Source organism: Cupriavidus phytohabitans, assembly GCF_017815025.1.
Taxonomy (GTDB): domain Bacteria; phylum Pseudomonadota; class Gammaproteobacteria; order Burkholderiales; family Burkholderiaceae; genus Cupriavidus.
The window spans coordinates 1-57,671 of the sequence record NZ_JAGIQB010000023.1 but is presented as its reverse complement, the minus strand read 5'-3'; the positions used below and the strand labels follow the sequence as shown (position 1 = coordinate 57,671).

39 protein-coding genes (1 of these 39 running past the window's edge) are annotated in these 57,671 nt (G+C 68.1%); 15 read left to right on the top strand and 24 right to left on the bottom strand.

Annotated features, from left to right (window positions below; genetic code table 11):
* The 4 genes from J8I34_RS17400 to J8I34_RS17385 all read right to left on the bottom strand — a co-directional run.
* Window positions 1-5,103, bottom strand: partial view of a non-ribosomal peptide synthetase gene (locus J8I34_RS17400; protein ID WP_209806532.1) — the 5' portion only. The gene continues 930 nt to the left of window position 1, outside the view; the window shows 5,103 of its 6,033 coding nt (coding positions 1-5,103); its start codon is at window positions 5,101-5,103; its stop codon lies beyond the left edge, outside the window.
* A gap of 35 nt (window positions 5,104-5,138) precedes the next feature.
* Complete coding sequence (locus tag J8I34_RS17395; RefSeq protein WP_209806531.1) at window positions 5,139-8,225, bottom strand: non-ribosomal peptide synthetase; 3,087 nt, start codon at window positions 8,223-8,225, stop codon at window positions 5,139-5,141.
* Entirely contained in the window at window positions 8,218-17,523 is a 9,306-nt protein-coding gene (locus tag J8I34_RS17390; protein ID WP_209806529.1) for a non-ribosomal peptide synthetase, read from the bottom strand. Before J8I34_RS17390 ends, J8I34_RS17395 begins: the two co-directional genes overlap by 8 nt.
* Before the next feature lie 126 nt (window positions 17,524-17,649).
* On the bottom strand, window positions 17,650-18,723 hold the full coding sequence (locus J8I34_RS17385; RefSeq protein WP_209775598.1) for a TauD/TfdA family dioxygenase: 1,074 nt from the start codon (window positions 18,721-18,723) through the stop codon (window positions 17,650-17,652).
* Window positions 18,724-18,986: 263 nt separating this feature from the next.
* Here J8I34_RS17385 and J8I34_RS17380 point away from each other — a divergent pair, with 263 nt between their 5' ends.
* Genes J8I34_RS17380 through J8I34_RS17365 form a run of 4 tightly spaced genes read left to right on the top strand, consistent with a single transcriptional unit; the run spans window position 18,987 to window position 22,229 of the window.
* On the top strand, window positions 18,987-19,193 hold the full coding sequence (locus J8I34_RS17380; RefSeq protein WP_116321790.1) for an MbtH family protein: 207 nt from the start codon (window positions 18,987-18,989) through the stop codon (window positions 19,191-19,193).
* Complete coding sequence (locus tag J8I34_RS17375; protein ID WP_209806528.1) at window positions 19,190-20,014, top strand: thioesterase II family protein; 825 nt, start codon at window positions 19,190-19,192, stop codon at window positions 20,012-20,014. Before J8I34_RS17380 ends, J8I34_RS17375 begins: the two co-directional genes overlap by 4 nt.
* Window positions 20,001-20,750: a 4'-phosphopantetheinyl transferase family protein gene (locus J8I34_RS17370; protein WP_051320446.1), complete on the top strand. Its 750-nt coding sequence runs from the start codon at window positions 20,001-20,003 to the stop codon at window positions 20,748-20,750. The genes J8I34_RS17375 and J8I34_RS17370 overlap by 14 nt, the downstream gene beginning before the upstream one ends.
* A gap of 54 nt (window positions 20,751-20,804) precedes the next feature.
* Window positions 20,805-22,229, top strand: a complete 1,425-nt coding sequence (locus tag J8I34_RS17365; RefSeq protein ID WP_209806527.1) for a diaminobutyrate--2-oxoglutarate transaminase — start codon at window positions 20,805-20,807, stop codon at window positions 22,227-22,229.
* Window positions 22,230-22,315: 86 nt separating this feature from the next.
* Here J8I34_RS17365 and aliA read toward each other — a convergent pair whose 3' ends face one another.
* Genes aliA through badH form a run of 4 tightly spaced genes read right to left on the bottom strand, consistent with a single transcriptional unit; the run spans window position 22,316 to window position 26,774 of the window.
* Entirely contained in the window at window positions 22,316-23,956 is a 1,641-nt protein-coding gene (gene aliA, locus J8I34_RS17360; RefSeq protein WP_209806525.1) for a cyclohexanecarboxylate-CoA ligase, read from the bottom strand.
* Between the two features lie 50 nt (window positions 23,957-24,006).
* Window positions 24,007-25,158 (bottom strand): cyclohexanecarboxyl-CoA dehydrogenase, encoded by a 1,152-nt coding sequence (gene aliB, locus J8I34_RS17355; RefSeq protein ID WP_209806523.1) that lies wholly within the window; start codon window positions 25,156-25,158, stop codon window positions 24,007-24,009.
* Between the two features lie 26 nt (window positions 25,159-25,184).
* Window positions 25,185-25,967: a 2-ketocyclohexanecarboxyl-CoA hydrolase gene (gene badI / locus J8I34_RS17350; RefSeq protein ID WP_029046982.1), complete on the bottom strand. Its 783-nt coding sequence runs from the start codon at window positions 25,965-25,967 to the stop codon at window positions 25,185-25,187.
* Between the two features lie 39 nt (window positions 25,968-26,006).
* Window positions 26,007-26,774, bottom strand: coding sequence for a 2-hydroxycyclohexanecarboxyl-CoA dehydrogenase (gene badH / locus J8I34_RS17345; protein ID WP_029046983.1), 768 nt, complete (start codon window positions 26,772-26,774; stop codon window positions 26,007-26,009).
* 139 nt (window positions 26,775-26,913) lie between these two features.
* On the opposite strand from badH, the gene J8I34_RS17340 reads away from it, so the two are divergent.
* From J8I34_RS17340 to J8I34_RS17325, 4 genes are all read left to right on the top strand, one after another.
* Entirely contained in the window at window positions 26,914-27,435 is a 522-nt protein-coding gene (locus J8I34_RS17340) for a MarR family winged helix-turn-helix transcriptional regulator (protein ID WP_029046984.1), read from the top strand.
* A gap of 238 nt (window positions 27,436-27,673) precedes the next feature.
* Window positions 27,674-27,967: a GYD domain-containing protein gene (locus J8I34_RS17335; RefSeq protein WP_029046985.1), complete on the top strand. Its 294-nt coding sequence runs from the start codon at window positions 27,674-27,676 to the stop codon at window positions 27,965-27,967.
* A 172-nt stretch (window positions 27,968-28,139) separates the two neighbouring features.
* Window positions 28,140-28,364 (top strand): DUF2188 domain-containing protein, encoded by a 225-nt coding sequence (locus tag J8I34_RS17330; RefSeq protein WP_029046986.1) that lies wholly within the window; start codon window positions 28,140-28,142, stop codon window positions 28,362-28,364.
* A gap of 178 nt (window positions 28,365-28,542) precedes the next feature.
* Window positions 28,543-29,601 (top strand): AI-2E family transporter, encoded by a 1,059-nt coding sequence (locus J8I34_RS17325; RefSeq protein WP_029046987.1) that lies wholly within the window; start codon window positions 28,543-28,545, stop codon window positions 29,599-29,601.
* A gap of 92 nt (window positions 29,602-29,693) precedes the next feature.
* On the opposite strand, the gene fdhF is transcribed toward J8I34_RS17325, so the two are convergent.
* The 5 genes from fdhF to J8I34_RS17300 form a co-directional block, all read right to left on the bottom strand.
* Complete coding sequence (fdhF, locus tag J8I34_RS17320) at window positions 29,694-32,516, bottom strand: formate dehydrogenase subunit alpha (RefSeq protein WP_209806521.1); 2,823 nt, start codon at window positions 32,514-32,516, stop codon at window positions 29,694-29,696.
* A gap of 9 nt (window positions 32,517-32,525) precedes the next feature.
* Entirely contained in the window at window positions 32,526-34,235 is a 1,710-nt protein-coding gene (locus J8I34_RS17315; protein WP_209806519.1) for an NADH-ubiquinone oxidoreductase-F iron-sulfur binding region domain-containing protein, read from the bottom strand.
* A 178-nt stretch (window positions 34,236-34,413) separates the two neighbouring features.
* The gene (oxlT, locus tag J8I34_RS17310; protein WP_209806517.1) at window positions 34,414-35,733 is read right to left on the bottom strand and encodes an oxalate/formate MFS antiporter; all 1,320 of its coding nucleotides are present in this window, start codon (window positions 35,731-35,733) and stop codon (window positions 34,414-34,416) included.
* 715 nt (window positions 35,734-36,448) lie between these two features.
* Window positions 36,449-36,667 carry a hypothetical protein gene (locus J8I34_RS17305; RefSeq protein WP_209775608.1) on the bottom strand — a complete coding sequence of 73 codons (219 nt, stop codon included), beginning with the start codon at window positions 36,665-36,667 and terminating at the stop codon, window positions 36,449-36,451.
* Between the two features lie 137 nt (window positions 36,668-36,804).
* Entirely contained in the window at window positions 36,805-37,728 is a 924-nt protein-coding gene (locus J8I34_RS17300; protein WP_209806516.1) for a LysR family transcriptional regulator, read from the bottom strand.
* Between the two features lie 290 nt (window positions 37,729-38,018).
* On the opposite strand from J8I34_RS17300, the gene J8I34_RS17295 reads away from it, so the two are divergent.
* From J8I34_RS17295 to J8I34_RS17285, 3 genes are all read left to right on the top strand, one after another.
* On the top strand, window positions 38,019-38,960 hold the full coding sequence (locus tag J8I34_RS17295; protein WP_029046993.1) for a LysR family transcriptional regulator: 942 nt from the start codon (window positions 38,019-38,021) through the stop codon (window positions 38,958-38,960).
* A 121-nt stretch (window positions 38,961-39,081) separates the two neighbouring features.
* Entirely contained in the window at window positions 39,082-39,387 is a 306-nt protein-coding gene (locus J8I34_RS17290) for an HAD family hydrolase (RefSeq protein ID WP_029046994.1), read from the top strand.
* 201 nt (window positions 39,388-39,588) lie between these two features.
* Window positions 39,589-40,107: a hypothetical protein gene (locus J8I34_RS17285; protein ID WP_051320455.1), complete on the top strand. Its 519-nt coding sequence runs from the start codon at window positions 39,589-39,591 to the stop codon at window positions 40,105-40,107.
* A gap of 206 nt (window positions 40,108-40,313) precedes the next feature.
* On the opposite strand, the gene J8I34_RS17280 is transcribed toward J8I34_RS17285, so the two are convergent.
* The 9 genes from J8I34_RS17280 to J8I34_RS17240 all read right to left on the bottom strand — a co-directional run bounded on the left by J8I34_RS17280 (window position 40,314) and on the right by J8I34_RS17240 (window position 52,140).
* Entirely contained in the window at window positions 40,314-40,751 is a 438-nt protein-coding gene (locus J8I34_RS17280; protein ID WP_029046996.1) for a PAS domain-containing protein, read from the bottom strand.
* 150 nt (window positions 40,752-40,901) lie between these two features.
* Window positions 40,902-42,152 carry a formyl-CoA transferase gene (gene frc / locus J8I34_RS17275; RefSeq protein WP_029046997.1) on the bottom strand — a complete coding sequence of 417 codons (1,251 nt, stop codon included), beginning with the start codon at window positions 42,150-42,152 and terminating at the stop codon, window positions 40,902-40,904.
* Window positions 42,153-42,205: 53 nt separating this feature from the next.
* Complete coding sequence (gene oxc / locus J8I34_RS17270) at window positions 42,206-43,945, bottom strand: oxalyl-CoA decarboxylase (protein ID WP_209806514.1); 1,740 nt, start codon at window positions 43,943-43,945, stop codon at window positions 42,206-42,208.
* A gap of 648 nt (window positions 43,946-44,593) precedes the next feature.
* A complete protein-coding gene (gene pntB, locus J8I34_RS17265; RefSeq protein WP_029046999.1) occupies window positions 44,594-45,991 on the bottom strand; it encodes a Re/Si-specific NAD(P)(+) transhydrogenase subunit beta in 1,398 nt (465 codons plus the stop codon).
* Window positions 45,992-46,031: 40 nt separating this feature from the next.
* Window positions 46,032-47,591: a Re/Si-specific NAD(P)(+) transhydrogenase subunit alpha gene (locus J8I34_RS17260; protein WP_209806512.1), complete on the bottom strand. Its 1,560-nt coding sequence runs from the start codon at window positions 47,589-47,591 to the stop codon at window positions 46,032-46,034.
* Between the two features lie 44 nt (window positions 47,592-47,635).
* Window positions 47,636-48,418 (bottom strand): fumarylacetoacetate hydrolase family protein, encoded by a 783-nt coding sequence (locus J8I34_RS17255; protein WP_029047001.1) that lies wholly within the window; start codon window positions 48,416-48,418, stop codon window positions 47,636-47,638.
* Between the two features lie 224 nt (window positions 48,419-48,642).
* Window positions 48,643-49,875: a formyl-CoA transferase gene (gene frc / locus J8I34_RS17250; RefSeq protein ID WP_209775611.1), complete on the bottom strand. Its 1,233-nt coding sequence runs from the start codon at window positions 49,873-49,875 to the stop codon at window positions 48,643-48,645.
* A gap of 281 nt (window positions 49,876-50,156) precedes the next feature.
* Window positions 50,157-50,876: a GntR family transcriptional regulator gene (locus J8I34_RS17245; RefSeq protein WP_029047003.1), complete on the bottom strand. Its 720-nt coding sequence runs from the start codon at window positions 50,874-50,876 to the stop codon at window positions 50,157-50,159.
* 286 nt (window positions 50,877-51,162) lie between these two features.
* The gene (locus tag J8I34_RS17240; protein ID WP_029047004.1) at window positions 51,163-52,140 is read right to left on the bottom strand and encodes a 2-dehydropantoate 2-reductase; all 978 of its coding nucleotides are present in this window, start codon (window positions 52,138-52,140) and stop codon (window positions 51,163-51,165) included.
* 183 nt (window positions 52,141-52,323) lie between these two features.
* On the opposite strand from J8I34_RS17240, the gene J8I34_RS17235 reads away from it, so the two are divergent.
* The 3 genes from J8I34_RS17235 (at window position 52,324) to J8I34_RS17225 (ending at window position 55,630) form a co-directional block, all read left to right on the top strand.
* Entirely contained in the window at window positions 52,324-53,079 is a 756-nt protein-coding gene (locus tag J8I34_RS17235; protein WP_029047005.1) for a TerC family protein, read from the top strand.
* Between the two features lie 131 nt (window positions 53,080-53,210).
* Window positions 53,211-54,812 (top strand): OpgD/OpgG family glucan biosynthesis protein, encoded by a 1,602-nt coding sequence (locus J8I34_RS17230; protein WP_209806511.1) that lies wholly within the window; start codon window positions 53,211-53,213, stop codon window positions 54,810-54,812.
* Between the two features lie 125 nt (window positions 54,813-54,937).
* Window positions 54,938-55,630 (top strand): GntR family transcriptional regulator, encoded by a 693-nt coding sequence (locus J8I34_RS17225; protein ID WP_209806509.1) that lies wholly within the window; start codon window positions 54,938-54,940, stop codon window positions 55,628-55,630.
* Window positions 55,631-55,648: 18 nt separating this feature from the next.
* Here the strand turns inward: J8I34_RS17225 and J8I34_RS17220 are convergent, their stop codons facing one another.
* Both J8I34_RS17220 and J8I34_RS17215 read right to left on the bottom strand, forming a co-directional pair.
* Window positions 55,649-56,536: an EamA family transporter gene (locus J8I34_RS17220; RefSeq protein WP_209775618.1), complete on the bottom strand. Its 888-nt coding sequence runs from the start codon at window positions 56,534-56,536 to the stop codon at window positions 55,649-55,651.
* A 247-nt stretch (window positions 56,537-56,783) separates the two neighbouring features.
* Entirely contained in the window at window positions 56,784-56,969 is a 186-nt protein-coding gene (locus J8I34_RS17215) for a hypothetical protein (RefSeq protein WP_029047009.1), read from the bottom strand.
* A gap of 388 nt (window positions 56,970-57,357) precedes the next feature.
* Between J8I34_RS17215 and J8I34_RS35495 the strand changes: the two genes are divergently transcribed.
* Window positions 57,358-57,671 (top strand): 3-hydroxyacyl-CoA dehydrogenase NAD-binding domain-containing protein (locus tag J8I34_RS35495; protein WP_371748089.1); only part of this gene is annotated, 314 nt, incomplete at its 3' end.

The window sequence follows — 57,671 nt, the reverse complement described above, 5'->3', positions numbered from 1 at the left end:
CAGGTGGTGCCAGGTCCAGAGGAAGCGCCACGCGTCGTCGGCGATGCGCACCAGCGTCAGCCGCATCAGCGGTGCGCGCCCAGGGTCGAAGGGTCGGCGGAATTCCGCCTCGCACAGCCCCTGCCATTCCGTATCCTCGGCGGCGGACCGGGGCCGGCTGCCGCGCGCGCGCCAGTCGTGGCGGGTGACCGGAAGTTGCGCCTGGACGGGCACCACCAGCAGAGGCTCGGCTCCGTCGGGCGCTTGCAGCCAGGCCACGCGCGCGCGCAGAACCGGATGGCGCTGCATCGCCGCCTGCCATGCCGCGACCATGCGCTCGACATCGAGCCCATCCATGGTCGCCTGCACCTGCACCATGTATGCCGGGGAGCCCGGATGGCGGGCGCCATGGCACACCATACCGCGCTGCATCGGCGTCGGCCGCCAGATGTCCTCGATCTCCTCCGCGGGCACCGCCAGCGCGTCCAGCTGCGCTTGCGACAAGCCGCTGGCCGGCACATCCGACGGCGTCAGCCGCGTGGCGGTTTGCGCCACGCAATGCGACACCACCTCGCGCAAGGCCTGGGCGATGCGCGCCAGCAGCGCGTCGATGGTGGCCTCGCGGAACTGGCCGCCGCGATACGTGCAGCGGAATTGCAGGCAGCCATGCTGGACCCGGCCATCGAAGGCCAGCGGTGCCGGCAACGGGATTTCGGCGGACACGCCGCTGCCGGTGTCCTCCGCCGCCGCCCGCCAGTCGCCCGCCCCGGCACGCAAGCTGCCGTCGAACTGGCCCAGGTAGTTGAACAGCACCTGTGGCGCGGCTACGGCGGACCCGAGCACGCCGTAGCCCAGTCCTTGCCGCGGCACCGCGCGCAGGGCTTCCTTGACGCCCGCGATAGTGTCGCCAAGGTCATCGACGCTGGCCAGGCGCACCGGCCAGATGCTGGTGAACCACCCGACCGTGCGGCTGAGATCGAGCGCGGTGCCCGCCGCTTCGGCTTCGCGCCCGTGGCCCTCGACATGGATGCGGATCTCGTCGCGGCCGGTGAAGGCGCACAGCGCGCGCGCGAAACCCGCCAGCAACAGGTCGTTGACGCCGGTGCGGTAGGCAGCGTGGGCGCGCCGCAGCAAGGCGCCAGTGGTGGCCGCGTCGAGCGCGAAGCTCGCCGTGCGGGCGCCATCGGTGCGAGGCTGCGACGCCTCGGGGGCATCGGCCGGCAGGGCAAGATCGCCCTCTGCCACCGTGTGCCAGTAAGCGCCTTCGCCGGCAAACACCGCGCGCGCCGGGCCGGCCAGCGTGCGGCTCCATGCGGCATAGCTGGCGGCGACCGCAGCCAGCGCCGGTGCCTGCCCGGCCAGCCGCGCCGCGTATGCCGCCTGCAGGTCTTCCAGCACGATGCGCCACGACACGCCGTCCACCACAAGGTGATGGCAGACCAGCAACAATCGCTCGCTGCCGTCGGCAATGCGCAGTTGCAATGCGCGCAGCAGCGGGCCGTGCTCGATATCCAGCTTTCCCTGCTCGGCGTCGCAGGCAGCGGTGATCGCCGCCGCGTCGGGCGCGTCGGCCGTCGTCAGCACGAACGCATCGGCAGCCTCCGCAACGGCCTGCTGGCGCCAGCCATCTTCGCCATGGCTGAAGCGCAAGCGCAGCGCCGCGTGATGGCCGGCCACGTCTGCCAGCGCGGCGCGCAACGCCGCCGTATCGATGGCCGACTGCGACTGCAGCAGTACCGACTGGTTGAAGCGGTTGCGCGCGGCCGCGGCCAGCGGCTGGGCGAGGAACGCGCGCTGCACCGGCGTCAGCGGCGCCGCGCCGTGTTCCGCGGCGTCATTGGCGGCCTCCCCCTCCGCCACATCCACGCGCTGCGCCACCCGCGCCAGCGCCGCCACGGTCTGGTGCTCGAACACCTGGCGCGGGGTCAGCCGCCAGCCCTGCAGCCGGGCGCGCGCGACGATCTGCAGGCTCAGGATCGAGTCGCCGCCGAGCGCGAAGAAGTTGTCGTGCAAGCCAACCTGCGCGATGCCGAGCACGTCCGCCCAGACCGCCGCCAGCATCCGCTCGGGCGCCGACACCGGCGCTGCGTAGGCGGCTTCGGCCTGCCACTGCGGCTCGGGCAGCGCGCGCCGGTCGAGCTTGCCGTTGGGGGTGACCGGCAGGCTGTCGAGGCGCAGCACCGCGGCCGGCACCATGTAGTCGGGCAAGGCCGCGGCAAGCGCGCTGCGCAGCGCTTCGGCCTGCACCGTGGCGGGCGCGGCCACGTAGCCGACCAGCCGGGTGCCGGCCGGCGTCTCGTGCGGCAGCACCACCGCCTGGCGCACGTCGGGCTGGGCCAGCAGGTGTGCCTCGATCTCGCCCAGCTCGATGCGGAAGCCGCGGATCTTGACCTGGTGGTCCTGCCGGCCGAGATACTCGATGCAGCCATCGGGGCGCCAGCGCACCAGGTCGCCGGTGCGGTACAGGCGCGCCCCGGGCGTGCCGAAGGGATCCGGAATGAAGCGGTCGGCGGTCATGCCGGCGCGGCCGAGGTAGCCGCGCGCCAGCCCTTCGCCGCCGAGGTAGAGCTCGCCGGGCACGCCAACGGGCACCGGCTCGAGCCGGCTGTCCAGCACGTGCGCGCTGCGCATGCCGACCGGCCGGCCGATCGGCGCATAGGCCCCGGTCACCTGCGCGGCGGCTTCGTCCGCCGCGGCCTTCCACACCAGCGGCGTCACCACGGTCTCGGTCGGGCCATAGCCGTTGATGATGTGCTGCGGCCGCAGCGCCTGCGTCAGCCGCTCCACGCCGGCGCGCGGCATGGCCTCGCCGCCGAAGGAATAGAGCCACAGCGGCGGCGGGTTGCCCTGCGACTCGGCCCACGCGGCCAGCTGGTGCAGGTAGCGCGGCGGAAACCCCGCATGCGTGACCGCGTGGCGACGCAGCGCGGCGTAGGTCTGCTCGACGCTCCACAGTGTGTCGTCGCGCAGCACGATGCTGGCCCCGCTGGCGAGGGGCACCATCCAGCGCTCATGCGCGCCATCGAAGCTGAACGACAGGAAATGGAGCTCGCGGCTGGCCGCCGTGATGTCGTAGCACGCCGCGGTGGCCACCACATGCATTGCCAGCGGACCGTGAGCCACGGCCACGCCCTTGGGCCGGCCGGTCGAGCCGGAGGTGTAGATCACGTAGGCCAGCTGCCCGGGATGGATGGGAACGCCGGGGTCATGAGCAGGCCAGTTGGCGTCGTTGCCATCATCCGCCACCAGCACCGGCAGGCCGGGCATCACCGGAAAGGCGTCGCGCAGCGCGCGCTCGGTCAGCAGCAGTTGCGGCGCAGCATCTTCCTGCATGTCGAGCAGGCGCCGTGCCGGATAGGCGGGATCGAACGGCACGAAGCAGGCGCCGGCCTTGAGCACCGCCATCAGCGCCACCAGCATGCGCGGCGAACGGTTCAGCGCCACGCCGACGCGGCACTCGGCGCCGATGCCTTGCGCGACCAGCCGGTGCGCCAGCCGGTTGGCCTGGCGTTCAAGCTCGCCATGGGTCAGGATGTCGTCGCCATACAGCACCGCCGGTGCAGCCGGCGCGCGGCGCGCGTGCGCGGCCACCTGCGCATGTACAGCCACGAACGGCGTTGCCGGACAGTCGGGCTGGCTCCATCGTGCCAGTGCGGCGCGCTCGGCGTCGGCGAGCAGCACCGCGGTGCCGGGCGTGGTCGCCGGATCGGCCGCGAAGGCCTGCAGCAAGCGCACATAATGCCCCGCCATGCGCGCCACGGTGGCGGCATCGAACAGGTCGGCCGCGTAGGCAATGCGGCCGCACAGGCTGCCATCGGCCAGTTCGGCCGTGGCCAGGCTCAGCTCGAAGCGCGCGGTGGTGACCGGCAGCTCCAGCGACGTGACGCGCAGCCCCGCCAGTTGCGGCAGAGCCGCGGCGCTGGCGGTGCGATGGTCGAAGGTGACGTTGAACAGCGCCGGCTGGCCAAGGCTGCGGTCGGGCTGCAGCGCCTCGACCAGCAGGTCGAACGGCAGCGACTGGTGCTCCTGGTCCGCGGCGGCCTGCGTGGCGAGCCGCGCCAGCAGGTCGGCGAACGGCTGCTCCGGATCGATCTCTGCCCGCATCACCTGCATGTTGACGAAGCAGCCGATCAGCGCCTCGGTCTCGCTGCGCTGGCGGTTGGCCACCGGCACGCCGATGCGCAGGTCGGACTGGCCGGTATGGCGGCCCAGCAGCACCGCCCAGGCGGCCAGCAGCGCCATGTTCAGCGTTGCATGGCGCGTGGCGGCAAGCGCGCGCAACGCTTCCGCCAAACCGGCGGGGATGGCGAACACATGCTCCGCGCCCTCGCCGCTGCGCGCGGCGCGGCGCGGGCGGTCGGCTGGCAGGTCGAGCGCGGCGCCCGCGTCGTCTCCCAGCCGTGCGCGCCAGTAGCCGAGCTGGCGCTGGGCCTCGCCGGCTTCCATCCAGTGGCGCTGCCAGACGGCATAGTCGGCGTACTGGACCGGCAACGGCGCAAGCTGCGCCCGCGTGCCGCTGGATTCAGCCGCGTAGCAGGCGGCCAGTTCGGCAACAAGGCGGACTATCGATGCACCGTCTGCGACGATGTGGTGCAGCACTACCACGAGCACGTGCGACTGCGCGCTCTCGCGGATCAGCGCGACGCGCCACAGCGGCCCGGCGGCGAGATCGAACGGTTCATGGACCGCGCGCGCGATGGCCGCGTCGAGGCCGTCCGAGTCGGCGTCCATGACGGCAAAGGCCGGCGGCAGGTCGTCATGCATGTGCTGGCAGGCGACGCCGGCAGCATCGGTCGGATAGGTGGTGCGCAGCACTTCATGGCGCGCGCCGATCTGCGCGAACGCGCGGCGCAGCGCCGCGGTGTCGAGCGAACCCTCGAGCCGGTACACGCCCGGCATGTGATAGGCGGTGCTGGCAGGCTCCAGCTGCTGCAGGAACCACAGGCGCTGCTGCGCATACGACAGCGGCAGCGCGCCAGCGCGCGGCGCTGGCACGATGGGCAACGTGGCAAACGCCACGCCTTTGCCGTGCAGCGCGGCCAGGAAGGCGGCGCGTTGCGCCGGCTCCAGCCGGGCAAAACGCGCGGCGACTTGTGCGTGCGCGGTACTGAATGCGTCTGACATGGGGGCGGGATCGGTCAATGGATTTCAGGGAGCGCTTATGCCACCATCGCGGCCTGCGAATGCGGTACGGCAGCGGCCAGTGCCGTGTGCGCCAGCGTGTCGAGGTCATTGTCCGCAGCTTCCTGCCTGACGGCAGCAGCCAGCGCATGCGCGGTCGGATGGTCGAACACCACGCCAGGCGCGATCTCCACCCGCAGCCGGCGGCGCAGCCGCGCAACCAGCTTGATCACCAGCAGCGAATGGCCGCCGAGGGCGAAGAAGTCGGCATGCGGGTCGACATCGCTCTGTTCCAGCAGCTCGGCCATCAACGCGCACACCAGGGCTTCCACTGCGTCGGCCGCGGGCACCGCGGCCACGGCTGGCGCCTTGTCGGCGGGAGCCAGTTCGCGCAGCGCGACGCGGTCCGTCTTGCCGTTGGGCAGGCGCGGCAGCACCGCCAGTGGAACGAAGCGCGCCGGCACCATCGCGTCGGGCAGCATCGCGGCCAGCGTGTGGCGCAGCGCGGCGGCGTCGATGGCACTGCCGGCTGCAGGCACGAGGAAGGCACACAGCACAGCCTCGCCGCCGGGTCCCGCCACCGCGCACACCGCTGCCTGCGCGACCGCTGGCTGGGCCAGCAGCGCGGCTTCGACTTCCGCGGGCTCGACGCGGATGCCGCGGACCTTGACCTGCTGGTCGGCGCGGCCCAGCAGCTGCAAACCGGCGGGCGTGGCGCGCGCGAGATCGCCGGTGCGGTACAAGCGCTCGCCGGCGGCGAAGGGATCGTCGACGAACGCCGCCGCATCGAGGTCCGCCCGGCCGAGGTAGCCGCGCGCGAGTTGCGGGCCGCCGACGTAAAGCTGCCCGGCCACGCCGGCCGGCACCGGCCGCAGCGCGTCGTCCAGCAGGCGCACGCGGGTCGCACCCAGCGCGCGGCTCAGCGGCGCCGTGCCGGCGGGCCACGCCGGCATGTCCGCGCCTAGCGCGTGCACCATCACGCCGATGGTGGTTTCGGTGGGGCCATAGTGGTTGAAGATGCGGCACGCGGGCGCATGGCGGCGCAACGTATCGACCAGGCTGGCCGGCAATGGCTCGCCGCCCAGGATGACGGTGGCCGGTACCGCGGGCGCTTCCGCTTCCAGCAGCGCCGCCAGGTGCGACGGCACGATCTTGATGGCATCGACCGCGCGGCCGCGCAAGTAGCGCGCGAAGGCCGCGGGGTGGGCCATGTCGTCATCGCCGGCCACGACCAGGCAGCCGCCCTGCCACAGGGCGGCAAACAGCGTGGTGTTGCCGAGGTCGGCGGCCACCGATGAGGTCAGCCCGAAGCGTTGGCACGACGACAGCGACAGTGCGTCGCAAACCGCCGCGGTGTAGTGGCTGACCTGCGCGTGGCCGATCACCACGCCCTTGGGTTCGCCGGTGGAGCCGGAGGTGAACAGGACGTAGGCGGCGGCGTCGGGCGCGACGGTTGCCGAATCCTCCGCTGCTGACGCGACGGAAGCGAGCAAGGCATCGGCAGCGACCACGGTGCCGTCGCCAGGCGATGCCTGCTGCGCGATCGTCAGCACCGGCGCGGCCTGCGCCAGCACGCTGCGGCGCCGCGCCTGCGGCCAGGCCGGGTCGAGCGGCACGTAGGCACCCCCTGCGGCCCATACCGCGAGCAGGCAGGCCACCAGCGCGCCGCTGCGCGGCAATGCCAGGGCCACGCGCGTGCCGGGGCCGACTCCAAGCCCGCGCAGCCGTTGCGCCGCCGCATGCACCGTGCGCTGCAGGCCGGCATAGTCGAGTACGAGATCGGCGGCATCCAGCGCAGGCGCCGCCGGCGTATTGCGTGCATGCGTTGCGATGCGGTTCAGCAGCGAGTCGTCCGCCGCGACCGGTTTGTCGCCGGTCCAGCATTGCGGCACGCGCAAGGTATCGTCCGCCGGCCACCACAGCGACGACAGCGGCGCATCCAGTGCGGCCGGCAGCGCGCCGATCAGCGCAGCGAGATGAGACAGCAGCCACGGCCCCACGCGCGGATGCAGCGTGCCGGCCGACGCGTGCAGCGCCAGCGCGGCCATGCCCTGCCCGTCGTCCAGTGCCTCGCACACCAGGTCGAAACCGGGCCACGCGGGGCTGGCCAGCGCAATCCCGCCGGCGGGCAACGGCGATACCGCAAACCCGATGCGCGGGCCGGCATCGCCAGGCAGCCACGCTTCCTGCCACGCGGCGTGGCCGTCCAGCGCCGGCAGCCACGCCTGCCAGTGGTGGCGCAGGCTGGCTTCGTCATCCCATTGCACGCCAAGCGGCAGCGCCTTGACGAATACGCCGGCGGTGCCGGCCATCACGTCGTAGTCGCGGCGGCAGTCGTGCAGCCACGTGGCGCTGAATGCCGGCTGCGCGCACAGGCGCGCCAGCAGGGTCCACCACGCGGCCTGCAGCACGCGCTCGGGCGTGGTGCCGAGCTGGCGCGCGGTGACGTCCAGCGCCTGGCGATGCGCGGCGTGCAGCGTGTGGCGCCAGCTGTCGGCGGTGGTGGCGGAAGCTGCAGCGAGCGCGTCGGGCAGGCGCAGCGGCGCGGGCAGGCTGGCCGCCTGTGCCTGCCAGTAGCCGCGGCCGGCGTTGCCGGTGCCGTCCTCGCCCAGGCGCGCGCCTTCCTGCCAGTCGGCATATTGGGCGTATTGCAGCGGCGGCTCGGCGTCGTCCGCGGCCGGGGCCGGGGTGTCCAGCGCGGCGCGTACAGCTTCGGCGAAGCGCAGCGCGCTGTTGCGGTCTGCCGCCAGCGGGCTGGCCAGCAGCCACAGTGTGGCACCGCCGCTGGCCAGCGGGCACAGGCAGGCGCGCAGCACATCGCCCTGCGCCGGATCGAGCGCAGGCAGCGCCGGCGCATCGCCGTCCGCGACGATGGTTGTGGCCGCGACGTTGCCGTTTTGCGTCACACATGCCACCAGCTGGCTGCCATCATCGATGTAAGCCATGCGCAGCACGTCGTGGCGTTCGCGCAGCACGGCCAGCGCGGCGTCTACGGCGGCAGGCTCGGGCTGGCAACGCAACAGGATGCGCACCACATGCGCGTGCGGCGCCGGCGCGCTGCGCCATTGCTGCCAGGCGGCCTGTTGTTCGGGGGTCGGGCTCCAGGTGTCGTGCATCTCAGGCATCGGCGTTCTCCTGCGGAAGGACGGGAGCGAGCCGGGCGTCCAGCTGCTTGCGGTCGAACATGTCGCCCATCGCCACCACGATCTTGCGCGGGCCTTCATACGGATCGCGCGCATGCGCGGCCAGCATGTTGTCGAGCATCACCACGTCGCCGCGCTGCCAGTCGAAGCGCACGGCGCAGGCCTCATACAGCTCGCCGATCAGCGCCATGGCCTCGTCGGGAATCGGCGTGCCGTCGCCGAACATCACGTGGCGCGGCATGCGTTCCAGGCCGGCCATCTCGAGCAGGTCTTCGCGCACGTCGGCCTCCAGGCACGAGACGTGGTGCAGCTGCACCTGGTTGAAGAAGCTGCGCTCGCCCGTCACCGGGTGGCTGACGATGGCCGGGCATACGGTGCGGGTCTGCAGCACGTCGCCGTCCAGCCAGCGGCAGTCGATGCCGGCGGCGCGGCAGCGCGCCTCGACTTCGGCGCGGTCGTCGGTCTTGTAGAAATCGCGCCAGTCCACATCCAGCCGCGGCGTGAAGGTGCGCACGTACATCAGCTGCTTGCGGGCGAATTCCTCGGCCAGCGCGGGCGGCAGGCGGCGCAGCAGCTCGCGGCAGTCGACGATCGGCGTGGCGCCGCCCACGGCCGAGGGCAGCTCGCAGAAGAACCACTGCTTGCGCGGCCAGCGCTCCAGGTGCGCGCTTTCGTTGTGGTACAGGATCATCTGGCGCTCGGGGTAAGGCGTTGAGCGGTAGGTGTTGCGCCCGCCCTCCTTCTTGGGCAGGTCGCCGTAGCTGCCGTACAGGCCGGGATGCATGGCCTCGGCAAAGGCTTCAAAGGCCTGCGGGTTGGGCAGGTCGAAGCCGCGGAAGACGATGCCGGCGTGCCGGTGCAGCGTCGCGGCGACCAGCTCGCGCGAGCGCGCGGCCCAAGCCACCGGGTCCAGGCCTGGCACCGCCGGCTCGATCACGATGGGGAAGACTTCGCCGGCGCGCAGCGGGCGCAGCCGCACCTGGCTGGCCGGGTCGGTTGCGGCAGCCTGCGGCGCCACGGCGGCCGCGGGAGCAGCGGCGGCCGTGCGTGGCCTCGCCAGCGACTTGAGCTGGTCGAGCTTGGCCGCCATGCGTTGGCTGGTTTCCATGGTTCGGGACTCCTCGGGTTTCGGTTGGGGCGGGCGCGTGGCGCCCGTGACGGGTGCGGCGGCGCGGTCGGCGGGCTGGTCCGGCGCACGCAGCAGCGCTGCCAGCGTGGCCTGCCATTCGGCGGCGAAGCGCGCCACGGTGGCGGATTCGAACAGCGCGCTGGCAAAGACCCAGTCGCCGCGCAGCGGCGCCGCTTCCTGTCCACTCTCGGGTTCCAGGAACAGCGCCATGTCGAACTTGGACGTACGTTCGACCGGCGGCAGCATCTCGGCCTCCACGCCGGGCATGCCGAACTGCCCTGCCGGGGTGTTCTGCAGCACGAACAGCGCCTGCACCAGGGGGTTTCGGCTACGGTCGCGCGGCACGCCGGCCGCCTCGACGATGCGGTCGAACGGCAGGCCGTCATGCTCGAAGGCGGCCAGCACGTCGCGCCGGCACGCTGCCAGCACGTCGCGGAAGCTGGCGCCGGCGATGCGGCGCGAGCGCAGCGGCAGCACGTTGACAAAGAAGCCGATCAGCGGCTCGATCGCGGCTTCGTGCCGTCCGGCGACGTCGGTGCCGAGCACCAGGTCGTCCATGCCGGTCGCGCGGTGCAGCCAGCACTGGAAGCTGGCCAACAGCACGATGAATGGCGTGACCTGCTCGGCCCGCGCCAGCGCATGCACCTGTCCCATGCGTTCGCCGTCGATCCGCAGCGCCACGGCGTCGCCTTCCATGCGCGCCACCGGCGGGCGCGCACGGTCGGCCGGCAACGCCAGCGCCGCCGGTGCGCCGGCAAGCGCGCCGCGCCAGTAGTTTGCGAGCCGCTCCAGCGTGGCGCCGCGCAGCCAGTCGCGCTGCCACGCGGCATAGTCGGCGTATTGCAGCGCCAGCGGCGGCAGCGGCGCGACCTGCTGCGGCGCCAGCGCGTGCCGGTAGCCGTGGGTGATCTCGTTGACCAGCAGGCCGACCGACCAGCCATCCGACACCAGGTGGTGCATGGCGACCAGCAGCACGTGCTCATGCGGCGCGCAGCGCAGCAGCGTGGTGCGCCACAGCGGCGCGTGGCCGAGGTCGAACGGGCGCGATGCGTGTTCCTGCATGGCTTCGCGCAGCGCCGCCTTTCGCGCTTCGGGCGCTTCGGGCGCTTCGGGCGCTTCGGGCGCCAGCGCCTGCAAATCGATCACGGGCAGGCCGATGCCGGCGGCGGCATCGATGCGTGCGTAGGGCTCGCCATCGTCGTCGGGATAGGCGGTGCGCAGGATCTCGTGGCGTGCCGCCACGGCTGCCAGCGCCTGGCGCAGCGCGGCGAGTTCCAGCGGCCCGCGCAGGCGCAGCGCGCCGGCCATGTTGTAGGCCGCTCCGGCGTTGCCCTGCAGGCGTTCGACCAGCCACAGCCGCTGCTGCGCCAGCGATACCGGCATGCGCGTGGAGCGCGGTACCGGAACCAGCGCCGGCATCGCCGCCGCAGGCGTGGCGCAATCCAGCCGTGCTGCGAACTCCCGCAGCACTGGCGCCTCAAAGACATCGCGCAGCGTGGCCTGCGCATGGCCCGCGGCGCGCAGCCGCGCCACCACCCGCGTGGCGATCAGCGAATGGCCGCCCAAGCGGAAGAAATGGCTGTCGCGGCCGATGCGCATGTCCTGCAGCAGCGCTTCCCAGATGCCCGCGACGGTTTGCTCGGTGGGCGTGGCGGGCGGTGCGCCCTCCTGCGCCACGACCTGCGGCGCGGGCAGCGCCTTGCGGTCGATCTTGCCGTTGGCATTGAGCGACCACGACGGCATGCACACCCATGCAGACGGCACCATGTACGCTGGCAGCCGCGCCGCGACGCTGGCAGACAGCTCGGCTTCCAGTGCGTCATCCGCGGGCTGTGCGTGGCCGGCTTGCGGTTGCCAGTACGCGGTCAGCCATTCGCTGCCGGCGGCGCGGTGCACCGTCACCAGCGCCTGGCGCACCGCGGGATGCGCGGCGAGCACGGCTTCGATCTCGCCCAGCTCGATGCGGTAGCCGCGCAGCTTGACCTGGAAGTCCTTGCGGCCGATGTATTCGAGTACGCCATCTTCGCGCCAGCGGCCGAGGTCGCCGGTCAGGTAGCGGCGGCGGCCGGGCACGCCGGTCGGGTCGGGCACGAAGGCCGCCGCGGTGCGGCGCGGGTCGGCGAGGTAGCCGCGGCCGACGCCGGCACCGGCCACCGCGATTTCGCCCACCACGCCGGGCGCGGCGAGATTGCCGTCGGCATCGAGCACCTGCAGCACGGCATTGGCGGTCGGGCGGCCGATCGGCACGGTGTCTGCGGCTTGCGCCGCCTGCGCCAGCATGTCGGCGCGCAAGGGGTGGAACGCCACGTCGTCCGAGCATTCCGCCGGCCCGTAGGCGTTCATCAGCGGCACGCGCGGATAGCGCGCCAGCCAGGCATGCGCGGTGGCGGGCGGCAGCGCCTCGCCGGTGGGCAGCACCCAGCGCAGGGCCGCCAGCGGCGCGGCGCGCCCTCCCGTCTCCTGGCAATCGAGCATGGCCTGCAGCAGCGACGGCACCGGCTCGAACAGCGTCACGCCGCGCTGCGCCAGCAGCGCGGCGAGTGCCGCGGGATCGCGCACCACGTCGTCGCCGATGATCTCCACGCGCGCGCCGAACACCGGCGCGGCCAGCGCCTGCCAGACGGAGATATCGAAGCACGGCGGCGCGGTCTGTGCGATCACATCGCCCTCGCCCAGTCCCAGCGGCGCGACCTTGGCCAGCATGTTGTTGAGCATGCCGGTGCGCGTGACCATCGCGCCCTTCGGCACGCCGGTCGAGCCGGAGGTGAACAGCACGTAGGCGAGCTGGGCGGGATGCGTGGGCTCGTCCGCTGCGCGCGCCACCCCGGCTTCCAATGCAGCCAGCGTCGTGACACCGGCAACGCCGGCAGCATCCAACGCGGCCACGCCGGAGGCATCCGTCAGTAGCTGCGCTGGCCTGGCCTGCGCCAGCACCTGCTGCCAGCGTGCCGCGGGATGGCTGACGTCGAGCGGCACCCACGCCGCGCCGGCGCGCAGGATGCCGGCCAGCGCGACCAGCCAGTCCAGCCCGCGCGGCAGCAGCACGGCGACGAGATCGTCCGGCCGCACGCCCGCAGCGCGCAAGCCGCCGGCGACGCGGCCGGCGCGTTGCCACCAGTCGCCATAGGTCAGCGCTGCGGCGCCGCAGCGCGCCAGCACCCGCTGCGGATGCGCGGCCACCTGGCGCGCGACGCGCTGCACGTAGTCGTCCCGCAGCGCTGCGGGCGCCACGCTGGTGTCGTCGCTCGCGCTCCATGCCTGCAGCCTGGCACGCGTGGCGCCATCGAGCATGTCGACGGCGCCCACGTGCGCGGTGCCGGCGGCCAGCGACGCCAGCACGGCGGCGTAGGCGTCCATCCATTGCGCCAGCCGTTGCGCTGGCACGCGCGAGGCATCGCAGCTGAAGCGGATGGTGAAGCGGCTGTCGGGCATGACCTCCAGCGTCAGGCCGTAGTGGGTCTGCTCGATGTTGTCGTGCTGGCGCAGGCGCAGCCCGGCCACCGCGCGCGCGCGATGGCCCAGGTCGGGCAGGTTCTGGAACACCATCAGCGTATCGAACAGTGCGCCGCCGATGCCTGACTGGGCCTGGATCTCGGCGAGCGGTGCGTGCTCGAACTCGCGCATCGCCACGGCGGCGTGCTGGGTCGCCTGCAGGTAGTCCGCCAATGCCAGCGCGCCTTGCGGTCGCAGCCGCAACGGCAGCGTGTTGATGAACACGCCCAGCATCCGTTCTGCGCCTTCCAGTCCGGCGGGGCGGCCGGCCGAGGTCACGCCGAAGACGATATCGTCGCTGCCGGCGTGGCGCGACAGCACGATGCCCCACGCGGCCTGCATCACGGTGTTGAGCGTGACGCGGTGCGCGGCGGCCAGCGCGCGCAGGCTGGCGTCGAGGCCGGCTGGCAGGACCAGGTCGCGGCACAGCGGCTCGGCTTGCCCATGCGCGCTGGCGGATGCAATGCCCGGCAGCACGGTCGGGCCGGCCAAACCGGCGAATGCCTCGCGCCAGAAGGCCTGCCGCGCGGATGCGGGCTGCGCCGCAAGCCAGGCGATGTAGTCGCGGTACGGCCGGCGCGGCGCCGGGGCGTGCGCCGGATCGGCATAGCGGGCCAGCGCATCGTCAAGCAGTTGCACCGAGCCCCAGCCGTCGACGATCAGGTGGTGCCGGCTCCAGACCAGCCACCAGCCCGCGTCGCCGTTGCGCAACAGTGCCAGCCGCATCAGCGGCAGTTCGGCGGGGTCGAAGCCCCGCGCGCGGTCGGCCCGGCACCAGTCCGCCAGTTGCGCGGCCTGCGCGTCGGCGTCGGCGCCGCACCAGTCTTCCACTGTCACCGGCAACGTGGCGCGCGCATGCACGCATTGCAGCGCGCGGTCACCGCCCGCTTCGCCTGCCGCGGCAAAGGTAGTGCGAAGGATCGGGTGGTCGTCCAGCAGCGCCTGCCAGGCGGCGGCCATGCGTGCGGTGTCGAGCGGCCCGTCGACCTGCAGCACCAGCTGGTTGACGTAGGCACCGTTGCCGCCGTCGCGCAGGTGGTGGAACAGCAGGCCTTCCTGCAGCGGCGACAGCGGATAGGCATCTTCAATATTGGCCGCTTCGCCACGCAGCCGCTCCAGCGCCTGCGCATCGCAGCCGCTCAGCGCAAAGGGCTGCGGCGCCGCGGGCGTGGCAGCCGCGCTGGCTGGCCTTGCGCGCTCGGCAAGATGGGCCGCCAGGCGTGCCAGCGTCGGGTGCGCGAACAGGTCCTTCGGCGCGAGCATCAGTTGCTGCGCGCGCGCCCTGGCGACGATCTGCAGCGCCAGGATGGAATCGCCGCCGAGCGCGAAGAAGTCGGCATCGCGGTCGATCTGCCCGCGTTGCAGGATTTCGCGCCACAGTCCTGCCAGCACCTGTTCTATGGCAGCCGCCTGCGTGTCGGCCGGTGCCGCGTCCGCACGCAGCACGGCAGCCAGCGCCGCCGGCGTGGGATGCGCGAACAGCAGTTTGGGCGTCAGCGGCAGGCCCGCCTTGCGCGCCTGCGCGACCAGTTGCAGTCCAAGGATGGAGTCGCCGCCGAGCGCGAAGAAATTGTCGTCGGCGCCCACCGTTTCGCGTCCGAGCACGCCGGCCCACAGGCGCGCCAGCATGGCCCCGGTCTCGTCGCGTGGTGCCGACCGCGACGGTGCCGCGGTTTCACCCGGCACGGCAGGCAACGCCTTGCGGTCGACCTTGCCGTTGCGCAGCCGCGCGAAGGCGTCGCACGGCACGAACGCGGCAGGCAGCATCGGCGCCGGCATCGCGGCGGCAATGGTGGTGCGCAGCGTATCGACATCCAGGCCTGCGTCGGGCACCAGGTAGGCGACCAGCCGCAGCCCTTCGCCTGCCGGCGATGGCTGCGCCAGCACCACGGCATCGCGCACGCCCGGCGACTGGCGCAGCCAGGCTTCGACTTCGCCGGGCTCGACGCGGAAACCGCGGATCTTGACCTGGGCGTCGGCGCGGCCGAGGAAAGCGATGGCGCCGTCTGCGTCCATGCGCACGCGATCGCCGGTGCGGTACAGGCGGCCGCCCGGGCGGAACGGGTCTGGCACGAAGCGCTCGGCGGTCAGCGCGGGCCGGCGCAGGTAGCCGCTGGCGACACCGGCGCCGCCGATATAGAGCTCGCCCACCGCGCCGCGCGGCACGCGGTTCAGGTGGCGGTCGAGCACATAGGCGCTGACGCCGGCAAGCGGCTGGCCGACGGGAATTGCCGCCGTCGCTGCGGTGGCGGGCACTGCATGCGTCAGGCTTCCCACCGTGGTTTCTGTCGGGCCATAGTGGTTGACCACGCGGCATGCCGGGCGCAGCGCCTGGACGCGCGCCACCAGCGCCGCATCGAGCGCCTCGCCGCCGAACACAAGGCACTGGCGCGGCACCAGCCGCGCCGGATCGGCGACGGCCAGCAGCGCGCGCAAGTGCGACGGGACGATCTTCAGGCAATCGACGGGCCGCGCTGCCAGGGCTACGGCGAGCGCTTCGGGATCCTCGCCCAGCGCGTCGTCCAGCACGCGCAGCGTGTGGCCGCCGAGCAGCGCGCCAAACCACGCGGTGTGGCCGAGGTCGGCGGTGACCGAGGACAGCGACGCCAGCGACGACCCTGCCGGCAGCGCCAGCACGTGCAGCACACCAGCGGCGTAATGCGCGAGGTTGCCTTGCGTGACCACCACGGCCTTGGGCGTGCCGGTCGAGCCGGAGGTGTAGATCAGGTAGGCGGGCTGTGCCGGAGCCGCAGCAGGCCACGCAGCAGCGCTGGCTGCGTCATCGTTCGCGAGCGAGGCGACATGCCAGGCGGCGCCCGGCATGGCTTGCGCCAGCCACTGCGGCCGCGCGCCCTCGCCCACCACGGCGGTGAGGCCCGCATCGGCGGCCAGTTGCGCCAGCCGCGCCGCGGGCATGCCGGCATCGAGGCACAGGAAGGCGGCGCCGGCCTTCCATGCGCCGAGCATGGCCGCAGCCATGCGTGCGCCGCGCGGCAGCAGCAGACCGACCACCTCGCCGGGTTCGACACCACCGCCGCGCAGGCTTGCGGCGAGCGCGCCCGCGGCGCGATCGAGCGCGGCGTAGTTGCATTGCGCATCGGCGGCATCGACGGCGAGCCGCTCCGGATGCGCGCGCGCGCCTGCCTCGAAGGCCGCCAGTGCGGTGGCGTGCCGCTCGATGCGGCCTGCGCGCATGTCGGAGAGCTGCGCCGACTCATACAGTGGGAGGTCTCCGACACGCGCGTCGGCGTTGTCGAGCACCGCATCCACCGCTGCGCGCAGCGTAGCGATCAGGCGCTGGACGGTGTGCGCGTCGAACCGGTCGGCGTCATAGCGCCATTGCCCGCGCAGGCGATCCCCTTCATCCTGCCAGCGCAGGTTCATGTCGTTGGCCGCGCCGCGCTGCGTGGCGAGGTGCTCGCGCACCAGGTAGCGGCCCAGCACATTGCGCGGCCCCACCGGCACGAAGGTGGTCATATGCCGGAACAGCGGCCCCTCCCCGCCCATGCGCGCCAGCGGATACTGCTGGTGGCGCAGCGCGCCGCGCATCTGCCGGGCGCAGTCGCGCACCACCGCGGCAAAGGGCGGATTGGCGGAGAAGTTGGCGCGCAGCGGTACCGTGTTCAGCGTAAAGCCGATCAGGCCGGCGGACTGCGCGCCGGAGCGGCCTGCGGTCGGCGTGCCGACCAGGAAATCGTCCTCGCCACTGGCACGGTGTACGACGGTCTTGAACAGCGCCAGCATGACCACGAAGACGCTCGCCTCCAGCCGCGTTGCCAGGTCGCGCAGGCCCGCCGTCTGCTGCGGCGTGAGGTGGAATTCAAGTTCGGCGCCGCGGTGGCGCGGTTCCGCGTTCAGCGTGCCGGGCAACGCCGGCGCCGCGGGCGCGTCTTCCAGCACGCCCTCCCAGTGCGCGCGCAGCGAGGCACCGCGCTGTCCCGCCAGCAGCTGGCGCTGGCGCACCAGCCAGTCGCGGTAGCGCCCTGCCTGCGAGGCCATCGGCGACTGGTTGGCGCACAGCGCTTCGTAGGTGGCGAAGATCTGGTCGCAGACCAGTTCGAAACCGAGGTAGTCACCGGCGATATGGTGCATGCCCGCACACATCCACAAGCGGTCGTTGCCATCGGCCTGGCGCGATAAGAGGAAGCGGAAGCGGCAAACCTGCCCGGCGTCAGGATCGAACGGCTCGTCAGCCTCGCGCTCGAACCAGGCGTGCAGGCGGGCTTCATCGAGGCCATCGGCGCGCGTCAGCGACACCTCCGCGGCAAAGCCCGCGGGGCGCGCCATCACGATCTCGCCGTCTTCCTCGATAAAGCCGCTGTGCAGCGCCTCATGGCAGTCCACCACGTGGCGCACCGCCTGTTCGAGCAGTTCGAAGCGCAGGGCAGCCGGGATCTCGATGGCGAACACCATGTTGTAGGCGGCGCTGTCCGGATTGCGTCGATGGAACGCCAGCAGCGCGAGCTGCCCGGGGCCCGCGGGATAGCGCTCGAAGTAGCCGGGATGCGCGGCCAGCCAGGCATCGGCCTCGGCGGCGCGGGTGGCCAGCAGATCGGCCGCGGCCTGTCGCGCATCGGTGCCGGCCGCGCTGTCGCCGGCCACGCGCCAGCGCCCGTCCTGCAGGCTTAGGCGCACGCCTTCGGCGCGCAAGGTTCGCATCAGGGCGCCAGTTTCGGCCGGCAAGGGAGCTTCGGAAGACGACATGGCGAAAACGTTGGAAATGGCAGGATCCGCCGGGCAGGCGCAACCTGCCAGGCAAGGAGTGATCAGACGGGAAAGCGCGCCTCAGCCCAGTCCGGGCGGCGCGGGTTCGGCCATGGCGACGATCACGCGGCGCGCGCCGGTGAAGGTGCCGCGCCCGTGGGCGGCAAGCATGTTGTCGAGCATCAGCACGTCGCCCTGCTGCCAGGGGAAGCGCACCGTGCATTGGTCCAGCGTGGCCCGGATCGACGCGAGGGCATCGTCTTCCAGCGGCGCGCCGTCGCCGTAGACGACATTGCGCGGCAGTTCGTCGACGCTGCCGACCACGGCCAGCAAGGCCTCGCGCACGTGCGGCGCGAGGTTCGACACATGGAACAGGTGGGCCTGGTTGAACCACACCATCTCGCCGGTCACCGGATGGCGCGCAACCGCCTGGCACAGCTGGCGCGTGCGCAGCTCGCCGTCAGGCTTCCATTCGAAATCGATCTGCTGCGCGCGGCAGAAGCGCTCCACCTGCGCGCGGTCTTCGGTGTTGAAGGCGCGCTGCCAGCTCAGGTCGAGGCCATTGCCGTAGTTGCGCACGTACATCAGCCGGCGTCGCGCGAAGCGCTCGCGGATGGCGGGGTCGAGGCGCTGGTAGACCAGGCGGCTGTCGGCGATCGGCGTCTCGCCGCCGGTTTCGCTCGGCTGCACGCAGTGGAACCAGATCTTCATCGGCCACTGCAGGGTGTACGACTGCTCGTTATGCAGCGGGATCACCTGGTGCGCCGGGTATTCGGTCGAGGTATAGATGCCCTCCCTGACCTGCGAGCGCGGCGTGGAGCCGAACTCGTAGCTCAGCAGCGGATGGCCGAAGGCGCTGGCGAAGGCGCGGAACGCGGCGTCGTCATCGAAACGGAAGTTGCGGAACAGCACGCCGCCGACGCGAGGCAGCTGCTCGGCGGCAATCGCCGCCATGGCACTGAACTGGCTGCGCCAGTCGGAGTCCCCATCCGGGGTGACCACCAGCGGCAGCGCGCCGTGCGCAAACAGCGGAGCGGTGCGCAGCGCGCCTGCCGTGGCGAGGCTCGTTGAAGTGGCTGAGGTTGCGGCGGTAGCCACGCCGGCCGCGGCGCGATGGTCCGCCTGGAGGTCGGCGATGGTACTGGTCGTGTCCATATCCCTGTTGCCTCTACGGGTGCGTTCGCGAAGCCAGTGGCGGCCTGAGAGTCAATGAGGCCAACGGGGGCAGCCACGCGAACAATGTCTGCACATGGAAAGTGTGAAGCGAGTGTAGCGGAATTATTTACGAATGGAAATACAAATCATTATCATTTACGATGCTGTTCTACGAGTTGGCTCGACCATTCGCGACGCCATCGCGGCGGACTGACCTGCCTGCACCGCGATAGCGTTTCCACACCACCTGAAGGAGCTATGCCATGAGCTGGGACCACCCCGACACGCGTTTCCATGTCGTCCGCAATGAAGAAGGCCAGTACTCGATCTGGCCTGACTACAAACCCGTACCGGCCGGATGGGAAAGCACCGGCTTCCAGGGCAGCCGCGACGAGTGCCTGGCCCATATCGACACGGTCTGGACCGACATGCGCCCGCTCAGCCTGCAGCGCGCGCTGGCCGGCGCATGAGCGCGCCGCAGCCGGTGCGCGAGCGCTGGTTTGCCGTGATGCCAGGGCGCGCAGGCACTGCGGCTAATGCCGAGGCCGCGCGCGTGCGCCTGTACTGCCTGCCCTATGCCGGCGCCGGCCATACCGCGTACCACGGCTGGCGCGACGCGCTGCCGGCGCAGGTAGAGCTGGCGCCGGTATGCCTGCCCGGACGCGGCATGCGCACGGCCGAGGCGCATGCGGCTTCGATCGAAGAACTGGCCACGGCCCTGGCAGCGGCGATCGCGCGCGCGGCGCGCACCGAGGCGCCGCGCTTTGCGCTGTTCGGGCACAGCATGGGCGCCCTGCTCGCCTTCGAAACCGCACGCGTGCTCGAGGCCGTGCACGGCCTTTGCCCCACGGCGCTGGTGGTGTCCGGGCGCGGCGCGCCGGCGCTGCCGTCGGCGCGGCCGCCGTTCAGCACGCTGCCCGACGGGGCCTTCGCCGACGTCATCGCGGCGATGGGCGGCATGCCGGCGGAGATTCGCGAAACCCCGGAAGCGCTGGCGTTTTTCCTGCCGGTGCTGCGGGCCGACATCGCGCTGTGCGAGCGCTGGCGCTATGCCCGCGGCCCGCGGCTGGGCTGCCCGATCGCCGTGCTGGGCGGCCAGGACGATGTTCACGCGCCGCCGGCGCTGCTGGCGGCCTGGCGCGACGAGACCCTGCACGATTGCCGCCAGCAAGTCTTCGCGGGCGGGCACTTCTTCCTGCACGACGCGGCGCCAGCGGTGCTGGACGCCATTGCGCAGGCCGTGCTTGGCACCGCGGCGCTCAGCGGAGAAGCCGGCCATGCGCTTGCCTGACCTCGCCGCCCCGGCGCACGGCGACATCCACGTGTGGCACGTAGCGGCCGACGCGCCGGTGGAGCCCGCCGTGCTGTCGGCCGTGCTGTCGACCGACGAGCACGCCCGCGCCGCAGCCTTTCGCCAGGCCGCCGACCGCAACCGCTTTAGCGCGGCGCGCGCGGCCTTGCGCACGCTGCTGGGCGGCTGCCTGGGCCTGCCTCCCGCTGCCGTCCCGCTGGCCGCCAACGCCTTCGGCAAGCCCGTGCTGGCCACGGCCCCGGTGGGCGCGCCCCTGCACTTCAACGTCAGCCACAGCGGCGCGCGCGCGGTGATCGCGCTGTCGCGCGTGCCGGTCGGCATCGACATCGAAGCCTGGCCTGCCGGCATGGCCTGGACGGACTGGCGCGACAGCGCCGCCGTCGCCTGCGCGCCCGATGAAATGCACTGGCTCGCCGGGCTGGCGCAGCGGCAGCCCGAGCATGCCATGCTGGGCTTCCTGCGGCTATGGACCGCCAAGGAAGCGTGCAGCAAGGCGGTCGGCACCGGCCTGTCGGCGTCGCCGCAAGCGGTGCGCGTGGCGCTGCCCGGCAGCGCCGAATGCGTGCCGCCGCTGGCGCGCGCCGGCACCGGTGTCTGGTATCTGCACGATGCCGGCGGCGGTCCGCGCTATGTGGCATGCGTGGCCACGCCGCTGGCGGCCGCGCGCGTCGTGCACCGGCAATACCCGCTGCGCTCCGCCGGCGCCAACCCTTGATCCAGTCCTTGCAGTCAACGCCCCCGTACAACGCCCTCCGCTAGGAACGACACCATGACGCCTCCCTCGCTCGCCACGCTCGCCCACGGCCAACCCGCGCCGTTCTCGGCCGGCGCCTTTGCCCGGCAAGCACCGATCCGGCTCGACGACAATGCCTACCTGCAGCGCCAGTGCGCCCGCGAATCCAACGCCCGCTCCTATCCGCGCCGCATCCCGCTGGCGCTGGAACAGGGCTACGGCGTGTACCTGCGCGATACCAGCGGCCAGCTCTTCATCGACTGCCTGGCCGGCGCCGGCACGCTCGCGCTGGGCCACAACCACCCGGCGGTAGTGCGCGCGCTGCGCGACACGCTCGACAGCGGCCTGCCGCTGCATACGCTGGACCTGGCCACGCCGGTCAAGGACCGCTTTATCGACGACCTGTTCGGCCTGCTGCCGGCCGACTTCGCCGCGCGCGCGCGCATCCAGTTCTGCGGCCCGACCGGTGCCGACGGCATCGAAGCCGCGCTCAAGCTGGCCAAGACCGCGACCGGCCGGCACACCGTGCTGAGCTTCGCCGGCGGCTACCATGGCATGACGCATGGCACGCTGGCGCTGATGGGCAACCTGGGGCCCAAGGCGCCGCTGGGCGCGCTCGGCGCGAGCGTGCAGTTCCTGCCGTACCCGTATGACTACCGCTGCCCGTTCGGCCTGCGCGGCGAGGCCGGCATCGATGCCGGGCTGCGCTATATCGGGCAGATGCTGTCCGATCCCGAGTCCGGCGTGCTGCCGCCGGCGGCGGTTGTGGTGGAAGCGGTGCAAGGCGAAGGTGGCGTGATTCCCGCGCCGGCACGCTGGCTGCGTGAGCTGCGCCGCATCACGCGCGAGCATGGCATCGCGCTGGTGCTGGACGAAGTGCAGACCGGGCTGGGCCGCACCGGCCGCACCTTCGCGTTCGAGCATGCCGGCATCGTGCCCGACGTGCTGGTGCTGTCCAAGGCGATCGGCGGCGGGCTGCCGATGTCGGTGGTGATCTACGACGGCGCGCTCGACGCGTGGCAGCCGGGCGCGCATGCCGGGACCTTCCGCGGCAACCAGCTGGCGATGGCCGCGGGCTCGGCCACGATCCGCACCATTGCCGCGCAGGGGCTGGTGGCACATGCCGACGGCATGGGCCAGCGGCTGGCGACCCGGTTGCGCCAGCTGCAGTCGGACTTCGCCGCAATCGGCGAGGTGCGTGGGCGTGGGCTGATGCTTGGGGTGGAACTGGTGGATGAGCGTGCCGAGCCTGACGTGGTCGGCGCCTACCCTGCCGACGGCGACTTCGCGCGTGCCGTGCAGCGCGAATGCCTGCAGCGCGGCCTGATCGTCGAGCTTGGCGGGCGCCATGGGGCGACGGTGCGGTTCCTGCCGCCGCTGGTGATTGACGAAGCTGAGGTGGATCTGGTGGGTGAGTTGTTTGGCGAGGCGCTTGGGGCGGCAACGCGGGTGCTACGGTAAGCGTGCTTGACACGCGCCGGCCCTCTCCCCCTGCCCCTCTCCCGCGTAGCGGGAGAGGGGAGCAAACCAGCGGCTATAGCACAGTTTTACAGCGCTTCCAGCAACAAATCGCGCAGCCTGAACTTCTGTATCTTTCCTGCCGGCGTCGCCGGCAAGGCGTCGCGCACGACGAGCTTTTCCGGGATGTACTGCAGCGCCATCTTCTGCCCCTTGAGCCAGTCCACCATCGCCGCGTGGTCGAAGTCATGCCCGGCGCGCGGCACCACGAAGGCGCAGGCACGCTCGCCCAGCCGTTCGTCGGGATACGCGACGATCGCCACTTGCGCCACCGCGGGATGGCGATACAGCAGGGTCTCGACCTCCAGCACGGGAATGTTTTCGCCGCCGCGGATGATCACGTCCTTGCTGCGGCCGGCGATGCGCAAATATCCCTCGGCATCGAGCCGGGCGAGGTCGCCGGTGTCGAACCAGCCGTCGGCATCGGTGGCGTTCAGTTGCGGGCGCTTCAGGTAGCCGCCGAAGTTGGAGCAGGCGCGCACCAGCAGCCGGCCGGTCTCGCCGGTCGGCACGTCCGCGTCGGTGCCGTCGACCACGCGGATCGCTACACCGGGCAACGGGCGGCCATCGGTTGTCGACGCGCGTTCGTCGCTGTCTTCCGGCAGCGTCGTGGTGACCGCGCCGTTCTCGGTCATGCCCCATGCCGATACTATCCTTGCGCCCAGCGCCTGCCGTGCCTGCTCGACCAGCGCGCCCGGAATCGGCGCGCCCGCGCACAGGAAGATGCGCAGGCTTGGCACCGGGACGCCGGACTCCGCCACCACGCGCGCAAGGTCGGTCAGGAACGGCGTGGAACCCATGGTGAAGGTCACGCCCTCGTCGCGGATCAGCGCGGCGGCGCGCGCGGGATCCCAGATATCCTGCAGCACCGCGTGCGCGCCCAGCACCACCGGCATCATCAGGCCATACATGAAGCCGGTCTGGTGCGCCATCGGCGACGCCATCAGCACCACGTCGTCGCCGCCCAGGTGGAGCCGGGCGGCATAGGCGACGATGTTGGAGAAGAGCGTGTTCGCGGTATGCATCACGCCCTTGGGCTCGCCGGTGGTGCCGGACGTGTAGATCAGCTGCGTGACGTCATCCGGACCAGGGCGGCTGCGCTGGAGGATGGCGGCGGCATCGGGTGCCTCTTCCCACGTCGGTCCGCTGAGCAGCGCCTCGAAACTGTCCTCGCCTTCGCCATCCGCCACGACGATATGCCGCAGCGCGGGCAGCGCATCGCGCAAACCCCGCAGCATCTGGGCATGGCCGAAGCCGCGGAACACCTTCGGCACCACCACCACCTTGCTTTGTGCGTGCGCCAGCATGAACGACAGCTCGCGCTCGCGGAAGATCGGCATGACCGGGTTGAGTGCCGCGCCCAGGCGCGCGCATGCCAGGTACAGCACGCTCAGGTGCCAGCCGTTGGGCAGCTGGCATGAGACCACGTCGCCCGCGACGATGCCAAGGCGGGAGAGACCCACCGCCACGCGGTCGGCCATGCGCGCCAGCTCCTGCCAGGTGAAGCGCGTCACGTGTTGACGGTCGATGCTGAGCGCGGTCAGCGCGGGCGCATCGGGCCGGTCACGCACGCATGCGGCAAGGTAGTCGTTGATGGTACGGTCCTGCCAGTGCCCGGCGGCAATGCTGGCGGCACGGCGCGGCGGGATCAGTACTGCGTCGAAATCCATGGCGGTCTCCTCGTTGTTGTGTGCTGCCAGCCGTTGCGCCGGCCAGCGCGTCAGGCCGGTACCGCTTCGCGCCCCGCGCGCGTGCGCGCGATGATGGTCTTCATGATCTGCGCGGTGCCGTCGCCGATCTGGAAGCCGAGCACGTCGCGCAGGCGCTGCTCCATCACGCCGCGGTCGTAGCCACCGTGGCCGAACGACAGCAGGCACTGGTGCACCACGTCATATGCCAGCTTGGGCGCCCACCACTTGCACATCGCGGCTTCGGCGGTATGCGGCAGGCCGCGGTCCTTCAGCCACAGCGTCTGCAGGCACAGCAGGCGCGCGCCCTGCACCTGGGTCTCGAAGTCCGCCAGCGGGTGCGACACGCCCTGGAATGCCGACAGCGGCTTGCCGAAGGCCTGGCGCCCGGCCACGTAGCCCCAGGTCTCGTCCAGCGCCACCTGCGCCACGGCCAGCACCTGCAGGCCGATCAGCGCGCGCGAGAAATCGAAGCCCTGCATCACCTGCACGAAGCCCTCGCCTTCCTTGCCGAGCAGGTGGCTCGCCGGCACGCGCACGTTCTCGAAGAAGATCGAGCCGCGGCCGATGGCGCGCTGGCCATGGCAGTCGAAGCGGTTGCGCGTGACGCCCGGCAGGTCCATCGGCACCAGCAGCGCCGACACGCCGCGCGCGCCCGCCTCGACCGGGCCGCTGCGCGCGAACACCACCGCGGCATCGGCCTGGTCGGCGGCGGAGATCGAAGTCTTCTCGCCGTTGAGCACGTAACAGTCGCCATCGCGCTCCATGCGCAGGCGCAGGCTGGCCGCGTCAGAGCCGCCGCGCGGCTCGGTCAGCGCGATCGCCAGCAGCGCTTCGCCGCGCGTCAGGCGCTGCAGCCACGGGCCGGCGATCTCCGGCCGTGCATGGTGCGCCAGGATCTGCCCGTTCAGCGACGCCAGCAGGTTGATATACGACAGGCTCAGGTCGGCGCGCGCCACCGCTTCGTGGATCACGCCGGCCGCGAGCGAGCCCATGCCCTGCCCGCCATACTGTTCCGGCAGCTCGGGCGCGATAAAGCCCATCTCGCCCATCTCGCGCATCAGCGCGCGGTCGAGCACGCGGGTACGGTCGCGCTCCAGGTAGCCGGGCGCGACGCGCGCATCGGCAAAGCGGCGGGCATGTTCGGCCAGCGCCGACAGGTCTTCGTCAAGGTAGGGATTCATGGTCGTCTCCGCGCGGTCCGGTCGGCTTACTTCGCGTACTTGCGGAAGTCGGGCTTGCGCTTTTCCTGGAAGGCGCGCACGCCTTCGCGCGATTCCTCGGTGTCGTAGTAGAGCTTGAGCGCATACATGCCCATGCCGGCGATGCCGCCCTGGTGCGCCGTGTCCATGTTGAACGAGCGCTTGGCGATGGCGACCGCGGTCGGGCTCTTCTCCATGATCTCGTCGCACCACTTCTGCACTTCGGCGTCGAGCTGATCGTGCGGCACCACGGCGTTGACCAGCCCCATCGCCAGCGCCTCGGCGGCGGGATAGCGGCGGCACAGGTACCAGATCTCGCGCGCCTTCTTCTCGCCGACCACGCGCGCGAGGAAGGCCGTGCCATAGCCCGGGTCGACCGAGCCGACACGCGGGCCGACCTGGCCGAACACGGCCTTGTCCGAGGCGATGGTGAAATCGCAGATCGTGCACAGCACGTTGCCGCCGCCGATGGCATAGCCCTGCACGCGCGCGATCACCGGCTTGGGCACGTCGCGGATGGCGTTGTGCAGTTCTTCCATCGGCAGGCCGATGGTGCCGCGGCCGTCGTACTGCCCTTCGTGCGCGGACTGGTCGCCCCCGGTGCAGAAGGCCTTCTCGCCGGCGCCAGCCAGCACGATGGCGCCGATCTCGCGGTCATAGCCGGCGCGGTTGATGGCGTGGATCAGTTCGTCGCAGGTGCGGCCGCGGAAGGCGTTCATCTTTTCCGGGCGGTTGATGATGATCCAGGCCGCGCCGTTGCGCACTTCATAGAGGATGTCGTCGTATTGCATGGTGGTCTCCGTTGTTCGCTTGAGTTGGTGTGGCCGCGTTCAGCCGTTCATGGTCAGGCCGCCCGATACGCTCAGCACCTGGCCGGTGATGAACGCCGCATCGTCGCCGGCGAAGAACAGCACCGCGCCGGGGAGATCGTCAGGCTGGCCGATGCGGCCCAGCGGGATCGAGCGGGTGAAGGCTTCCACCAGCTTCTCGGGGTTGCCCGCGCCCTGCTTGTAGTCCTCGAACAGCGCAGTCTCGGTCGGCCCCGGGCACACCACGTTCACGGTGATGCCATGGCGCGCATGCTCGCGCGCAATGGTCTTGGAGAACGACACCAGCCCGCCCTTGCACGCGGCATACACCGCTTCGCCGGAAGACCCCACGCGCGCGGCATCGGAGGCGATATTGACGATGCGCCCGCGCTTGCGCGCCACCATGCCGGGCAGCACCGCGTGGTGCATGTGCAGGGCGCCGGTCAGGTTGATGGCGATCAGCCGCTCCCACTGCGCCGGCTCGGTCTTGACGAACGGACGGAACACATCCCAGCCGGCGTTGTTGACGAGCACGTCGATGGGGCCCAGCTCCTGCTCCACCGCCGCCACCGCCGCGTCGACGCTGGCGCGATCGGTAATGTCGCAGCGCACGGACAGCGCGCGGCCGCCGGCATCGCGGATCTGCGCCGCCACGCGTTCGCCTGCCTCCGGGTTCAGGTCGAGCACGCCGACCGCCGCGCCCGCACGCGCAAAACGCAAACAGGTTGCGCCGCCGATACCGCCACCACCGCCGGTCACGATGACCGTCTTGCCTTCGAGTCCTTGCACAGCCGTTCTCCTTTCAGGGTTCCGGTGCTATCGTGCCGGCGGTGCCGCCGCCACATGCCCCGTCATTTAGGTAAATATATTGACGTATAATAGGTGCGGACGGCCCTGTGCGCAAGGCATCAAATCTTTGGAAATGACTATGGTTAACCCCGAACAGGGAGGCGAGCTCCCCACTACCGCCCGCATGGAACTGGCCAACCGGCTGTTCTTCCGCCTCTACCAATGCGCAAACATGTTGCATAAAACGGGGTCACGAGCCGTCGAAGCGGAGGGCCTGACGACGCAGCAGTGGGCAGTGCTGGGCGCGCTGTCGCGGCCGGAGGCCGCCGATGGCATGAGCGTCGGGGATCTGGCGCGCTACCTGATGGTGAGCCGCCAGAACCTGTCCGGGCTGGTCAGCCGGATGGAACGGGACGGTCACGTGACGCTGGCGCCTGACGGGCGCGACCGCCGCTCGCGGCTGGTGCGGATGAGCACGCCGGGCCGGGAAGTGTGGCTGCACCAGGCGCAGCCGAAGATCCGGCAGTACTACGAGCAGGCGCTGGATGGATTTTCGACCAACGACCTGACGCATACCCTGCACTATCTGCTGAAGCTGCTGGACAACATGCGCGCGCTGGATGCGCCGGAGGGCGGCGACAGCGGCCCGATGCAGGACTGAGGCGGGCCGCTGTATCAGGGCTGATACACAGCGGGCCGCACCGCGGTGGCCGCCACCGTGGCATCTCCCGCTACGCGGCTCGCCATGGCGGCTGGCGCGCGATATGCATCGGCATGGGGTTGCTCAGGCACCCCGGTGCTGCGCCGGGAAGTCCTGAACCACTGCCCCGGCTTGCTGCCATCGGTCGCTTGCGCGCAGCCGGGACTGCGTTCGATCGATCCTTACCGGAGATCCCGCCATGACCCGCTATATCGTGCTAGCCAGCTTCACCGACCAGGGCATCCGCGCCGTCAAGGACACCACCAAGCGCGCCGCCGCGGTGCGCGAGATGGGCGCGCGCTTCGGGGTGGAGATGAAAGACATCTACTGGACACTGGGCAAATACGACGTCGTGCTGACCGTCGAGGCCCAGGATGATGCCAGCATGACCGCCTTCGGCCTGGCGGTCGGCGCGCTGGGCAACGTGCGCACGCAAACGCTGCGGGCCTTCAACGTCGACGAGATGCAGGCGATCCTCGGCAAGATGGGTTGAGCCGCACTGGCACTGTCTTCGTCATGAAGAACGCCCGCCATGGTGCGTGGCGGGCGTTGTCGCTTCTGCCTTGTGTCGTTCTTCCTGATATCCGACGGTCTTGTCAGACGACGCCCGATAGCCGGGCGGCGACGCAGAGCGGACACTCATACTGCCAACTTCCGGAGACGCCATGCCAGGCAAGAATATCCACGTCGTGCCTACCCATAACGGCTGGGCGGTCGAAGCAGAAGGACGCTCCGGCAACCAGCAGCGATTCACTTCGATGGATCATGCGATCGCTACCGGCATGGAGAAAGCCAGGCGAGCAAAGGTCGAGTTGCTGATCCACGGCAGAGATCACCAGATCATGGAGAGAAGCTCATTTGAAACCGCTCCTGTTGACCTCGACGGGTAGCGGAAGCGCACCATCGGAAGCGTTCTTCGGCGAACCTGAATCCGAGCGCTGCCTGCCGTGGGTGGTCGAAGCCTTGCACGGATCTGCTCCGGATAGCGACCGGCATAGCATGCCCCACGTCAGGTCGCACACGTACATCAATGCGCTTCGATTGCCGCACTGAACGTACGCCGGACTCATGGACAATCCGATGCGCAATTTGAAAGGCTTTTACATCCTTCTGGTCGCGGTCACCATTGCGTTCATCTGGATACTGCGGCCCTTCTTCAGCGCAATCCTGTGGGGCACCATACTCGCTATCCTGTTTCATCCAATGCACCGCAAGCTGACGGTGAGATTTGGCAACCGGGAAAATCTCGCGGCGCTGACGACGCTGCTCGTTTGCGTGCTGCTGGCCATTGTTCCGGTCTTCCTGATGATTGCCACACTCGCACAGGAAGTGGCACTTGCCTACAACCAGATCAAGACTGGCACATGGGATTTCGGGCAGTACTTCCGAACTGCCGTACAGGCCCTGCCGGCTTTCGTTGAGAACTGGCTAAACGAAATGGGGTTGGCGGACGTAGCGGGGTTGCAGGCGAAACTGACCGAGGGTGCCGCCCGGATCAGCCAGTTCATGGCGGCCCAGGCTATCACCATTGGCCAGAACACGCTGCAGTTCGCCGTCGGCATCGGCATCATGCTGTATCTGGTGTTCTTCCTGCTGCGTGATGGTACGGTCATTTCCCATCGCATCCGCGAGGCCGTACCGCTGAATGACGCGCACACCCGCCGCCTGGTCAGCCGCTTTACCACCGTAGTCCGCGCCACGGTCAAGGGTAACGTCGTGGTGGCCGCGGTTCAGGGAATCCTTGGGGGCCTGGCTTTTCTGCTGCTGGGCATCAACGGGGTGTTGCTGTGGGGAACGCTGATGGCGTTTCTATCCCTGCTGCCGGCCATTGGCGCGGCGCTGGTCTGGGGTCCGGCCGCGGTTTATTTCTTGCTGGCAGGCCCTGCCTGGAAAGGAGTCGCGCTCATTGCCATCGGTACCCTTGTGATTGGCGCCGTGGACAACTTGCTTCGTCCTGTCCTCGTCGGCAAGGACACCAAGTTGCCGGACTGGGTCGTTCTGATATCGACATTGGGCGGCATGTCTGTTTTTGGCATCAATGGCTTCGTGATAGGTCCCCTGATTGCTGCGCTGTTTATTTCCTGCTGGGATATTTCCGTGATCGAGGATCGCGACGACATGATGTGACCGGCCGTGGCCGCCATGTCGACATCCTGATGCTGCAGATGGCGCAGGCGGCGAGCTGGCCGCCTGCCATGGGCAACACCACCATCTTCCGCTCAGACGACAGCGGGCTCCAGTATCTGCCCGCCGCCATAGCTCGACTGGACCGGCACCTGCCCGCCCACCGTCATCCTGATCGCGCAGTACTTGAACTCCGGGATCTTGCCGAACGGGTCCAGCGCTGCGTTGGTCAGCTTGTTGATCGCCGCTTCGTAGTAGCAGAACGGCACGAACACGGCGCCGCGCGGCGTGCCGGCATCGCCGCGCGCATACAGCGTGACTTCGCCGCGTCGCGACGACAGCGTGACCACATCCCCGGGCTTGCCGCCCAGTGCATCGAGATCCAGCGGATGCACCAGCGCCACCGGATCCGGCTCGATCGCATCGAGCACGCCGGCGCGGCGCGTCATGCTGCCGGTATGCCAGTGCTCCAGCTGGCGCCCGGTGATCAGCACCATCGGGTAGTCCGCATCAGGCCGCTCCGCAGCCGGAATGATGTCGGCGGGCACGAAGCGGCCACGGCCGGTCGCGGTCGGGAAGCTGTCCGTGAAAATCACCGGCTCGCCCGGATCGCCCTCTTCCATGCATGGATAGGTCACGGCGTGCTCGCGCTCCAGGCGCTCCCAGGTCATGCCGCCGATGCTAGGCATTGCCTGCCGCATCTCGTTGAACACATCCACCACGCTGTCGTAGTGCCAGTCCAGGCCGAGCTGCGCCGCCATCTGCCGGATGATCCACAGGTCCTGCCGCGCCTGCCCGGGCGGTTCGAGCGCCTGCCGCCCGAGCTGCACGGTGCGGTCGGTGTTGGTGAAGGTGCCGGTCTTCTCCGGGAACGCCGATGCCGGCAGCACCACGTCCGCCAGGTACGCCGTCTCGGTCAGGAAGATGTCCTGCACCACCAGGTGATCGAGCGACGCCAGCGCCTCGCGGGCATGCTCGGCGTCGGGGTCGGACATCGCCGGGTTCTCGCCCATGATGTACATGCCGCGCACTTCGCCGCGCTCGATTGCCTGCATGACCTCCACCACGGTCAGGCCCGGCTGGCGGTCCAGCGGCATGCCCCAAAGCGCTTCGAAACTGGCGATCGCCACCGGATCGTCGACGCGCCGGTAGTCCGGATACATCATGGGGATCAGCCCCGCGTCGGAAGCGCCCTGCACGTTGTTCTGCCCGCGCAGCGGATGCAGCCCGGTGCCGGGCCGGCCGATCTGGCCGGTCATCAGCGCCAGCGCGATCAGGCAGCGCGCGTTGTCGGTGCCATGCACGTGCTGCGACACGCCCATGCCCCACAGGATCATCGAGCCCTTCGAGGTCGCATAGGCGCGGGCGACCTCGCGGATGGTTTCGGCGTCGATGCCGCAGATCGGCGCCATCAGCTCGGGACTGTACGCGGCGACGTTGCGCTGCAGTTCGTCGAAGCCGATGGTGCGGCTGTCGATGAAGTCGCGGTCCACCAGGCCCTCGCTGACGATCACATGCATCATCGCGTTGAGCAGCGCCACGTCGGCATCGGGCTTGAACTGCAGGAAGCGCCAGGCGAAGCGCGCCAGGTCGGAGCGGCGCGGATCGGCCACGATCAGTTTGGTGCCGTTCTTCACGGCGTTCTTGATCCAGCTTGCCGCGACCGGGTGGTTCACGGTCGGGTTGGCGCCGATCACGATCACGACCTCGGCCTTGTCGACATCCATTACCGGGTTCGACACCGCGCCCGAGCCGATGCCTTCCAGCAGCGCCGCCACCGACGAGGCATGGCACAGCCGCGTGCAATGGTCGACGTTGTTGCTGCCAAAGCCGGTGCGCACCAGCTTCTGGAACAGGTAGGCCTCTTCGTTGCTGCCCTTGGCCGAGCCAAAGCCCGCCAGCGCGCGCTTGCCATGCGTGTCGCGGATCTGCGCGAGCTTGCCGCCGGCGAGCGCCAGCGCCTCTTCCCAGGAGGCTTCGCGGAACACGTCCATGACGTGGTCCGGGTCCATGACGAAATCGCCGCGCTTGGGCACGCCTTCGCGGCGCACCAGCGGCACGGTCAGCCGCTGCGGGTGCTGCACGTAGTCGAAGCCGTAGCGGCCCTTCACGCACAGCCGCTGGTGGTTGGCGGGACCGTCGCGGCCTTCCACGAACAGGATGCGGTTGTCCTTGACGTTGTAGGTCAGCTGGCAGCCCACGCCGCAATACGGGCACACCGATTCGACCTGCTTGTCGGGAACGGCCAGGGCCACGTCGCGCGCGGGCATCAGTGCGCCGGTCGGACAGGCCTGCACGCATTCGCCGCAGGCGACGCAGGTGGAGGCGCCCATGGGATCGTCCATGTCGAACACGATGCGGGCCTGATCGCCGCGCAGTGCCAGGCCGATGACGTCGTTGACCTGCTCGTCGCGGCAGGCGCGCAGGCAGCGGGTGCACTGGATGCAGGCATCGAGGTTGACAGCGATGGCCGGGTGCGACAGGTCCGCCGCCACGCGCTCGCGCGGGGCAAAGCGCGGCTTGCCGACTTCCAGCTTCGCCGCCCACTGGTCGAGTTCGTTGTGGCGCGTGTATTCCGCTTCCGGCATGTCCGACTGCAGCAGCTCCAGCACGGTGCGCTGGGCGCGGCGGGCGCGTTCGGATTCGGTCTGCACCTGCATGCCTGCGGCGGGATAGCGGCAGCAGGACGGGGCCAGCACGCGCTCGCCCTGGATCTCCACCATGCAGGCGCGGCAGTTGCCGGCGGGCTCGAGGCCGTCCTTGTAGCACAGGTGCGGGACGTCGAAGCCCTCGCGCTGCGCCACCTTGAGCAGGCTTTCGCCGGGCTGCGCGGTGACTTCGCGGCCGTTGAGCGTGAAGCTGACGGCTGGCTCGGCGGATTCGACAAGCGCGCGTTCGGCGCGGGTCAGTGCATTCATGTCAGTCTCTCACGCGAGTTCGTGCGGGAAGTACTTGATCACGCAGTCGACGGGATTGGGCGCGGCCTGCCCCAGCCCGCAGATCGATGCATCGCGCATCACCGCGGACAGGTCGTCCAGCGCCGCGAGGTCCCACTTCTGCTGATGGATCAGGTCCAGGGCCTTGGCCGTGCCGGTGCGGCACGGCGTGCATTGCCCGCACGACTCATGCTTGAAGAAGTGCATCAGGTTGCGCGCCGCCTGCGTGGCGCTGTCGTGGTCCGACAGGATCACCACCGCGGCCGAGCCGATAAAGCAGCCGTAGGGCTGCAGCGTATCGAAATCGAGCGGGATGTTGCCCATCGACGCGGGCAGGATGCCGCCTGACGCGCCGCCGGGCAGATAGGCGTAGAACGCGTGGCCGTCGAGCATGCCGCCGCAGTATTCGTCGATCAGCTCGCGCACGGTGATGCCCGCTGGCGCCAGGTGTACGCCCGGCTTCTTCACGCGTCCGGAGACCGAGAACGAGCGCAAACCCTTGCGGCCATTGCGCCCCTGCGAAGCGAACCACTCCGCGCCCTTCTCGATGATGTCGCGCACCCAGTACAGGGTCTCGAAATTGTGCTCGAGCGTGGGCCGGCCGAACAGGCCCACCTGCGCCACATACGGCGGGCGCAGCCGCGGCATGCCGCGCTTGCCTTCGATCGATTCGATCATCGCCGACTCTTCGCCGCAGATATACGCGCCCGCGCCGCGGCGCAGCTCGATCATCGGCAGGCCGGAAACGGGCGGGTTGTCGCGCAACTGCCGCAGTGCCTCGGCAAGCAGCGTACGGCAGCCGGCATATTCGTCGCGCAGGTAGATGTAGATCGCCGATACATTGACCACCGCCGCCGCGATCAGCATGCCTTCCAGGAAGCGATGCGGATCGCGCTCCAGGTAGACGCGGTCCTTGAAGGTGCCAGGCTCGCCTTCGTCGATATTCACGGCCATCAGGCGCGGCGCCGGTTCCTTGCGCACGATGCGCCATTTGCGGCCGGTGGGGAAGCCCGCGCCGCCCAGGCCGCGCAGGCCGGAATCTTCCATCGTGCACAGCACGGCGTCGGCATCGAGGGTGCCGTCGGCAAGGGACTTCAGGAGGTCGTAGCCGCCCGCTGCACGGTATGCGTCGTAATCGATATAGGGCTCAGGTTCGTGACGCACGGCCCTGGCCTGCACCGCGGCGGCAACCGTATCGGCGGTCGCACCGTCCACGGGGTTCTGCCCGACCAGCGCCGCGGGCGCCTTCTCGCAACGGCCGATGCACGGCGCCGCGATCACGCGCACGTCGGTGCCGAGCAAGGCAGGCAGCTTGTCGATCAGCGCGCGGGCACCAGCCAGTTCGCAGGCAATGCCCTCGCATACGCGCACCGTCAGCGCGGGCGGCGCGGCGATCTGTCCGTCCGCATCCTCGCGGACCACGTCGAAATGGTGGTAGAAGCTGGCGACCTCGTACACCTCGGTCATCGACAGCCTCAGCTCGCTCGCGAGCGCCACCAGGTGCGGCATCGCAAGCTGGCCGTAGCGGTCGTTGATGCAGTGCAGGTGTTCGATCAGCAGGTCGCGGCGGCGCGGCATGTCGCCCAGCGCCACGCGCACTTCGGCCAGCGCGGCCGCGTCGACCTGACGGCCCTTGGGCTGGCGGCGCTTGCGCTGCCGGCCGAGCCCTGTCGCCTCAAGAGGGATGACAACCTGGTTCATGGCGGTGCCTGGATGTGGTTTGTGAGTGTCCGAAGTGCGATCAGGAAGGCGCCCGGGGGCCGCCCTCCTGTCGTGCTTTGTTCTTATCGTATTGTGCTACCGGGCGTGGCGCCTGTGCAGGCATCGCAGCCGCCACACCCTGTCCTGCCAGCGCCCGGGCGCCGCACTGCTTTCTTCATCAGGTCAGGTCTTCCGGCACGGTACGGTAGCCCATCGGGGCCGAGGTATTGGCGTGGACATACTTGCGGGCATGGGCTTCGCGCATCGGCTTGAGCACGAACAGCGCCATGATCGCAGTCAATGCCGCCATGCCCGAGGCCACCATGAAGACCGCATGCCAGCTGCCCGTGGCGGCGGTGATCACGCTGGAGAACGGCACCAGCAGCGCGGCCGTGCCCTTGGCGGTGTACAGCAAGCCCGCGTTGGTCGCGGCAAACTTCGGCCCGAAGGTGTCGCCGCAGGTGGCCGGAAACAGGCTGTAGATCTCGCCCCAGGCGAAGAACACAACGCCTGTCAGTATCACGAAGGCAACCGGATGGTGGCCGTACTTCGACAGCAGCAGGATACCGATGGCCTCCACCCCGAAGGCAAAGAACATGGTGCGTTCACGGCCGATATGATCGGAGATCCAGCCGAAGAACGGGCGGGTCAAACCGTTGAGCACGCGGTCGATGGTCAGCGCGAAGGTCAGCGCGGGCAAGGTCAGGCCAAGGATCGAGATCGGCGCCTCGTGCAGGCCGAAGTCCTTGGCGATCGGACCGAGCTGGGCGGTGGCCATCAGGCCGCCGGCGGCCATCATCACGAACATGGCGTACATGACCCAGAAGATCGGCGACTTCAGCACTTCGCGCGGCGAAGCGTTGTAGGTGGCGGCAGCCTTCAGCGTGGACTTGACCTCGCTCAGGACCTTGGCGGACGGCGGGAACAGGGCCATGCCCAGGATGAACACGACCAGGCCCTGGCCAAGACCGAACCACAGGAACGCGGCTTCATAGCCCGACGTCTTGATCATGTTGGCGATGGGCACCACGGTCAGCGCGGAGCCCGCGCCGAAGCCGGCCGCTGTGATCCCTGCCGCCAGACCTCGGCGATTGGGGAACCACTTCAACGCGTTGCCGACACAAGTGCCATACACCGCGCCCGCGCCCAGGCCGCCGATTGCCGCGGCGACGTACAGCATCGGCAACGAAGACGCCACCGAATTCAGCGCCCATGCGATGGCGCAAAGCAGGCCGCCACCCACCACTACCGGGCGCGGGCCGTACTTGTCGACGAGGTAGCCCTCGATCGGTACCAGCCAGGTTTCCGTCACGACGAAGATGGTGAATGCCACCTGGATCGCGGTGCGGCCCCAGTGGTATTTATCGTCGATCGGGTTGACGAACAGCGTCCAGCCGTACTGCATGTTGGCGATCATCGCCATGCAGATCACGCCGAAGACCAATTGCACCCACGGCGACGCAAAACGCGACGTGGACTCCCTTTGCTGCAGTTCCATGATGTCTCCTTATAGCGGCAAGCCGCCAAGGTGGAAGATTGGGCGCCTGAAGACGCCTCTGCGTGACTCTCGGTCTCGAACAGCTTAGCCGTTCTAGTGCTATACGGTATGTGATATATCACACAAGTCAAGCGTATTCGTTGCGGCTCTGCAGCAAACACTTTCCGCAACCTGCGCCGGCATGGCCGTTGATGCGGCGCAACTATTGCGCGCGCCGCATCAACGGCTCTGCCGCTGGTACCGGGAATCCTTGGAAATCAAGCAGTTGCCTTGAGTCGGCGCATCAATCCACGCGCCGGTGGCAGCCATCAGCATGCCGGGGATTAGGGAGCGAGGAAACCGGGAAAGCGAGCGGTTGGGGAAAGTCCCTAGTTTGATACATTTAAACAACGTGACTTCCGCTTGGCATGGAGGGCCGGCATGCCACGTGCTGGTTCTGCCAAGAACAGGGAGGATGAAGGAAGGCAAGCGCCTGGGCGGAAGGCTTGGCGGAACGTGGGGCGGGACGCCAGGGGCGGATCGGCGGCAGCATAGCGCGCAAGACAGCGCACCGAGGGGGGGGGGAGATGGAGAGATGGCGGCCGCGGGTCTTCAAGCCAGGCTTGAGACGGACAAGCTCTACAATAACAAGGGATGCCGGCCGCTACATCCTTGCCAGACGCGCTCAAGGCGGTGCCATGCGCACACGCACGGACAGCGCCCGGCGCTGCGCCGATCAGGCGTATGCCAGTTCGCCGGCAGCGGGCACGACGCGCGCCTGGCGTGCGCGGCCCACTCCGTCGCTTTCCTGGCTCGATCCCAGTCCTGCAAAGCGGCCATGTTCCTGCGCGGTCACCAGCACGTCCATCGGCAGGCGGGTGGCCAGCATGATGGTCATGGCGACACCGCCGGCAAGCGCGGCCAGGCCCAGGACGAAGAGCAATGCGACTTCCATTTGAAAACTCCAGTTGCGTTGTGGTCAGGAGTTTTCATTATATGCTGCGCCGCACTATGTGTAAATATCCTGTATGTAATATATCAATAGATTCGACTCCAATACAACAGTCGGCGGTTGTTAACTGTCGCGCGCCATCAGACGGTGGTGGTGTCCCGGCGCGAGGCAGCCGGGTCTTCATACTCCAGCCCGCGCAACGCGTCCCAGATAGCAGCGGCATTGGGCTTCAGCGACCGGCTCTTGCGCCGCACCAGCATGACGGTCGACGTCACCTGCGGCCGCAATGGCCGCATCACGGCGGCCGGGTTCAGGCCGCCCGCCTGCGCGCGCGACGGCACTACGCCGATGCCCAGCCCCAGCGCCACCATGCCGAACACCGCGGCGAAGTGCCCGAGCAGCTGCAGCGAACTGGTCCGTACGTGATAGCTGCTGAGCGCTTTCTCCACCGCTGGCTGCACGCCGCACTGCTGGTCCAGCGTCAGCACGCTGGCATCGCTGAGCTCGCCCCACCCTACCGTGTCGCCAGCGGCCAGCGGGTGCAGCGCCGGCAGCACGGCGTGATAGGGGTCGATGCACAGCGGCTCGCAGTACAGGTCATCGGCGGCCTGCGGATCGGTGGCGATGCCGAAGTCGACCTCGCCGCTGCGCACGCTCTGCAGCACCGATTCCTGCGAGCGGTCCTTCAGGTGGATCGCGATCGCGGGCCACGCCTGCCGGCAGCCCGCCAGCCACGACGGCAGAGACATCGAGCTGAGCACCGGGTCCGACGCGATCTGCACCAGGCCCTGGCACGGACGGCTCGCGCTCTGGCTGTCGCGCAGCGTCTGCTCGACCTCCTCGATCAGGTGGCAGATGCGCTGCGACAGGCGCAGGCCGGCTTCAGTCAGTTCCACCTGGCGCGTGGTGCGGTCGAACAGGCGCTGGTCGATTTCTTCTTCCAGCTCGCGCACGCTGCGGCTTACCGCGGACTGCGTCAGGCCGAGCTCGGCGGCCGCGCGCGTAAAGCTCTTGTGCCGCGCCACCGCGGCGAAGGCCTTCAGTTGGGGCAGCGAGATGTTCATGGCCGCCCTCCCTGACCCGCGGCGGCCTGGCACAGGCGCAACCCGTGGTCGGGCGCGGCGGGATGTCGCGGTGCGGACACCGATGCATGCGGTCCGGTCATGGCAGTCTCCTTGATGGGGGCGTGGCTGTGTGCAGCCATCGATGTGACGGGTAGGGATTTTGAGATCGGCGCCTGACATGGAAGGCATGCAAATCCGGGATTGATGCTACTTGAATCTAAGATCAGGACTGCATAAAGTTTTTTATCGTTTGTATTGATGACCGTTTATATATTGCACGGAACGATTGAATGAGGAACGCCACGCTGCGGCAACTGAAGGTCTTTGAAACCGTCGCCCGCCATATGAGCTTTTCACGGGCTGCCGAGGAGCTGCACCTGACGCAGCCCGCCGTGTCGACCCAGGTCCGGCAGCTGGAGCACCATGTCGGCCTGCCGCTGTTCGAGCAGCTCGGCAAGAAGATCTACCTGACCCCGGCCGGGCACGAGATGCTGCACTACAGCCGCAGCATCATCCAGCAGTTCCGCGAGGCCGAGGACGCCATGTCGCAACTCAAGGGCATCTCCGGCGGACGCCTGAACGTAGCGGTGATCAGCGCCGGCGACTATTTCTTTCCGCGGCTGCTGGCGGAATTCATGGAGCGCCATGAAGGCGTGACGCTGAACCTTGCAGTGCACAATCGCGAAGAATTGCTGCACCAGCTGGCCGGCAACCTGACCGACCTGGCGGTGATGGTGCGTCCGCCGGAAGGCATGGACACCATCAACGAAGCCTTCGCGCCCCACCCTTACGTCATCGTCGCGGCACCCAGCCATCCGCTGGTCGGCAAGCGCAACATCCCGCTTTCGGCATTGGCCGACGAGGCCTTCGTTTCGCGCGAAAAGGGGTCTGATACGTGGAATTCGATGCAGGAAGGCTTTGCCGGGCGGCTTTCCAACCTGCGCATCGCAATGGAGATCAAGAGCACGGAGACCATCAAGCAGGCGGTGATTGCCAACATGGGCATCGCATTCCTGTCGGCACACACGGTCGGGCTCGAATTGCAGGCGGGGAAGCTGGCCGTGCTCGATATCGAGGGCTTTCCGGTGATGCTCAACTGGTACGTCGTGCATCGCAAGAACAAACGGCTGCCGCCGGTGGCGCTGGCATTCAAGCAGTTCCTGATGGAGGAAGGCGCCGGACTGATCCAGCGGATCACGGGTGTGGAAGGACTGATTCGCCTGGAAGCCTAGCCTTTGGCAATCCATAAATGATTGATTATGGTTTGACGGCGAAACTTTAATTATCGTAAATCGTTCGCCATCCCTATGCTTGTCTCAACCCCACCGCTACAGCGCATCGAGGAGACAAGCCATGAACCAGGTCCAGACTGACAGCCGCCCCGCAGCCATCACGGTCGGCACCGACAACCAGCCCATCCCACGCGAGACGCAGCTCGCGGCCTATAACGCCGCCTTTATCGAACTGGGCCTGCGTTTCCGCTGGGACGCCGACATGTACGAATGGCTGTGCGGCATCGAGTGCGAAAAGGCCCGTGTCGCCCGCTATATCGAAGAGCACCACGCCCACCTGCTCGCCGCCTATGATGCGGCCTTCCTCAGCGGGCTGATCTTCGAGAAGAAGAACGAGTACCTGCGCGCGGTCGGCCATCTGAACTGAGCGGTCCGATCGGTTACAGGCGAGGCGCAGTGGCGGCCTCGCCTTTTTAATTCCGGCGCGTACTGCCTGTCCGACACGGCATGAAACTAGCTTGCCATGACAGTGTCGCCGCGCCTGCGGCGCTTCCGCAGCAGCCGGCGCGGGCATGCGCCGCGCCCCTGCCACCACATGGAACCCGCTCGCCACCAATGCCGCACAGATATGCCGGCCGATGAAGCCGCCCGCGCCGGGCAGTACCATCCGACGGATGCGTCGACCATCCTGCGCCGCGCCGCGATTTCCGGGACCTGCGCCAGCGTGGTCTCCACCGGCATGCTCGCCCGTGGCGGCACCATTGATTGCGGCAGCGCGTTCGCGGCGGTCAATGCGGTCAGCCACTGGATCTGGGGCGAACGCGCCATGCATGCCAACCGGCCTTCGGTCCGGCATACCATGCTGGGCTACGTCATCCATCATGCGATGTCGGTGTTCTGGGCCGTGTTCTATGAAACCGCGGTGGCACGGCATCATGCACGCGGCGCCGCGGGCACCCTGGCGCTTGGCGGCCTTGGCGTGGCAGCCCTGGCCTGCCTGGTGGACCTGAAGTGTACGCCGCACCGCCTGACGCCCGGCTTCGAGCGGCGCCTGTCGCCGCGCATGCTGGCGCTGGTCTACCTGGCTTTCGGGCTGGCCCTGCCGCTGGGGTCGCTGCTGGTGCGGCACGCGGCGCGCAAGCAGTGAACCTGCAGCGCGCGCAAGGATCATTGCGCCATGCCCGTGCGGGGCAGCCTGCAAGGAGCCGGGCACCGATTGCAGAACTTACGCGGTGCTCGGCGTCCGAAGCCATCCTCGGCGCGGCGCACCGCTGGGCAACCAGCAGTTCCTGAAAGGCTGGAAGAAGAGAACCAGCGGCGGCCGGCAAGCCGGCCACCCGGGGCGCAGCGATATCAGGCCTGTTCCTTGACCTGGCTCTCCAGTTCGACCAGCCGCTTCTTCAGCGCACGCTCTTCCTGGAAGCGCACGGTCTCGTCGCGGATCACGGCGACGATGCCGGTGATGGCGCCCGCGTCATCCTTGAGCAGCGCCACGGTAAAGGCGATCGACAGGCCCTTGCCGTCCTTGTCGACCGCGGGCACCTTGAGCAGGTCATGGCCGTAGCGCGTGATGCCGGTGGCCATGGTCTTGTCATAGCCCTCCCAATGGCGCCCGCGCAGCCGTTCCGGAATGATCAGGTCGAGCGACTGGCCCATGGCCTCGGCCTGGGTGTAGCCGAACATGCGCTCGGCGGCGGGATTCCACAGCGTGATGGCGCCCTTGGCGTCGGAGATGATGATGGCGTCGCCGATGGCGGACACCAGTTGCGCGTAGTCGATGGGTTCTGGCATGGAGATTCCCTTTCTGTCGGTCATTGCCGGTTGGGGTATGTTGCCACCAAGGTAGCGCGGCACGGGTCCACGCTGCAAGCAAAAACGCCGGGGCGGCGCAACTGGCGCGGCCCCGGCGTACGCCCCGGCACATGTGCCGGGCAGGCGGCGTCAGATCACCTGGGACTCGCGCAGGCGCTTGATGTCGTCCGCGCCGTAGCCCAGGCCGGCCAGTACTTCTTCGCTATGCTCGCCCAGCAGCGGCGAACCCGTGATTTCCGGCTTGAGGTCGGAGAACTTGATCGGGCTGCCCACCGTCAGGTAAGAACCGCGCTCCTTGTGCGGCACCTCGGTGATGCTGCCGCTGGCGCGCAGCGACGGATCGGCGGCGATCTCCTTCATCGACAGCACCGGCGAGCACGGGATGTCATGCTTGCGCAGGATGTCCACCGCTTCGTACTTGGTCTTGTCGGCAAGCCATTCCTCGATGGTGTTGAAGATATCGAAGATATGCGGCTGGCGTGCCTTGGCGGTGGCGTAGTTGGGATCGTCGATCCATTCCGGCTTGCCCAGCGCCTTGCAGATCGGCTCCCAGGCATGGCCCTGGATGGTGAAGTAGATGTAGGCGTTGGGATCGGTCTCCCAGCCCTTGCACTTCAGCACCCAGCCCGGCTGGCCGCCGCCGCCCGCGTTGCCGCCGCGCGGCACCACGTCGCTGAAGCTGCCATGCGGGTACTGCGGATACTCTTCCAGGAAGCCCAGGCGGTCCAGGCGCTGCTGGTCGCGCAGCTTGACGCGGCACAGGTTCAGCACGGCGTCCTGCATCGACACGGCCACCTTCTGGCCCTTGCCGGTCTTGTCGCGGCCGATCAGCGCGGTCAGGATGCCGATGGCGAGGTGCATGCCGGTGTTGGAGTCGCCCAGCGCCGCGGCGGACACCGTCGGCGGGCCATCCCAGAAGCCCGTGGTCGACGCCGCGCCGCCCGCGCACTGCGCCACGTTCTCATAGACCTTCAGGTCTTCGTAGTGGTGGCCGTCGCTGAAGCCCTTGACCGAAGCCACGATCATCTTCGGATTCAGCTCGTTGATGCGTTCCCACGAGAAGCCCATGCGGTCCAGCGCGCCCGGCCCGAAGTTCTCGACCAGCACGTCCGATTCGCGGATCAGCTGCTCCAGGATCTTCTTGCCTTCCGGCTTCTTGGTGTCCAGCGTGAGCGAACGCTTGTTGCTGTTGAGCATGGTGAAGTACAGCGCGTCGACATCCGGGATGTCGCGCAGCTGCGTGCGCGTCACGTCGCCGGAACCGGGGCGCTCGACCTTGATCACGTCGGCGCCGAACCATGCCAGCAGCTGCGTGCACGCGGGGCCGGCCTGGACGTGCGTGAAGTCGATGATCTTGATGCCGTTGAGTGGGAGGTTCACTTTCGTTCTCCTATTGGATCAGAGGGGTGAAGTTCGGGTGAAATTCGGGCGAATTACTTCTTGGCCGAGCTTTGCGGATTCAGGTTGGTCAGGCGGCCGCTTTCGGTGCCGGCAGCCGGGTCGATGACGGCATTGACCAGCGTGGGCTTGCCCGACCGCAGGGCTTCGTTCACCGCGGCTTCGAGTTCCGCCGGTGTGGTGACGTTGTGACCGACGCCGCCGAACGCTTCCATCATCTTGTCGTAGCGCGCTCCCGGGACGAACGTCGTGACCGCCGGATCCTTGCCGCCGGTCGGATTCACGTCGATGCCCTTGTAGACGCCGTTGTTGTTGAAAATGACGATGCAGACCGGCAGGTTGTAACGGCAGATCGTCTCGACTTCCATGCCCGAGAAACCGAATGCACTGTCACCGCACAACGCCAGCACCGGCTTGCTGGTCTCGACCGCCGCGGCGACCGCGTAGCCCATGCCCACGCCCATCACGCCCCAGGTGCCCACGTCCAGGCGCTTGCGCGGCTCGTACATGTCGATCACGGCACGGGCGTAGTCCAGCGTGTTGGCGCCTTCATTGACAAACGAGATGCCCGGATTGGCCTTGACGACCTCCTTCAGCACGCCCAGCGCGCCGTGGAAGTTCATCGGCGACACATCCCTGGCCTTGGCCAGGGTCTCGGCCATCTTCGCCAGGTTCGTGTCCCTGCGGTCGGCCACCGCGTTCAGCCAGTCGGCGCCCGGCTTGGCAAAGTCGTTGCCGACCTTGTCGAGGATTGCCGACACGCACGAACCGATGTCACCGACTACCGGCGCGGCGATGGCAACGTTGCTGTCCATCTCGGTCGCCGCGATGTCGATCTGGATGAATTGCTTCGGCTTGCCCCAGGTCTTGCCCTTGCCGTGCGACAGCAGCCAGTTCAGGCGGGCGCCGACCAGCAACACCACGTCGGCTTCAGCCAGCACATAGGAGCGTGCGGCCGAGGCCGATTGCGGGTGCGTATCGGGCAGCAGGCCCTTGGCCATCGACATCGGCAGGTACGGAATGCCGGTCTTCTCGACCAGCGTGCGGATATCCGATTCGGCGCGTGCGTACGCGGCACCCTTGCCCAGCAGGATCAGCGGGCGCCTGGCGCCCTTCAGCAGCGCGACGGCACGGTCGACCGAGTCCGGTGCGGGCAGTTGGCGCGGGGCCGGATCCACCACCTTGATCAACGACTTGCGGCCCTTCCCGGCCTCCATCGACTGGCCCAGCAGCTTGGCCGGCAGGTCCAGGTACACGCCGCCCGGACGGCCCGACACGGCGGCACGAATCGCACGCGCGATACCGACACCAATGTCTTCAGCGTGCAGCACGCGGAAGGCAGCCTTGGCATGCGGACGGGCGATGGCCAGCTGGTCCATCTCTTCGTAGTCACCCTGCTGCAAATCGACGATCTCGCGCTCGCTCGAGCCGCTGATCAGGATCATCGGGAAGCAGTTGGTGGTCGCATGCGCCAGCGCCGTCAGCCCGTTCAGGAAACCGGGCGCAGACACGGTCAGGCAAACGCCCGGCTTTTGCGTGAGAAAGCCGGCAATCGCTGCGGCGTTGCCTGCGTTCTGCTCGTGACGGAAGCTGATGACGCGCATGCCGTTGGCCTGCGCCAGACGCGCCAGATCGGTGACCGGAATGCCGGGCAGGCCGTAGATGTTTTCGATGCCGTTCAGCTTGAGCGCGTCGATGACCAGATGAAAACCATCGGTTTGTGCCTGATGCTCTTCCGCGGTGTGACGCTGCAGCTCGTTTCCGACTTCTGCCATGGTTGCTTCCTTCTATGCAAATTGACTGGGGTTGGAATTCTTCTGTTTCAGGCTTCCGCGGTGGTGCTCTGGGCCCGCTTCGCTACGACTTCGGACATGCTTGGTCTCCTCGTTGGACTCGTGTTCGTGGTGCGCAGGGGCTGCCCCCCTTTGCTTCAACCTCTGCCGGTTCATTCGACCGGTCTGATGACATACGGTATGTGATATATCAGAGAACGGCAAGCTATTTTCCTACTCTGCGACGAACTTTCGTCAGTGCACTGCAGCAAACCACCCTCTATCTACGGTCAAATCGGCGCAACTCCTTAATCCGTGCCTTTCATTCCCCCTTGGCACAGATGCAGGAGTCCATTCGCAACGCTAGTTGCACTTTGAATCCCGGCTCAAGATATATCACATACCAATTCTTGAGGCGCTTTGATGCGATCTGAAATGCCTTGCAAGGTCCTCAACTGGTCCAAGACCTGGCGCCTGGCGTTGCGGCACATGAATCCGTGGATTGATGCTAACTGAAGCTTAAATAGCCTTGGCTTAAAGTTTTTTATCGTATCTATTCATGACCATTTATATGTCGCGGAACTGGCATGAATTGGGGTGTGGGACGCCGTAGCGCCCCCCCTGTGGCATCCCGCCCCCCATGGAAAACCCCTACGCCGGCGTTTCCTCCAGCTGCCGCAGCAATGCATCGACACTGCCCTTGGCATCGCCAAACCACATCCGCGTGTTGTCCTTGTAGAACAGCGGGTTGTCGACTCCCGCGTAGCCCGCCGCCATGCTGCGCTTGGACACCACCACGGTCCTGGCCTTCCACACCTCCAGCACCGGCATGCCGGCAATCGGACTGGCGGGGTCTTCCAGCGCACCTGGGTTGACGATGTCGTTGGCGCCGACCACCAGCACCACGTCGGCCTTCTCGAAGTCGTCGTTGATCTCCTCCATTTCCAGCACGATGTCGTACGGCACCCTCGCCTCGGCAAGCAGCACGTTCATGTGCCCCGGCAAGCGTCCAGCCACCGGGTGGATGCCGAAGCGGACATTGACCCCCTGCGCGCGCAGCCGCCGCGCGATCTCGCTGATGGTGCCCTGGGCCTGCGCCACCGCCATGCCATAGCCCGGCACGATGATGACCTCGTTGGCATCCTTGAGCAGGCTGCTGACTTCCTCGCTCGACACCGGCAGCACCTCGCCCTGCTCGGCCGCCGCACCCTGCGCCTGCACCGCGCCGAAGCCGCCCAGGATCACTGACAGGAACTTGCGGTTCATTGCCTTGCACATGATGTAGCTGAGAATGGCGCCGCTCGACCCCACCAGCGCGCCGGTGATGATCAGCAGGTCGTTGCCCAGCATGAAGCCGGTCGCCGCGGCCGCCCAGCCGGAGTAGCTGTTCAGCATCGACACCACCACCGGCATGTCGGCGCCGCCGATTGCCAGCACCAGGTGGGCGCCGACCAGCAGCGCGATCACCGTCATCGCGGCCAGCGGCACCAGCCCCAACTGCGGGTCGGGCGCGCTGAGGAAGGCATAGCCCAGCCACACGCACACCACCAGCGCGCCGGCGTTGAGCACGTGGCGGCCCGGCAGCAGCATCGGCTTGCCGCCCATGGTGCCCTGCAGCTTGAGGAAGGCGATGATCGACCCGGTGAAGGTGACCGCGCCGATCAGGATGCCAAGGTAGGTCTCGACCTCATGGATCACCTTCTCCGCGCCGGCCAGCGTGGTCGGCTCCAGGTAGTTGGCGTAGCCGACCAGCACCGCGGCCAGGCCGACGAAGCTGTGCAGCACCGCCACCAGCTGCGGCATCTGCGTCATCTCCACGCGCCTGGCCAGCACCGCGCCGGCGATGCCGCCCACCAGCATCGCGCCGATGATGATGGGAACGCCGTCGGGCGTTCCGGCCAGCACGGTGGTCACCACCGCGATCACCATGCCGGCGATGCCGAACAGGTTGCCGCGCCTGGCTGTGGCGGGATGGCTCAGCCCGCTCAGGCTGAGGATGAACAGCGCGCTGGCGCCAAGGTAAGCGATATTGCTGATTCCGGAAGGCATGGCTCGGTCTCCTTAGCCCTTTTGTACTTCGGCCTTGTGTTCAGTCGCGCTGGAACATCTTCAGCATGCGCTGCGTGACCAGGAAGCCGCCGGCGATGTTGATGGTCGCAACCAGCACCGCGCAACCCGCGATCACCGCAGTCAGCAGCGACGGCTTGCCCAGCTGCACCAGCGCCCCCACCACGATGATCCCGCTGATGGCATTGGTCACGCTCATCAGCGGCGTGTGCAGCGCGGCGGTGACGTTCCACACCACCTGGTAGCCGACGAAGATCGCCAGCACGAACACGGTGAAGTGCGCCATGAACGCAGGCGGCGCCACCGCCCCGAGGGCGAGCAGGGCAATCGCCGCAAGCGCCAGCGCGGCCAGCGTCACGCCGGTGCGGTTGCGCGGCGGGGCCGCGACCGCCTCCACCGGCGCCGCGGCCGGCGCCTGCTGCTGCGGTATCGCCACCGTCAGCGGCGGCGGCGGCCAGGTCACCGCGCCCTGGTGCTGCACCGTGGCGCCGCGGATCATCTCGTCGTCCATGTTGACCACGAGCTGGCCATCCTTGCCCGGCGTCAGCTCGGTCAGCAGGTGGCGGATATTGGTGGCGTAGAGCTGGCTCGACTGCGCCGCCATGCGGCTGGGCAGGTCGGTATAGCCGATGATGGTCACGCCATCGCGGCGCACGCTTTCGCCAGGCACGGTCAGCACGCAGTTGCCGCCCTGCTCGGCGGCAAGGTCCACCACCACGCTGCCAGAGCGCATGAGCCCGACGGTCCCGGCTTCCAGCAGCTTCGGCGCCGGCTTGCCCGGGATCAGCGCGGTGGTGATGATGATGTCCACCTCGCGCGCCTGCTCGGCGAAGAGGCGCATTTCCGCCTCGATGAAGGCGGGACTCATCTCCTTGGCATAGCCGCCGCTGCCGCTGCCGTCCTCTTCGATCTCGACGGTCAGGAACTCGGCGCCCAGGCTCTCGATCTGCTGGCGCACCACCGGCCGTGTATCGAAGGCGCGCACCACCGCGCCCAGGCTGCGCGCCGCGCCGATCGCCGCCAGCCCCGCCACGCCCGCGCCGATCACCAGCACGCGCGCCGGCGGGATCTTGCCCGCGGCGGTGATCTGGCCGGCAAAGGGCCGGCCGAAGGCATGCGCGGCTTCGATCACCGCGCGGTAGCCCGCCATGTTGGCCATGGAGCTGAGCGCATCCAGCTTCTGCGCGCGCGAGATGCGCGGCACGCAGTCCATCGCCAGCACCGTCGCGCCGCGCTGCGCCAGCCGCTCCAGCATCGGCATCTGCTGCGCCGGCCAGACAAAGCCGATCAGCGTGGCATGCTTCTTCAGCAGCGCCGCCTCTTCCACGCCCAGGCTGGGGTGGACCTGCGGCGGGCGCACCTTGACCACCACGTCGACCGAAGCCCACAGGCTCGCCGCATCGACGATGGCGGCGCCGGCGGCGCGGTAGTCATCGTCGGAGAACGACGCCTCCTGGCCCGCGCCGGTCTCTACCGCGACCTGGTAGCCGAGCTTGAGCAGTTCCTTGACCGAGTCCGGGGTGGCGGCAACGCGCCGCTCGCCCGGGTGGACCTCGCGGGGCACACCGATCGTCATTGGCATAGCATTCACCGTATCAAGTTGGGTTGGGTCGGCATGAGTCGCGCTCAGCCGCGCACGTGGTTGACCAGCGAGCCGATGCCCGCGATCGACACCTCCACCACGGCGCCGTCCTTCATCGACCCCACGCCCAGCGAGGTGCCGACGGCAATCACGTCACCGGGCATCAGCGTCAGATCCTGCGAAATGCGGCTGACCTGCTCTTCCGGCGAGAAGATCATGTCCGACAGCGGGTAGTTCTGCCGCTCCACGCCGTCGAGCCGTGTCACCACGCTGGCGCCGCGCCAGTCAAAGCCGGTGACGATGGCCGGGCCGATGCAGCCGAAGGTGTCGAAGCCCTTGGCACGCGTCCATTGCGGGAAATTGGGATCGGCGGTGATCAGCTCGGCCGCGGTCACGTCGTTGACGATGGTGTAGCCGAAGATATGGGCGCCAGCCTCCGCTACCGACACATTGCGTGCCTTCTTGCCGATGACGATGCCAAGCTCGCCCTCGTAGACAATCTTGCCGTCGTAGCTCTTGGGGCGCTGCACGGCGTCGTTGGGGCCGGCCAGCGACGATGCCGGCTTGATCAGGAACAGCGGGTGCGTCGGCACCGGCTTCTCCAGCTTGCGCGCGAGCGCGTGGAAGTTGTTCCACAGCGCCACCACCTTGCCGGGCTCGCAGGGCGCGACCAGCGCCAGCGCGGCGCGCTCATGCACGGCGCCCGTGGGCTCGGGATGGTTGAAGCCGTCGCGGTCGTATTCGACCACGCGATTCTGGTCAGGGCCATCGAGGCGGCCATGGCCGATGCTGCCGTCGGCGCGGCGAAAGCGTATCCAGGTTTGCACGGCAATGCTCCTTGCGCAGGCAAAGGCGGGCCTGCCTGCGTCAATGTCAGTTGCAGGATGTCAGGAAGGAAAAGCGTGGAAGGCAGTGGAACGTTGGCCCGCCGTTCCCGCCTTCGCGGGAACGACGACAGTACGCGCAGTACAGCGCCCTAGCGCATGCTAAGGCTCGCTAACGCACCGTAACGCACCACCACAACGCACCACAACGCGCCGTTGCGCGCGCCTCATACCGCCCCGGCCAGCTTCATCGCCGCGATCTGCGCTGGCGTGCGGCCCAGCCATTCGAGGATCTCGTCGGTATGCTCGCCCAGCAGCGGCGAGCGCTCCACCTGCACCGGCGATGCCGACATCGTGATCGGGCAGCCCAGCTGCACGTAGTTGCCGCGCTGCGGATGCTCCAGCTCGACCAGGTAGCCGCGCTGGTACAGCGACTGGTCCTCGATCAGGTCTTTCATCGACAGGATCGGGCCGCACGGCACATCCACCTCGTTGAGCGCGGCCATCACATCGAACTTGCTGACCTTGCTGGTCCATTTCTCGATCACGGCGAAGCAGTCGGCGAGGTGCTTGAGGCGCGCTTCCGGCGTGGCGTAGTCCGGGTTGGTGATCAGGTCCTCGCGGCCGCACAGGCGCATCAGCGGCTCCCAGCCCTGGGGCTGGATGATGACGTAGACGTAGTCGTTGGGGCCGCCCGGCGCGCAGCGCAGCGCCGCGCCTGGCTGGCCGCCACCAGAGGCATTGCCTGCGCGCGGCACGTGGTCGCCGAACTCCTGGTTGGGGTATTCGCGCAGCGGGCCGTTGTCCAGGCGCTGCTGGTCGCGCAGCTTGACGCGGCACAGATTCAGTACCGCATCCTGCATCGCCACCTCCACGCGCTGGCCGCGGCCGGTGTGCTCGCGGTGCAGCAGCGCGGCCAGGATGCCGACCACGCAATGGATGCCAGTGCCCGAGTCGCCGATCTGCGCGCCGGTCACGGTCGGCACGCCTTCGGCATCGCCGGTGGTCGAGGCGGAGCCGCCCATGCACTGCGCCACGTTCTCGTACGCCTTGCAGTCGGCATACGGCCCCGGGCCGAAGCCCTTGATCGAGGCATAGACCAGCCGCGGGTTCAGGTCCTGCAGGTGCTCCCAGTCGAAGCCGGCGCGCGCGAGCACGCCGGGCCCGAAGTTCTCGATCAGCACGTCACAGCGCTGTACCAGGTCTTCGAGCAGCGCCTTGCCTTCAGGCGTCTTCATGTTCAGCGTCAGGCTGCGCTTGTTGGAGTTGAGCATGGTGAAGTACAGGCTGTCGGCGTTGGGCACGTCGCGCAGCTGGCTGCGGGTAATGTCGCCGCGGCCGGGCATCTCCACCTTGATCACGTCCGCACCCAGCCACGCCATCAACTGCGTGGCCGAGGGGCCTGCCTGGACGTGGGTCATGTCCAGGATGCGAACACCTTGCAGTGCCTTGGTTTCCATTGCGAAAGTCTCCTTTTAACCGCTGATTTTGTCGCTCCTGATGACATACGGTATGTGATATATCAGAAGAGAGCAAGTGGAGTTTGGCAAGTGCAACAGAAATATCGACGATGCGGCGCAGCATATGCGGAGAAAGAGACACTTGATACAGCGGATGTCGCAGTCACCAGCGCTTGATTCTCACATTGATATATCACATACCATCTGGCGAAATGTATCGACGCCAGCACGTAACAAAAACGGCGGACCGAAGTCCGCCGTTTTGCCCTGCACTGCTCGCCTCAGTCGAGGAAATCGCAGTGCTTCTCCACGTAGTCCGCCAGGTCCAGCGAGTGCTGACGCACCAGCCGCTCGGCCAGTTCGGTATCGCGCTTCTCCAGCGCTTCGATGATGCGCAGGTGATCCACGATCGACCTTGCCGCGCGGTCGCTCTGCGAGATCGTCATCTTCCGGATCGCGCGCACATGGATAAAGATATTGCGGATCGTGTCCATGATGATCTGCGACCTGGACAACTGGACGATCGCCTGGTGGAACGCGATATTGGCGTCGGAATACTCCTCGATATGTTCCGCCGGCGTGGAATCGCGGAAGCTGTCGAACATGCGGCGCAGCTGGGCGATTTCCTGGTCGGTGGCATTCTGCGTGGCAAGGCGCGCCGCCATGCTCTCCAGCGCCGCCCACATCTGGATCATCTCTACGATCTCGCGCTTGGTCTTGCGCATGATGTAGATGCCCCGGCGCGGCACGGTGCGCAGGAAGCCTTCCTGCTCCAGCAGCGTCATGGCTTCGCGGATCGGCGTGCGGCTGACGCCCATGGCTTCGCTCAGCACCCTTTCGTCGAGCCGGATCTCGTCGTGCGACTGGTAGATATCGGCGTCGGCGATGGCCTGCCGCAGCATGGCATAGGCCTGGTCGCGCAGGCTGGCGCCCGCGTTGATCGGTTGCACGGACAAGGTCAGCCCGTTGGGCTGGACAATGGATTGTGGTTGCGCAGACATGGAATAGGCTCGTGTGAGACCGGTGGCGCGGCGGCCGGAATGGCTGCCCGCCACATTTCCGCACAGCTTAGCAAAACGCTCGACTCATTACGAAAATGCATCAAGCAATACGTCGCGGTCATGCATCGGCACCGTCAGCGTGCGCGGTCTATCGTATATGGTATATCACAATCGTCTTGCCATTTCTTGCCCAAAAGCGGGGCAGGCGCAACATTGAGGCGGCCTCTCGCGGCGGGAGGGCCAAAACCCTTGCCCTCCCCCGCCCGCCATCCACTGCCGCCGGCGGCTACGCGGCAAGCTTGGCCATCGAGTCACGCTGCTTGATCAAACCCAGCACGGCGTCACACATCGGCGTCGGTTGCCCGACCAACCGGCCCATTTCCTGCACCACCGTGAGCAGCGGGTCGATTTCCATGGCGCGCCCCGCCTCCAGGTCCTGCAACATCGAAGTCTTGTGCGCTCCCACCGCTCCCGCGCCGTCGATGCGCCGCTCGACGTCGACGCGGAACTTGACCCCGAAGCGCTCGGCAATGCCCTGCGCCTCCACCATCATCTGGCGCGATAGTGCGCGCGTGGCAGGATCCGAGGTAATGACATCGAGCGTGGCATGGGTCAGCGCGCTGATCGGGTTGAAGCAAAGGTTGCCCCACAGCTTCAGCCAGATCTCGTCGCGGATGTTGTCGCGCACCGGCGCCTCCAGGTCAGCCGCCATCATCAGTTCGCTGAGCCGGGTCACGCGGGTTGAACGGCTGCCATCCGGCTCGCCCAGCGGAAATTTCTTGCCATACACATGCTTGATCACGCCGGGCGCGACGATTTCGGCAGCAGGATAGACCACGCAGCCGATTGCGCGCTCCGGCCCGAAGCCACGCCATTGCCGGCCGCCCGGGTCGACGCTTTCCAGCGTCGACCCCGCCAGCTCGCCGCCGTGCTTGTGGAAATACCAGTAAGGAATGCCATTGACGCCGGTCACGATCGCGGTTTCCGGACCCAGCAGCGGCTGGATCAGGTCTACCACGCCCGGCACCGAATGCGCCTTCAGCGTAATGAAGACATAGTCCTGCGGCCCCAGCTCGCGCGGATCGCTGGTGCAACGCACCCGCGCCGCACGCTCCTCGCCGTCGATCAGCAGCCGGACCCCGTGTTCCTGCATCGCCGCCAGGTGCGGGCCGCGCGCGACGAAGCTGACATCGGCTCCCGCGCGTGCCAGCTGCGCCCCGACATAGCCGCCGATGGCACCTGCGCCGTAGATACACACTTTCATTTGCTGTCTCCTTGATGGCTCGATTGGATCTTTTGATATATCACATACTATATTCCACTAAGACGCAAAACAACCTTTATCTTTGCGGACACATTCAGGCAAGCGGCGCTGCGCTAACATGAAGCTTCGTGCGCCTGGAACGATGCCCGGGCGCCGGTTGCTTACTGACACCGGAGCCCACTGATGGAATCGTCGCTGGCATTGCTGCAGGACCCCGCCGCCTGGGCGGCGCTCGCCACGCTGGTGGCCATGGAAATCGTGCTGGGGATCGATAACCTCATCTTCATTTCGATCCTGACCAACAAGCTGCCCGCAGAGATGCGCGAGAAGGCGCGCAAGGTCGGCATCACCCTGGCGCTGCTGATGCGTCTCGGCCTGCTGGCCACCATCGCCATCATCGTCAAGTTGACCGAGCCGGTCTTCACAATCCTTGGCCAGGGGCTGTCGTGGCGCGACATGATCCTCATCGCCGGCGGCGCCTTCCTGGTGTGGAAGGCGACCCGCGAGATCCATCACCACGTCACCGCGGGCGAGGAAGGCGAAGACAATGGCACCGGCAAGGTGGCGCACAGCTTTGCCGCCGCGATCGGCCAGATCCTGGTGCTCGACCTGGTGTTTTCGATCGACAGCATCATCACGGCGGTCGGCATGACCGAGCATGTCCAGATCATGTTCGTCGCGGTGATCGCCGCGGTGATGGCGATGCTGTTCGCCGCCACGCCGCTGGCCAACTTCATCAACCGCAACCCGACCATCGTGATGCTGGCGCTGGCCTTCCTGATGATGATCGGCATGACGCTGATCGCCGAAGGGCTCGGCACTCATGTGCCGAAGGGCTATATCTATACGGCGATGGCGTTCTCGGCCGCGGTGGAAGGGCTGAACATGCTGGCGCGGCAGCGGCGCCACGCGCGTCGCACGCGCGGCGAGGCGCATTGAGCGCAGCGGCGGCAGAATGTGACACATGTGCCGCCGCGGGCTGTAACAGACGGTGTCCGAACTTTTCCCGGGAAACGCCGTCTCTTAGAGTTCTGCTCAACCCATGGACAAGGAAAGGACGCTTTCGCCACATGATGAACCGCCGAACCCTGCTGGTCTCCGCCACCGCCTCCGCCGCCCTGGCCGCGCTGGGCATTACCCCATCGGTGCTGGCAGCCAGCCGGATCAAGCTCGGCGAAGCCCGGCCCTTCGGCTTCGACGCCCTGATCGAGCGCGCGCGCGCGCTCGCTGCCAAGCCCTACGTGCCCCCGCCCTCGCCGCCTGCCGACGTGCTGTCGCGCATCGACTACGATGCCCATGGCAAGATCCGGTTCCGCACCGACGATGCGCTGTTTGCCAAGGGTCCGGGCCAGTTCCCGGTCACCTTCTTCCACCTCGGGACCTACTTCCGCACCCCGGTGCGCATGCATGTGATCGAGCGCGGCAAGGACAGCGCCGGCCGCGCCCGCGAGATCGTCTATGACGATGCCTATTTCGACATGCCCGCCGACAGCCCCGCGCATAAGTTGCCGCCGGGCAGCGGCTTCGCCGGCTTCCGTTTCCAGGAAAGCCGCCTCGGCGACCAGAAGACGCGCGACTGGCGCAAGAACGACTGGGTCGCCTTCCTGGGCGCCTCCTACTTCCGCGCCATCGGCGACCTGTACCAGTACGGGCTGTCGGCGCGCGGCATCGCCATCGACGTGGCCGAAGCCGGAAAGCCCGAGGAATTCCCGGCGTTCACCCATTTCTGGTTCGAGACCCCGGAAGGCAACGGCGATACCGTCACGGTCTACGCCCTGCTAGACGGCCCCAGCATCTCCGGCGCCTACCGCTTCGTGATGCAGCGCGCCAAGGCCGTGATCATGGATGTGGAATGCGCGCTGTTCCTGCGCAAGGACGTGGCGCGGCTGGGACTGGCACCGCTGACCTCGATGTACTGGTTCTCAGAAAGCATCAAGGGAATCGCCGACTGGCGTCCGGAAGTCCATGACTCCGACGGCCTGGCCATCTGGAACGGCGCCGGCGAGCATATCTGGCGCCCGCTCAACAACCCGCCCCAGACCACGGCATCGGCATTCTCCGACGACAACCCCAAGGGGTTCGGCCTGCTGCAGCGCGACCGCCTGTTCGACCACTACCAGGACGGCGTCAACTACGAACGGCGCCCGAGCCTGTGGGTCGAGCCGCGCGACGGCTGGGGCGCCGGTGCCGTGCAACTGGTCGAGCTGCGCACCGACGACGAGATCCACGACAACATCGTCGCCATGTGGGTCCCCAAGGCTTCCGCCAAGGCCGGCGCCACCTACCGCCTGCGCTATCGCCTGCACTGGCAGGCGGACGAACCGAACCCGTCGCCGCTGGCGCGCTGCGTGGCCACGCGCCTCGGCAACGGCGGCCAGCCCGGGCAGCCGCGGCCCAAGGGCGTGCGCAAGTTCATGGTCGAGTTCAAGGGCGCGCCGCTGGAAAAACTGCCGTTCGGCGTCAAGCCCGAAGCAGTGCTGACCGCTTCGCGCGGCACCTTCTCCTATGTCTTCACCGAAGCCGTGCCCAACAACGTGCCCGGCCACTGGCGCGCCCAGTTCGACCTGGCCACCGACGGCAAGGGGCCGGTCGACATCCGCCTGTTCCTGCGCCTGGACGGCAAGCCGCTGTCCGAGACGTGGCTGTACCAGTACCACCCTCCGCAGGCATAACCCTGCCCCGGGCGCAGCCGGCAGCCGGCGCCGCTTTGCAGGATATTGCGACGCCGTGATGTCAGGCGCGCTTGAGCGGGTATGATGGCTGGCTACGACAGTCAAACCGCACCAGTCAGCCTCACATGATTTCTCAAGAGTTTGCCGGTGCCGCCGACGGCGGCCAGGCTGCATCGCTCCCGCGCTCGGAGCGCGCCTACCAGCAACTGCGCGCCGCCATCCAGGCGGGGCAGCTATCTCCCGGCACCCGGCTGCGCGAAGTGGAACTGGCGGAATCGCTGGGGTTGTCGCGCACGCCGGTGCGCGAAGCGCTGTCGCGACTGGAATCGGAAGGCCTGGTGGTCAACGAGCCCAACCGGGGCATGATGGTGACCCAGCTCGACGCCAGCATGGTCAGCGAGCTGTATGTGATGCGCGAGGTGCTGGAAGGCACCGCCGCGGCCCTGGCCGCGCGCCATGCCACCGATGTGGAGATTTCGCTGCTGCGCGATATCGTCGAGCGCGACCTGGCGTTCGCCGACGATCCCGACCGCCTGGCGCAGAACAACCGGCTGTTCCACGAAACCCTCCACCGCTGCGCCCACAACCGCTACCTGCTGAAAAACCTGCGGTCGCTGCACGAATCAATGGCGTTGCTGGGACGCACCACGCTGGCGGTGCCCGGCCGCGCGCGCAGCTCCTATGAAGAGCACACCGCCCTGGTCGAAGCGCTGGAAAAACGTGATCCGGCGCTGGCCGAGCAGATCGCGCGGCGCCATATCCAGCAGGCCTACAAGGTGAGGCTGTCGCTATGGATCCAGGAGCAGTCCGGCAGCTAAGCCTCCGGGCCAGGGCGCTCAGGCAGCCGCCTGCGCCCGCGCCGTACGCAGCGTGCCGACGCTCAGCACAGCCAGGGCAAGCAGGATCAACACCACCGCGTATAGCGTCTGCGGTGCGATCTGCTCCCCGCCCAGCCACGCACCCATCGCCAGCGCCACCGGCGGATTGACGTAGACATAGCTCGTCGACAGCGTCTGGCTGACCGTCGCCACCAGGTACATATAGGCAGAGAACGCCACCAGCGAACCCGCCACCACCAGGTAGACCCAGGCCCAGCCGGCCTGCTCGCTGATCGACGACAGCGACGCCGGCCACGGCTCCTGCCGCAGCGCCGACAGCACCATCAGCACCACCCCGCCGATCAGCATCTCCATGGCGAAGGCCGCCCCGCCCTGTGGCAGCTCGAGGCGCCGCACCAGTTGCGAGCCGAACGACCAGCTCGCCACTGCCAGCATCAGCGCCACCACGCCACCCGTGCTGACGCGGAATTCGGCCCCGGCGGTCAGCACCAGGATGCCCGCGCTGCCGATTGCAATCGCCACATATTCATACCACTTTGGCCGCTGGCCGAAGCAGGCTGCCCAGATCAGCGCAAAGATCGGCATCGAGCCGATCATGACCGTGGTCGCGCCCGACGAGATGGTCTGCTCGGCAATCGCGGTCAATCCCATGCCGCCTACCAGCAGGAACAGCGCCGGCACCGCACAGTTGCGCAGCAGCCGCCACTGCGGCATGGGCGTGCCGCGCCACGCCAGCCAGGCGGTCAACAGCAGGCCCGCGCAGAGAAAGCGCGTACCCGTCATGAACAGCGGCGGAAAGCTCTCCAGCGTAAAGCGGATCGCCAGATAGGTCGTGCCCCAGACCACGTAAGTGATCAGCAGGCAAATGAGGACAAGCGGCGGCATGGTCGCGAAAGGGTTCTGCGAAGGCATCCAAGATAGCCTCCGGCGTCGCCGCGACAAAACGAAAAGGTCTGGCAAGCCTTGTCAAAGTTGCTCACAAGGCATATCGACCTGCACGTGACCCGCCGATGGGGCAAACGAGCAGGCAAAACAAAACCGGCCGCGTCTTGCCCGTGGCGGGCGCGCGTCTGGCCGGTTCTACAACGCAGCCACCAAGGGCCGCAGGTACTGCAATACCGCTGGTAACTGCTTAGCCGTTGGCGTAGACCACCTTGGCCTTGCGGGCTTGCGACTGCAGGCGGGCGATGACTTCCTGCACTGCGGCGATGGCGCGCTTGGCGTCTTGCACGAAGCCCAGGCTTTGCTTGCCCAGCTCATGCTCGATGAGGTCACGTTCCAGTTGATCGGTCAGCTTGATATCGGATTGGGTGTTCATGGCTTCCTTCCTTTCAGGGGTTACCCTTATGGGGTTTTCCCGAATTGTAGCAAAGGAATTGTCGCGTTGCAGCATTAGGTGATAGTACGTATGCGGGAAAGCAACGGTACAAAGCCGGAAAAACCTTTCCGATAAGCATAAAGAGCCGAAACTGCCACTTTATGGCGCACTTCCCAGGGTGCATGCCCCCGCGTGCTCCGCGCTTGTGCGCCCTCCTCTCATCGCACTCGATTTCACTTGCGGGAAAATCGGCAGAAATTGTCAATAAATGGGCAGGCTCGGGTAGTGGCGAACGACGCCCGCGGCGCTACGATCAGGAGACGTTCAGACCGCTGGCGGCCTACGCCAGCTTACTCAATGCATCTCTTCATCGGCTTGGACGGCCGCGATGGCGTTTGGCACGCTATCCGTGCCGCGCTATTCAAGAGAGCCGATCCAGTTAACGCGCTCAGCGCGACATCTTGACGGGCGAAGCTGCGACGCGGCTCTACGGCCTCAACTCCAGCGAACCACATCTATATTCTCCAAACCCTTAAAGGCGTTCGACATGGCAATCAAGACAGTAGGCATCGTTGGTGCCGGCACCATGGGCAATGGCATCGCCCAGGCCTGCGCGGTAGTGGGGCTGAACGTGGTGATGGTCGACATCAGCGACGCCGCCGTGCAGAAGGGCGTGGCCACCGTGTCGGGCAGCCTGGACCG

Coding starts and splice junctions, on each gene's coding strand:
- J8I34_RS17305 (WP_209775608.1), bottom strand. CDS start 36,667: ATGGAAGTCGCATTGCTCTTCGTCCTGGGCCTGGCCGCGCTTGCCGGC.
- J8I34_RS17280 (WP_029046996.1), bottom strand. CDS start 40,751: ATGCCAGAACCCATCGACTACGCGCAACTGGTGTCCGCCATCGGCGAC.
- J8I34_RS17380 (WP_116321790.1), top strand. CDS start 18,987: ATGAGCTGGGACCACCCCGACACGCGTTTCCATGTCGTCCGCAATGAA.
- J8I34_RS17365 (WP_209806527.1), top strand. CDS start 20,805: ATGACGCCTCCCTCGCTCGCCACGCTCGCCCACGGCCAACCCGCGCCG.
- J8I34_RS17230 (WP_209806511.1), top strand. CDS start 53,211: ATGATGAACCGCCGAACCCTGCTGGTCTCCGCCACCGCCTCCGCCGCC.
- J8I34_RS17375 (WP_209806528.1), top strand. CDS start 19,190: ATGAGCGCGCCGCAGCCGGTGCGCGAGCGCTGGTTTGCCGTGATGCCA.
- J8I34_RS17300 (WP_209806516.1), bottom strand. CDS start 37,728: ATGAACATCTCGCTGCCCCAACTGAAGGCCTTCGCCGCGGTGGCGCGG.
- oxc (WP_209806514.1), bottom strand. CDS start 43,945: ATGGCAGAAGTCGGAAACGAGCTGCAGCGTCACACCGCGGAAGAGCAT.
- J8I34_RS17385 (WP_209775598.1), bottom strand. CDS start 18,723: ATGGACACGACCAGTACCATCGCCGACCTCCAGGCGGACCATCGCGCC.
- J8I34_RS17235 (WP_029047005.1), top strand. CDS start 52,324: ATGGAATCGTCGCTGGCATTGCTGCAGGACCCCGCCGCCTGGGCGGCG.
- J8I34_RS17390 (WP_209806529.1), bottom strand. CDS start 17,523: ATGCGAACCTTGCGCGCCGAAGGCGTGCGCCTAAGCCTGCAGGACGGG.
- J8I34_RS17325 (WP_029046987.1), top strand. CDS start 28,543: ATGGACAATCCGATGCGCAATTTGAAAGGCTTTTACATCCTTCTGGTC.
- J8I34_RS17240 (WP_029047004.1), bottom strand. CDS start 52,140: ATGAAAGTGTGTATCTACGGCGCAGGTGCCATCGGCGGCTATGTCGGG.
- J8I34_RS17295 (WP_029046993.1), top strand. CDS start 38,019: ATGAGGAACGCCACGCTGCGGCAACTGAAGGTCTTTGAAACCGTCGCC.
- J8I34_RS17395 (WP_209806531.1), bottom strand. CDS start 8,225: ATGCCTGAGATGCACGACACCTGGAGCCCGACCCCCGAACAACAGGCC.
- aliA (WP_209806525.1), bottom strand. CDS start 23,956: ATGGATTTCGACGCAGTACTGATCCCGCCGCGCCGTGCCGCCAGCATT.
- frc (WP_209775611.1), bottom strand. CDS start 49,875: ATGGAAACCAAGGCACTGCAAGGTGTTCGCATCCTGGACATGACCCAC.
- J8I34_RS17215 (WP_029047009.1), bottom strand. CDS start 56,969: ATGAACACCCAATCCGATATCAAGCTGACCGATCAACTGGAACGTGAC.
- J8I34_RS17370 (WP_051320446.1), top strand. CDS start 20,001: ATGCGCTTGCCTGACCTCGCCGCCCCGGCGCACGGCGACATCCACGTG.
- badI (WP_029046982.1), bottom strand. CDS start 25,967: ATGCAATACGACGACATCCTCTATGAAGTGCGCAACGGCGCGGCCTGG.
- J8I34_RS17290 (WP_029046994.1), top strand. CDS start 39,082: ATGAACCAGGTCCAGACTGACAGCCGCCCCGCAGCCATCACGGTCGGC.
- pntB (WP_029046999.1), bottom strand. CDS start 45,991: ATGCCTTCCGGAATCAGCAATATCGCTTACCTTGGCGCCAGCGCGCTG.
- J8I34_RS17330 (WP_029046986.1), top strand. CDS start 28,140: ATGCCAGGCAAGAATATCCACGTCGTGCCTACCCATAACGGCTGGGCG.
- J8I34_RS17220 (WP_209775618.1), bottom strand. CDS start 56,536: ATGCCGCCGCTTGTCCTCATTTGCCTGCTGATCACTTACGTGGTCTGG.
- J8I34_RS17225 (WP_209806509.1), top strand. CDS start 54,938: ATGATTTCTCAAGAGTTTGCCGGTGCCGCCGACGGCGGCCAGGCTGCA.
- J8I34_RS17285 (WP_051320455.1), top strand. CDS start 39,589: ATGCCGGCCGATGAAGCCGCCCGCGCCGGGCAGTACCATCCGACGGAT.
- J8I34_RS17335 (WP_029046985.1), top strand. CDS start 27,674: ATGACCCGCTATATCGTGCTAGCCAGCTTCACCGACCAGGGCATCCGC.
- J8I34_RS17260 (WP_209806512.1), bottom strand. CDS start 47,591: ATGCCAATGACGATCGGTGTGCCCCGCGAGGTCCACCCGGGCGAGCGG.
- fdhF (WP_209806521.1), bottom strand. CDS start 32,516: ATGAATGCACTGACCCGCGCCGAACGCGCGCTTGTCGAATCCGCCGAG.
- J8I34_RS17340 (WP_029046984.1), top strand. CDS start 26,914: ATGGTTAACCCCGAACAGGGAGGCGAGCTCCCCACTACCGCCCGCATG.
- aliB (WP_209806523.1), bottom strand. CDS start 25,158: ATGAATCCCTACCTTGACGAAGACCTGTCGGCGCTGGCCGAACATGCC.
- J8I34_RS17315 (WP_209806519.1), bottom strand. CDS start 34,235: ATGAACCAGGTTGTCATCCCTCTTGAGGCGACAGGGCTCGGCCGGCAG.
- oxlT (WP_209806517.1), bottom strand. CDS start 35,733: ATGGAACTGCAGCAAAGGGAGTCCACGTCGCGTTTTGCGTCGCCGTGG.
- J8I34_RS17245 (WP_029047003.1), bottom strand. CDS start 50,876: ATGTCTGCGCAACCACAATCCATTGTCCAGCCCAACGGGCTGACCTTG.